General features: G+C 73.7%; 51 protein-coding genes and 1 riboswitch (1 of these 52 running past the window's edge). Of the genes, 40 read left to right on the plus strand and 11 right to left on the minus strand.

Translation table 11 applies throughout. The features are described 5' to 3' along the window. The first annotated feature begins 271 nt into the window (after nt 1–271). Both VE546_RS13965 and VE546_RS13970 read left to right on the plus strand, forming a co-directional pair. Nucleotides 272–751, plus strand: coding sequence for an Lrp/AsnC family transcriptional regulator (locus VE546_RS13965; protein WP_324922128.1), 480 nt, complete (start codon nt 272–274; stop codon nt 749–751). Continuing rightward, the gene (locus tag VE546_RS13970; protein ID WP_324922130.1) at nt 748–2,115 is read left to right on the plus strand and encodes an aspartate aminotransferase family protein; all 1,368 of its coding nucleotides are present in this window, start codon (nt 748–750) and stop codon (nt 2,113–2,115) included. Before VE546_RS13965 ends, VE546_RS13970 begins: the two co-directional genes overlap by 4 nt. Nucleotides 2,116–2,244: 129 nt before the next feature. On the opposite strand, the gene VE546_RS13975 is transcribed toward VE546_RS13970, so the two are convergent. After that, entirely contained in the window at nt 2,245–2,769 is a 525-nt protein-coding gene (locus VE546_RS13975; RefSeq protein WP_324922132.1) for a GNAT family N-acetyltransferase, read from the minus strand. A gap of 757 nt (nt 2,770–3,526) precedes the next feature. Here VE546_RS13975 and VE546_RS13980 point away from each other — a divergent pair. Genes VE546_RS13980 through VE546_RS14040 form a run of 13 tightly spaced genes read left to right on the plus strand, consistent with a single transcriptional unit; the run spans nt 3,527 to nt 16,396 of the window. After that, nucleotides 3,527–4,414: a fatty acid desaturase gene (locus VE546_RS13980; protein ID WP_324922134.1), complete on the plus strand. Its 888-nt coding sequence runs from the start codon at nt 3,527–3,529 to the stop codon at nt 4,412–4,414. Then, nucleotides 4,411–5,346: a class I SAM-dependent methyltransferase gene (locus tag VE546_RS13985; RefSeq protein WP_324922136.1), complete on the plus strand. Its 936-nt coding sequence runs from the start codon at nt 4,411–4,413 to the stop codon at nt 5,344–5,346. Before VE546_RS13980 ends, VE546_RS13985 begins: the two co-directional genes overlap by 4 nt. A 35-nt stretch (nt 5,347–5,381) precedes the next feature. Then, complete coding sequence (locus VE546_RS13990; RefSeq protein WP_324922138.1) at nt 5,382–6,317, plus strand: glycosyltransferase; 936 nt, start codon at nt 5,382–5,384, stop codon at nt 6,315–6,317. 26 nt (nt 6,318–6,343) lie between these two features. Continuing rightward, nucleotides 6,344–7,597: a nucleotide sugar dehydrogenase gene (locus tag VE546_RS13995; protein ID WP_324922140.1), complete on the plus strand. Its 1,254-nt coding sequence runs from the start codon at nt 6,344–6,346 to the stop codon at nt 7,595–7,597. After that, nucleotides 7,594–8,526, plus strand: coding sequence for a TIM barrel protein (locus VE546_RS14000; protein ID WP_324922141.1), 933 nt, complete (start codon nt 7,594–7,596; stop codon nt 8,524–8,526). The genes VE546_RS13995 and VE546_RS14000 overlap by 4 nt, the downstream gene beginning before the upstream one ends. Beyond that, on the plus strand, nt 8,523–9,725 hold the full coding sequence (locus VE546_RS14005; RefSeq protein WP_324922143.1) for a DegT/DnrJ/EryC1/StrS family aminotransferase: 1,203 nt from the start codon (nt 8,523–8,525) through the stop codon (nt 9,723–9,725). The genes VE546_RS14000 and VE546_RS14005 overlap by 4 nt, the downstream gene beginning before the upstream one ends. Then, entirely contained in the window at nt 9,722–10,771 is a 1,050-nt protein-coding gene (locus tag VE546_RS14010; protein ID WP_324922145.1) for an NAD-dependent epimerase/dehydratase family protein, read from the plus strand. The genes VE546_RS14005 and VE546_RS14010 overlap by 4 nt, the downstream gene beginning before the upstream one ends. Beyond that, entirely contained in the window at nt 10,768–12,006 is a 1,239-nt protein-coding gene (locus VE546_RS14015) for a DegT/DnrJ/EryC1/StrS family aminotransferase (RefSeq protein ID WP_324922146.1), read from the plus strand. The genes VE546_RS14010 and VE546_RS14015 overlap by 4 nt, the downstream gene beginning before the upstream one ends. A gap of 9 nt (nt 12,007–12,015) precedes the next feature. Further along, on the plus strand, nt 12,016–12,969 hold the full coding sequence (locus tag VE546_RS14020; protein WP_324922148.1) for a GNAT family N-acetyltransferase: 954 nt from the start codon (nt 12,016–12,018) through the stop codon (nt 12,967–12,969). Next, nucleotides 12,966–13,658, plus strand: coding sequence for a WbqC family protein (locus VE546_RS14025; protein WP_324922150.1), 693 nt, complete (start codon nt 12,966–12,968; stop codon nt 13,656–13,658). The genes VE546_RS14020 and VE546_RS14025 overlap by 4 nt, the downstream gene beginning before the upstream one ends. Beyond that, a complete protein-coding gene (locus VE546_RS14030) occupies nt 13,655–14,359 on the plus strand; it encodes a PIG-L deacetylase family protein (protein WP_324922152.1) in 705 nt (234 codons plus the stop codon). The genes VE546_RS14025 and VE546_RS14030 overlap by 4 nt, the downstream gene beginning before the upstream one ends. Then, nucleotides 14,349–15,155 carry a class I SAM-dependent methyltransferase gene (locus VE546_RS14035; RefSeq protein ID WP_324922154.1) on the plus strand — a complete coding sequence of 269 codons (807 nt, stop codon included), beginning with the start codon at nt 14,349–14,351 and terminating at the stop codon, nt 15,153–15,155. The genes VE546_RS14030 and VE546_RS14035 overlap by 11 nt, the downstream gene beginning before the upstream one ends. Beyond that, nucleotides 15,152–16,396 carry an MFS transporter gene (locus tag VE546_RS14040; RefSeq protein ID WP_324922155.1) on the plus strand — a complete coding sequence of 415 codons (1,245 nt, stop codon included), beginning with the start codon at nt 15,152–15,154 and terminating at the stop codon, nt 16,394–16,396. The genes VE546_RS14035 and VE546_RS14040 overlap by 4 nt, the downstream gene beginning before the upstream one ends. Nucleotides 16,397–16,567: 171 nt before the next feature. On the opposite strand, the gene VE546_RS14045 is transcribed toward VE546_RS14040, so the two are convergent. Both VE546_RS14045 and VE546_RS14050 read right to left on the minus strand, forming a co-directional pair. Then, on the minus strand, nt 16,568–17,965 hold the full coding sequence (locus VE546_RS14045; protein WP_324922157.1) for a gluconate:H+ symporter: 1,398 nt from the start codon (nt 17,963–17,965) through the stop codon (nt 16,568–16,570). A 90-nt stretch (nt 17,966–18,055) separates the two neighbouring features. After that, entirely contained in the window at nt 18,056–18,580 is a 525-nt protein-coding gene (locus VE546_RS14050; RefSeq protein WP_324922159.1) for a gluconokinase, read from the minus strand. A gap of 129 nt (nt 18,581–18,709) precedes the next feature. Here VE546_RS14050 and VE546_RS14055 point away from each other — a divergent pair, with 129 nt between their 5' ends. Both VE546_RS14055 and VE546_RS14060 read left to right on the plus strand, forming a co-directional pair. Then, nucleotides 18,710–19,411, plus strand: coding sequence for a FadR/GntR family transcriptional regulator (locus VE546_RS14055; RefSeq protein ID WP_324922160.1), 702 nt, complete (start codon nt 18,710–18,712; stop codon nt 19,409–19,411). 65 nt (nt 19,412–19,476) lie between these two features. Next, a complete protein-coding gene (locus VE546_RS14060) occupies nt 19,477–20,232 on the plus strand; it encodes a sulfite exporter TauE/SafE family protein (protein WP_324922162.1) in 756 nt (251 codons plus the stop codon). Between the two features lie 86 nt (nt 20,233–20,318). Here the strand turns inward: VE546_RS14060 and VE546_RS14065 are convergent, their stop codons facing one another. Together VE546_RS14065 and VE546_RS14070 are read right to left on the minus strand one after the other, a co-directional pair. After that, the gene (locus VE546_RS14065; protein ID WP_324922164.1) at nt 20,319–21,272 is read right to left on the minus strand and encodes an alpha/beta hydrolase; all 954 of its coding nucleotides are present in this window, start codon (nt 21,270–21,272) and stop codon (nt 20,319–20,321) included. Nucleotides 21,273–21,471: 199 nt separating this feature from the next. Then, on the minus strand, nt 21,472–22,860 hold the full coding sequence (locus tag VE546_RS14070; RefSeq protein ID WP_324922166.1) for an aminotransferase class V-fold PLP-dependent enzyme: 1,389 nt from the start codon (nt 22,858–22,860) through the stop codon (nt 21,472–21,474). Between the two features lie 274 nt (nt 22,861–23,134). Continuing rightward, nucleotides 23,135–23,254, minus strand: a riboswitch (SAM riboswitch). A gap of 91 nt (nt 23,255–23,345) precedes the next feature. On the opposite strand from VE546_RS14070, the gene VE546_RS14075 reads away from it, so the two are divergent. After that, nucleotides 23,346–23,705 (plus strand): hypothetical protein, encoded by a 360-nt coding sequence (locus VE546_RS14075; RefSeq protein ID WP_324922167.1) that lies wholly within the window; start codon nt 23,346–23,348, stop codon nt 23,703–23,705. A 297-nt stretch (nt 23,706–24,002) separates the two neighbouring features. After that, the gene (locus VE546_RS14080) at nt 24,003–24,248 is read left to right on the plus strand and encodes a hypothetical protein (protein ID WP_324922169.1); all 246 of its coding nucleotides are present in this window, start codon (nt 24,003–24,005) and stop codon (nt 24,246–24,248) included. A 162-nt stretch (nt 24,249–24,410) separates the two neighbouring features. Here the strand turns inward: VE546_RS14080 and VE546_RS14085 are convergent, their stop codons facing one another. After that, nucleotides 24,411–24,755 carry a YybH family protein gene (locus VE546_RS14085; RefSeq protein WP_324922252.1) on the minus strand — a complete coding sequence of 115 codons (345 nt, stop codon included), beginning with the start codon at nt 24,753–24,755 and terminating at the stop codon, nt 24,411–24,413. A 620-nt stretch (nt 24,756–25,375) separates the two neighbouring features. Here VE546_RS14085 and VE546_RS14090 point away from each other — a divergent pair. The 3 genes from VE546_RS14090 to VE546_RS14100 all read left to right on the plus strand — a co-directional run bounded on the left by VE546_RS14090 (nt 25,376) and on the right by VE546_RS14100 (nt 27,687). Next, the gene (locus VE546_RS14090) at nt 25,376–26,242 is read left to right on the plus strand and encodes a glutathione S-transferase C-terminal domain-containing protein (RefSeq protein WP_324922171.1); all 867 of its coding nucleotides are present in this window, start codon (nt 25,376–25,378) and stop codon (nt 26,240–26,242) included. A gap of 406 nt (nt 26,243–26,648) precedes the next feature. Then, nucleotides 26,649–27,086: a peptidoglycan-binding protein gene (locus tag VE546_RS14095; protein WP_324922173.1), complete on the plus strand. Its 438-nt coding sequence runs from the start codon at nt 26,649–26,651 to the stop codon at nt 27,084–27,086. Nucleotides 27,087–27,558: 472 nt separating this feature from the next. Further along, entirely contained in the window at nt 27,559–27,687 is a 129-nt protein-coding gene (locus VE546_RS14100) for a hypothetical protein (protein WP_324922174.1), read from the plus strand. A gap of 120 nt (nt 27,688–27,807) precedes the next feature. Here VE546_RS14100 and VE546_RS14105 read toward each other — a convergent pair whose 3' ends face one another. The 4 genes from VE546_RS14105 to VE546_RS14120 form a co-directional block, all read right to left on the minus strand. Next, nucleotides 27,808–30,939: a DPP IV N-terminal domain-containing protein gene (locus VE546_RS14105; protein ID WP_324922176.1), complete on the minus strand. Its 3,132-nt coding sequence runs from the start codon at nt 30,937–30,939 to the stop codon at nt 27,808–27,810. A 146-nt stretch (nt 30,940–31,085) separates the two neighbouring features. Further along, on the minus strand, nt 31,086–32,351 hold the full coding sequence (locus tag VE546_RS14110; protein ID WP_324922178.1) for a pyridoxal phosphate-dependent aminotransferase: 1,266 nt from the start codon (nt 32,349–32,351) through the stop codon (nt 31,086–31,088). Nucleotides 32,352–32,364: 13 nt separating this feature from the next. Beyond that, nucleotides 32,365–33,729, minus strand: coding sequence for a lysine 2,3-aminomutase (locus VE546_RS14115; protein ID WP_324922179.1), 1,365 nt, complete (start codon nt 33,727–33,729; stop codon nt 32,365–32,367). Between the two features lie 194 nt (nt 33,730–33,923). Next, the gene (locus tag VE546_RS14120; protein ID WP_324922181.1) at nt 33,924–35,228 is read right to left on the minus strand and encodes an MFS transporter; all 1,305 of its coding nucleotides are present in this window, start codon (nt 35,226–35,228) and stop codon (nt 33,924–33,926) included. Nucleotides 35,229–35,371: 143 nt separating this feature from the next. On the opposite strand from VE546_RS14120, the gene VE546_RS14125 reads away from it, so the two are divergent. Next, a complete protein-coding gene (locus tag VE546_RS14125) occupies nt 35,372–35,980 on the plus strand; it encodes a CGNR zinc finger domain-containing protein (RefSeq protein WP_324922182.1) in 609 nt (202 codons plus the stop codon). Here VE546_RS14125 and VE546_RS14130 read toward each other — a convergent pair. Further along, on the minus strand, nt 35,951–38,437 hold the full coding sequence (locus VE546_RS14130; RefSeq protein WP_324922183.1) for a condensation domain-containing protein: 2,487 nt from the start codon (nt 38,435–38,437) through the stop codon (nt 35,951–35,953). The two genes, VE546_RS14125 and VE546_RS14130, sit on opposite strands and share 30 nt — an antisense overlap. Nucleotides 38,438–38,682: 245 nt before the next feature. On the opposite strand from VE546_RS14130, the gene VE546_RS14135 reads away from it, so the two are divergent. The 17 genes from VE546_RS14135 to VE546_RS14215 form a co-directional block, all read left to right on the plus strand. After that, a complete protein-coding gene (locus VE546_RS14135) occupies nt 38,683–38,934 on the plus strand; it encodes an acyl carrier protein (protein ID WP_324922185.1) in 252 nt (83 codons plus the stop codon). After that, entirely contained in the window at nt 38,931–42,152 is a 3,222-nt protein-coding gene (locus VE546_RS14140; protein WP_324922187.1) for an amino acid adenylation domain-containing protein, read from the plus strand. The genes VE546_RS14135 and VE546_RS14140 overlap by 4 nt, the downstream gene beginning before the upstream one ends. Continuing rightward, on the plus strand, nt 42,149–42,952 hold the full coding sequence (locus VE546_RS14145; RefSeq protein WP_324922188.1) for a thioesterase domain-containing protein: 804 nt from the start codon (nt 42,149–42,151) through the stop codon (nt 42,950–42,952). Before VE546_RS14140 ends, VE546_RS14145 begins: the two co-directional genes overlap by 4 nt. Continuing rightward, nucleotides 42,949–43,689, plus strand: a complete 741-nt coding sequence (locus VE546_RS14150) for an SDR family oxidoreductase (protein WP_324922190.1) — start codon at nt 42,949–42,951, stop codon at nt 43,687–43,689. The genes VE546_RS14145 and VE546_RS14150 overlap by 4 nt, the downstream gene beginning before the upstream one ends. Continuing rightward, nucleotides 43,686–44,978 (plus strand): glutamate-5-semialdehyde dehydrogenase, encoded by a 1,293-nt coding sequence (locus VE546_RS14155; protein ID WP_324922191.1) that lies wholly within the window; start codon nt 43,686–43,688, stop codon nt 44,976–44,978. Before VE546_RS14150 ends, VE546_RS14155 begins: the two co-directional genes overlap by 4 nt. 161 nt (nt 44,979–45,139) lie before the next feature. Continuing rightward, nucleotides 45,140–45,424, plus strand: coding sequence for an acyl carrier protein (locus VE546_RS14160; protein ID WP_324922193.1), 285 nt, complete (start codon nt 45,140–45,142; stop codon nt 45,422–45,424). Beyond that, entirely contained in the window at nt 45,421–46,800 is a 1,380-nt protein-coding gene (locus VE546_RS14165) for a TrpB-like pyridoxal phosphate-dependent enzyme (RefSeq protein ID WP_324922194.1), read from the plus strand. Before VE546_RS14160 ends, VE546_RS14165 begins: the two co-directional genes overlap by 4 nt. Further along, on the plus strand, nt 46,797–47,921 hold the full coding sequence (locus VE546_RS14170; RefSeq protein WP_324922196.1) for an acyl carrier protein: 1,125 nt from the start codon (nt 46,797–46,799) through the stop codon (nt 47,919–47,921). The genes VE546_RS14165 and VE546_RS14170 overlap by 4 nt, the downstream gene beginning before the upstream one ends. Nucleotides 47,922–47,985: 64 nt before the next feature. After that, nucleotides 47,986–48,246, plus strand: a complete 261-nt coding sequence (locus VE546_RS14175) for an acyl carrier protein (RefSeq protein ID WP_324922198.1) — start codon at nt 47,986–47,988, stop codon at nt 48,244–48,246. Then, on the plus strand, nt 48,243–49,436 hold the full coding sequence (locus tag VE546_RS14180; protein ID WP_324922199.1) for an acyl-CoA dehydrogenase family protein: 1,194 nt from the start codon (nt 48,243–48,245) through the stop codon (nt 49,434–49,436). Before VE546_RS14175 ends, VE546_RS14180 begins: the two co-directional genes overlap by 4 nt. After that, nucleotides 49,429–50,565, plus strand: coding sequence for an acyl-CoA dehydrogenase (locus VE546_RS14185; protein ID WP_324922201.1), 1,137 nt, complete (start codon nt 49,429–49,431; stop codon nt 50,563–50,565). The genes VE546_RS14180 and VE546_RS14185 overlap by 8 nt, the downstream gene beginning before the upstream one ends. Beyond that, the gene (locus tag VE546_RS14190) at nt 50,562–51,170 is read left to right on the plus strand and encodes a 4'-phosphopantetheinyl transferase family protein (protein WP_324922203.1); all 609 of its coding nucleotides are present in this window, start codon (nt 50,562–50,564) and stop codon (nt 51,168–51,170) included. Before VE546_RS14185 ends, VE546_RS14190 begins: the two co-directional genes overlap by 4 nt. After that, nucleotides 51,167–52,120, plus strand: a complete 954-nt coding sequence (locus VE546_RS14195; RefSeq protein ID WP_324922205.1) for a hypothetical protein — start codon at nt 51,167–51,169, stop codon at nt 52,118–52,120. The genes VE546_RS14190 and VE546_RS14195 overlap by 4 nt, the downstream gene beginning before the upstream one ends. Next, nucleotides 52,117–53,682 (plus strand): amino acid adenylation domain-containing protein, encoded by a 1,566-nt coding sequence (locus tag VE546_RS14200; RefSeq protein ID WP_324922206.1) that lies wholly within the window; start codon nt 52,117–52,119, stop codon nt 53,680–53,682. Before VE546_RS14195 ends, VE546_RS14200 begins: the two co-directional genes overlap by 4 nt. 14 nt (nt 53,683–53,696) lie before the next feature. Beyond that, the gene (locus tag VE546_RS14205) at nt 53,697–54,242 is read left to right on the plus strand and encodes a flavin reductase family protein (protein WP_324922208.1); all 546 of its coding nucleotides are present in this window, start codon (nt 53,697–53,699) and stop codon (nt 54,240–54,242) included. Beyond that, nucleotides 54,239–55,858 carry an AMP-binding protein gene (locus tag VE546_RS14210; RefSeq protein ID WP_324922210.1) on the plus strand — a complete coding sequence of 540 codons (1,620 nt, stop codon included), beginning with the start codon at nt 54,239–54,241 and terminating at the stop codon, nt 55,856–55,858. The genes VE546_RS14205 and VE546_RS14210 overlap by 4 nt, the downstream gene beginning before the upstream one ends. Nucleotides 55,859–56,105: 247 nt before the next feature. Beyond that, nucleotides 56,106–57,671 carry the 5' portion of an AfsR/SARP family transcriptional regulator gene (locus VE546_RS14215; protein ID WP_324922253.1) on the plus strand. 1,281 nt of this gene lie beyond the right edge of the window, so the window shows 1,566 of its 2,847 coding nt (coding positions 1–1,566); the start codon lies at nt 56,106–56,108; its stop codon lies beyond the right edge, outside the window.

Raw genomic sequence — 57,671 nt, forward strand, 5'->3', positions numbered from 1 at the left:
GGCCGGGTTGACCACCTCGGTGGTCCGGCCGTCGGCCGCGTCCTGGAACCGTCCGTCGATGTAGTTGCGCAGCCGGCGCAGTTCGGTGCCCACGGCCCGCCCTCCTGCTCACTCGTCCGATAGATGAGACACCCACCCTAAGTCGTCGGTGCAACGCATTCAATGGCGAAGATCCATCTCCTCGCCGGAATCAGTCGCCTGACCGCGCCTGAGCGACCGAATGAGTTGAGAAGGGGTTGTCCGGTTGAGAAGCCTCGTGCACAGTGGCGCCATGGCTCGTGATGACAAGAAAGCGAACGGCGGCGTGACGATCGACGCCGTCTCCCTGGCCATCATCCAGCAGCTCCAAGAGGACGGGCGCCGCCCGTACGCCGCCATCGGCAAGGCCGTGGGCCTGTCCGAGGCCGCGGTGCGGCAGCGCGTCCAGAAGCTGCTCGACCAGGGCGTCATGCAGATCGTCGCCGTCACCGATCCGCTCACCGTCGGCCTGCTGCGGCAGGCCATGGTGGGGATCAACGTCGACGGTGATCTCGAGCCGGTGGCCGAAGCGCTCGCCGCACTCGACGAGGTGGCCTACGTCGTGATCACGGCGGGGTCCTTCGACCTCCTCGTGGAGATCGTCTGCGAGGACGACGCGCACCTGCTGGAAATGATCAACAAGCGGATCCGGACGCTGCCCGGCGTGCGCTCCACCGAGAGCTTCGTCTACCTCAAGCTGCGGAAGCAGACCTACACCTGGGGGACCCGATGACCGTGAGCAAGGACCTGTCCCGTACCGCGTACGACCACCTGTGGATGCACTTCACCCGGATGTCGTCGTACGAGAACGCCCCCGTGCCCACCATCGTGCGCGGCGAGGGCGTCCACATCTTCGACGACAAGGGCAAGCGCTACCTCGACGGACTCGCGGGGCTGTTCGTCGTCCAGGCCGGGCACGGCCGTACCGAACTGGCCGAGGCCGCGCGGAAACAGGCGCAGGAACTCGCCTACTTCCCCGTGTGGTCCTACGCCCACCCCAAGGCCGTCGAGCTGGCCGAGCGGCTGGCCGGGTACGCGCCCGGCGACCTGAACAAGGTGTTCTTCACCACCGGCGGCGGCGAGGCGGTGGAGACGGCCTGGAAACTGGCCAAGCAGTACCACAAGCTCACCGGCAACCCCGGCAAGTACAAGGTCGTATCACGGGCCGTCGCCTACCACGGCACCCCGCAGGGCGCCCTGTCCATCACCGGTCTGCCCGCCCTCAAGGCACCCTTCGAGCCGCTGGTCCCCGGCGCCCACAAGGTGCCCAACACCAACCTCTACCGCGCACCGGTCCACGGTGACGACCCGGAGGCCTTCGGCCGCTGGGCCGCCGACCAGATCGAGCAGCAGATCCTCTTCGAGGGGCCGGAGACCGTCGCCGCGGTCTTCCTGGAGCCGGTGCAGAACGCGGGCGGCTGCTTCCCGCCGCCACCCGGCTACTTCCAGCGCGTGCGCGAGATCTGCGACCGCCACGACGTGCTGCTCGTCTCGGACGAGGTCATCTGCGCCTTCGGCCGCCTCGGCACGATGTTCGCCTGCGACAAGTTCGGCTACGTACCGGACATCATCACCTGCGCCAAGGGCATGACCTCGGGATACTCCCCGATCGGCGCCGCGGTCGTCTCCGACCGCGTCGCGGAACCCTTCTACCGGGGCGGCAACACCTTCCTGCACGGCTACACCTTCGGCGGCCACCCGGTCTCCGCCGCCGTGGCCCTGGCCAACCTCGACCTCTTCGAGCGCGAGGGGCTGAACCGGCACGTGCTGGACAACGAGAGCGCCTTCCACGCCACGCTGCGGAAGCTGAACGACCTGCCCATCGTCGGTGACGTGCGCGGCGACGGCTTCTTCTACGGCATCGAGCTGGTCAAGGACAAGGCCACCAAGGAGACCTTCGACGACGAGGAGACCGAGCGCGTCCTGTACGGGTTCCTCTCCAACGCGCTGTTCGAGAACGGCCTGTACTGCCGCGCCGACGACCGCGGCGACCCGGTCGTGCAGCTCGCCCCGCCGCTGATCGCCGACCAGCGCGTCTTCGACGAGATCGAGCAGATCCTCCGCTCGGTCCTGACGGAGGCGTGGACCAAGCTCTGACCTCCCGGGGAACGGCGTCCCGCCGGTGGTGCGGGAGGCGGCGTCCGTCGTCTTCCGCACCACCTCCCGTACCGCCGCTCCGGTGGGACCGCGGGCCGCGGCCGGGAGCGGCCGGCCGTCCGGCGAGACTCAGTCCGCGGGAGCGATGTCCCGGCGCATGCAGGCGCGGGGCCAGCGGTCCAGGCCGTGGGCGGCCTCGGCGGCCCGGATCGAGCGCAACCCCTCGGTGACCTCGTCGTCGGCCAGGTACCGGAAGCCGATGCGTTCGTAGTAGGGACCGTTCCACGCCACGTCGGTGAACGTGGTGAGGGTGAGCGCGGGGATGCCCTTGCCGCGTGCCCACCGGGCCACGTGGTCGATCAGTCCGGCGCCGATCCGCCTGCGGGCGTGGTCGGGGTGGACGGACACCTGCTCGATGTGGGCCAGGCCGTCGACGTGGTCGACGAGCACATAGGCCACGGGCCGGTCGTCCCCCGCCGCCTCGTCGACGTGCACCCACGCCCGGCCGGAGGCGATGTATCCGAGGAGGGTCTCCTCGGAGGGCGGCTCGTCGTCCGCGACCGCCTGCATGCCCAGCGGGCGGAAAGGCTGCCCGGCAGCGCGTTCGATGTCCTGGAGGACGGGCACGTCCGTGGGTTCGCCAGGGCGGATCATCGAGTTCCTTTCTTCACAGGGGAACTGCCGTCCTTCGCTCCGTGGGCGCGCCCTCGCCGGCTGCGGGGCCACGGAACCGACGGGGCACCCATCCTGCCCCAGCCCGTCAGGGGGACCGAAACCTCCCGTGCGCCCGGCGCACGATACCGGCCACCCGGCGTCCGCTCTCCGGTACTCCGCCCGCCGGCATCCGGAGCCGGACAGGGCAGCGATTATCTGCCAGAGTAGCGGAGAGTGTCCTGCCGCGGACGTGTCCGATTAGCGCCCTGGTGATGGTGAGTGACCATGTCCTGGCCCTGTGCTCCTCCCGCCCTCACCGTGAGGGCCGGGCCGTGAGTGACTGGTGTGACACCTGATGCGACCTGCCCGCCGTGCCCGCCGGACCGGCGCATTCGCTCGACGAGGAGTACCGGACAACCCGGGTCATCGACATCGCGCCACGCATGGGCCGGACGCACTTGATGAGTCCTACGGTCCGTGAAAATAATCTGACCCCGGAAATGTGTTCAGTGCTTCGCATCGCCTGCTCGGTGCAAACCCGGCTTACCCCTCTGCTCTCGCAATGCCGTATGAATCGTGAGCCGGGTTCCTGTGCGTCCGTACGCCTGACGATATTCGTCATGCCGTCGTATGCGACGGGAAAGGTGGTGGGAAAATGCAGAACAAGCTCGAGGGCGTCGGGAATCCGGGGTCTCCTCACCTGCCCTCCGTGGTTTCCGTGGACGGTGTGAGATGGATCGACTATCGCAGGACCCTCGTGCCTCGCTATTCGATGGTCTGGAGGGACATCGCCGGCTGTTACGCCGCCCTGGCCCTCGGACTGGCCGCCGTGCTCGTGCTGGACTCCCGGGCCGGCGACGCGGCGGGATGGGCCGCCGCCGTGCCGGCGGCGGTGTGGATCGGGTACTGGCTGCACTCGCTCTTCCTGTTCGGGCATGAGGCGGCGCACAGGAACCTGGCTCCCCGCCGGCCGTGGAACGACCGGCTCGGCGACTGGCTGGTGTGGATCCTCTACGGGTCGACGACCGCCGAATACCGCCGCACCCACATGGCTCACCACACCCAGTTGGGCAACCATCGGGACCCGGAGACCACGTACCACCTCTGTCTCTCCGTGATCAACATCCTCAAGGGGCTGACCGGCGTGCACGTGCTGGAGGTCATGCTCCGCAACCGCCGGAACGCGCGCCGCGCGCCCGGCGGCAGGCGGCAGGGGGGCGGCACGGCGCTCGCGTCGCTGCGCACCGTGGCCGTCCACGCCGCGCTCCTCAGCGCCCTGGTCCTCGGCGGCGCCCTGCCCGCGGCGACGGCGTGGGCCGCCGGTACCGCCGCGGTGTTCCCGCTGTGCGCGTTGCTGAGGACGGTGGTGGAGCACCGGCACCTGGACGCGCCGTGCGAGACGGACTTCACCCAGGTCGAACACGGCCCGGTCAACCGCCTCTTCGGCGTGGGACCGATCTCCCGGACGTTCGGTGCGGCGGGCTTCAACCGTCATCTTCTTCACCACTGGGATCCGGCGATCTCGTACACCCGATTCGACGAAATGGAGCAGTTCTTCCTCAGGACGCCGCTGGCGGACCGGATGTCCGAGAGCCGCACCAGTTATCCGGCGGCGCTCAAGCAGCTCATCAAGGAGGCGTCGTGACCGAACAGATCATGGATTGCCCGGTGTGCGGAGGGAAAAATCCAGAACTTTTTGCTGAGGCATACGACAAGGAGTACTTCACCAGCGACGAGAAATACCGGTACGCCCGCTGCGAACAGTGCACCGCGGTGTACCTGGACAAACCGCCGACGGACCGTCTGCATGAAATCTATCCCCCGAACTACTACTCTTACGGGGGCATCGAGAACTCCACCACGTTCACCGAGCGCGTCAAGGCGCGGCTCGACAGGAGGATGCTGCGCAAAGTACTGCGGGGGATACCGGGACGCCGACTGCGGGTGCTGGACATCGGCGGCGGCGCCGGCTGGATGCTCGACGTGGCCCGGGCAGCCAGTTCCCGGGTGGCCGAGACGCACGAGGTGGACCTCAAGAAGGAGCCCGCGGAGGCGGCCGAACGGGCGGGGCACGTCTACCACTGCATGGCCGTGGAGGACTTCACCTCCTCCCAGCGATTCGACCTGATCATGATGCTCAGCATCATCGAGCACGTCCCCGACCCCAGGAGCGTGCTGCGGCGGATGGCCGACCTCCTCACCGACGACGGCCTCCTGCTGGTCAAGACGCCCAACACCGCGACCCTGGACTGCCGCCTCTTCCGCCACCGCAACTGGGGCGGCTTCCACTGCCCCCGCCACTTCGTGCTCTTCACCGCCGCGGGACTCGCCCGGCTCGGCGCGGAGTGCGGACTGGAGGTCGTCAGGAGCCAGTACACGCAGGGAGCCCCGCAGTGGGCGCTGAGCGTGATGGCCTGGCTGAGCGACCGGGGCATGCTGCGGATCAGCGCCGACCGGCCGGCCTACACCCACCCCGTCTACGAACTCCTCACCGCGCTGTTCGCGGCCGTCGACTACGCCCGGTTGCCCTTCGCGCCCACCGCACAGATCGTCGTGACCTTCCGACGGGCTCGGTGACGGACTCCCACAACCACTGACCGGCAGGAGGAACCGTGGCAACACCAGCCGTACCGAATCCGCACGCCCGGGACCAGGAGGTGGACCTCACCTTCGGGATACCCATGTACAACGAGGAGGCGATCGTCGAGGAGGCCGTCCGCAGGGTCGTGGCCGTCGGTGAGAAGTGGGGACGCCCCTACGAGGTGCTGGCAGTCGACGACGGCAGCCGGGACGCCACCCCCGACCTCCTCTCGCAACTGACCGCCGTGTATCCGACGCTCCGCTGGGTGCAGCTGCGCCCGAACTGCGGGCAGCCCGCGGCGAGCAAGGCCGCCATGCTCGCGGCGAACGGCCGCATGGTCGCGGTCCTGGACGCGGACCTCCAGACTCCTCCGGAACTCGTGCCGCGCCTCGCCGAGAGCCTCGACGAGCAGGGTCCCGAGGTCGACGCCGTCTTCGGGACGACGTCCACCGGCAAACGGGACGACCCCGTACGGCTGCTCGTGGGCCAGGCGGTCTTCTACTTCCTCCAGACGCACCTGTCGCGCAACGCGCTGCCCCACGGTGCCAGCTCCTTCTTCGTGATGCGCCGGCAGACCGCGCGGCGTGTGGCGCGCCTCGACTTCACGCTGGGCAACATCGGAGCCGTCATGTCCGCCGCCGGCATGAAGGCGGCGGCCGTCACCTACGTCAAGCCCGCCAGCTATCGCAGCTCCTCGCGGCTGGGACTGCGCGGGCACGTCGAGGAGGCGGTGGGTTCGCTGGCCCTGACCGGCGCCCTCGGGCGCCTCTGCGCGGCGGGTGCCTCCCTCGGCTCCCTCGGTGCCCTCGGCGCCCGCGCCTCCCGCCCCGGCCGGGCGCTCTCGCTGGCCGCGGCGGGTGCCTCCCTGGGCGTGTGGGCCGCCGCCGAGCGCTATGCGCGAAGGGCCCTGTGGGCCTCCGAAGCCCCCTTACCGATCTTCGAGGGCCCCGCCGCGAGCCGGGTCTGACCAAAGACGAGGGAATCGAGACCAACGTGCAGTCAGTCACCGTTGTAGGACAGGGCTACGTCGGTTTGGCAGCATCAGTGGCAGTGGCGTCAGCGGGTTACACCGTGCACGCCGCCGAGTCGGATCCGCGCAGGTTGGCCGCACTCCGCGAGGGACGGAGCTACATCCCGGACGTCTCCTCCGCCGCCATCCGCGAGGCCATGGCCCGCGGGAGGTTCCATCCCGTGGCCGACGCGCGGGACGCGCCCCCCGCCGACGTCTACCTGATCGCGACCCCCACACCCGTCACCGAGGAGAACCTCCCCGACCTCAGCCTGCTGGACACCGCGCTGGAGTCCATCGCCCCCACCGTGAGGCCGGGCGCCCTGGTCGTGCTGGAGTCGACGGTCTACCCGGGCGCCCTGCGGCAGTACGTCGCCCCGCGGCTGACCGAGCTGTCCGGCCTCCGCGCCGGCGCGGAGGTGCACCTCGCCTACAGCCCCGAGCGGGTCGACCCCGGACGCGGCCGGTCGCTCGGCGGCATCGCCAAACTGGTCTCCGGTCTGGACGAGAGGTCGGGAAAGCTCGCCCGGGCCTTCTACGAGACCGTGTTCAGCTCGGTCGTCGAGGTGTCGAGCAGCGAGGTCGCCGAGTTCGCGAAGCTCTTCGAGAACACCTTCCGCTACGTGAACATCGCCTTCGTCAACGAGCTGAGCAAGGCCGCCCACGCGATGAACATCCCCTTCCGCGAGGTGGTGGCCGCCGCTTCCACGAAGGGATTCGGCTTCATGCCGTTCCACCACGGCCCCGGAGCGGGCGGCCACTGCCTGCCGAACAACGTCCACTACCTGAACCATGCCCTGCGCCAGGCGGGCTTCCCCAGCTCCCTCCTCGAAGCCGCCGAGGACATCAACCGCTCCATGCCGGAGTACGCCGTCGAAAGGCTGCGGGAACTGCTTGAGGGCCGGAACATCCCGTTGAACCGGTCCCGCATCCTACTGCTCGGACTGGCGTTCAAGGCGGGCGTGGCCGACGTGCGCAACTCGCCCGCCCGGGACATCGGAGACCTGCTGGCCACGGCCGGAGCCCAGGTCCGGGTGGCCGATCCCTGGGTCCCGCCGGAAGAGGTCGCCGCCCCGCTGGTCGCGGTGGAACTCACCGCGCAGGAATGCGCGGCGGCCGACGCGGTGGTGCTGGCCACCGACCACGAGGAGGCCGACTACCAACTGGTGCTGGACTCGGCGCGGCTGATCCTGGACTGCCGCGGTCGTCTGAGGTCCCGTGAGGTCGTACAGCTGTGACCGCCACGGGAATCGAGCTGCGGCTCACCTTCGACGGAATGCGGCCCGAGCAGATCGAGCGGCGGTGGGCCGGAGAGGTCGGCGGACTGGAAGCCTACGTGTTCGACGCCGCCGAACTGGCCGAGCCGTCCGGATGGGAGCGGTTCCGGCGCAGCCTGCGGCACGCGCGCCGTGCCGCGGGCGAACAACTGACCTGTCACTTCCCGACGGAGAACGCCGACTGGGTCACGGACCGGACGGCCTTCACGACGCTGCTGCGGTTCTGCCACGTCGCGGCCGAGTCCGGTGCCGCGGGCGTGGTGCTGCACTCCAACCAGTTCGTGCGGCAGGAGGACTGGCGCCACTACGACCTCGCGGACGCCCGGGCCCGGGTGACCGAGCGGCTGGCGGAACTCGACCGCCGCCTGGACGGCGCGCCGCTGTGGATCGGGGTGGAGAACATGCCGGTGATCGGTGCCGAAGGCGACGACTACGACGCGGTGTTCGTCACGCCGGCCGACTTCACGCCCCTGCTGCAACTGGAATCGCCGCGGATCGGGGTCACCTGGGACGTGTGCCACTGGGCGGTGACCTGCGCCACCGCGGCGTCCGTGGCGCAACTCCAGCGCCGGGAGCCGGAGGTGACGGCCGACGACCTGCCGGTCCTCCCGATCCGGCACATCCACTTCGGCTCCTACCGCGGCATGGCGATGCCCTTCCGCCCCGAGGTCTGCCACGAGGGCGTTCCGCCGCAGGAAGGTGACGCCGCCGAGGACCTCCTGGCCCGGATGCTCCTCAGGGCGGCCGACGCGGCCCCCACGACCGTGGGGGTCGTCCTGGAGATCCAGGAGCAGGACTACCTGGCGCGGAAGAACTGCTGGCGGACGCTGGACTGGCTGTTGTCCCGGCCGGACATCGCAGCCCGCCTCGGAGACGGAGGACGCCGATGAGCGGCTTCATCCCCTACGCACGACCGCACTGGACGGCCGAGGAGTCCCGGGCGCTGGACCGCGTGCTGGAGTCGGGCATGTGGACGGGCGGTGACCGGGTGCCGGAGTTCGAACGGGAACTCGCCGCGCTCACCGGCGCCCCGACCGTGGTGCTGTCCAGCGGCACGGCAGCCGTGTTCGCGCTGCTGCACCTGCTCGGCACCCGCTCCCGGGGACCGCGGCTGCTGGTGACCCCCACCCTGACCTTCGCCGCCGCACCGGCCTCCGCCAGGTTCCTGGGGTGGGACGTCGCGTTGTGCGACGTGCGGTCCGACGACCTCACGATCGACGCCGACCGGCTCGGACCGCTGCTGGAACGGGTGCACCGCGACTACGCGCGGATCGTGGTCATGCCCGTGCACTACGCCGGGCACAGCTGCGACCTGCCGGCGGTGTCCGCGGTGTGCGAGCGGTACGGTGCGACGCTCGTCGAGGACGCGTGCCACGCCATCGGCGGCCGTTACGACGGGGAGCACTCCGTGCCGGTGGGGGCCTGGCCCGGTTCGCTGGCCGCCTACTACAGCTTCCACCCCACCAAGCCGGTCGCCGCGGGGGAGGGCGGTGCCGTCGCCACGCGGGATCCCGTACTCCTGGAGGAACTGCGCGCGTTCCGCAACCACAACATGGTCCCCGTGCCCCGCCACACGGACGACCACTCCCCGTGGCCGTACTCGATCGACCTGCCCGGCATGAACCTGCGGCTGTCGGAGTTCCACGCCGCCGTCGGGCTGGTGCAGGCGCGCCGGGCCGAGGAAGCCAGACGGAACAGAGCGCGCCTGGCCGACCGGTACCACGCCGCCCTGGCGGAACTGCCCGCCGTGCGGGCCGTACCGCCCGTCCGGCGGCCCGGCTCGGCGCACCACCTGTTCCCCGTCGTCCTCGACCTGCCGCGGATGGGACTGGGCAAGCCGCAACTGCTGGCCGAACTGCGCGCCCGGGGCATCGGCTGCCAGGTCCACTACACCCCTCTGCACCGCCTCCCCGCCTTCGCGGACACCCCCGCCCGGCTGAGGACGGAGTTCCCCGTCGCCGACGCGGTCTTCCCCCGGCTCGTCTCCCTGCCGCTCTGGCACGGCATGCGCGACACCGACCAGGAACGAGTCACCGACGCACTGGCGGACCTGGTGCTCCGCCGACCCATCCCCGGAGGAATCCGATGACCGATCCCCGACCGCGAGGCGCCCGCCGCGTCCTGATCACCGGCGGATTCGGTTTCCTGGCCACCTGGATCGCCGCCGGACTGCTGCGCGGGGGCCACCAGGTGGTCCTGGTGGACTCCCGCCACACGGTGGAGGGCAGTCCGGCGGGACTCGCCGGCCTGCCCGGCCTACCCGGCGTCAGGACCGTGCCCGGCACCGACATCACCAGGCCCGGCGCACTCGACGGGATCACGGACGTGGACACCGTCGTGCACGCCGCCGCGCTGCTCGGCGTCGGAAAGGTCCGGGACGCGCCGATCGAGACGCTGCGCGTCAACATCGACGGCACCGCGGCGGTCCTCGACTACGCGGTCAAGCTGCCCTCCCTGCGGCGCTTCCTGCTGCTGAGCACCAGCGAGGTGTACGGTGCCGAGGCCAAGGACGCGCACGAGGACGAATGGCTGTCCGTCCGGGTCGGGGACCCCCGCTGGTCGTACGCGGTGAGCAAGGTGACGGCCGAGTCGATGACCGCGGCCTACGGAACCGAACACGGCCTGCCGTTCACGATCGTGCGCCCGTTCAACGTCTACGGGCCGCTGCGGACCGGCTCGTACGCCGTGGGAGCGCTGTGCCGGCAGGCCGTGGCCGGACGGGACCTCACCGTCCACGGAGACGGCGGCCAGACCCGCGCCTGGTGCCACGCCGAGGACTTCGCCAACGGAGTCGTTCGCTGCCTGCACGCCCCCGAGGCCGAGGGCGAGACGTTCAACATCGGGGACGACCGCTTCGGTCTGAGCGTCGCCGACCTCGCCGACCGGATCGCCGCCGCGGCCGGCGCCACCGGCTCGGTCGTCCGCACCCCCACTCCCGGTCCCGACATCGCGTCCCGCCGTCCCGACCTGGCCAAGGCCCGCCGCCTGGTCGGCCACCGCCCGGCCCGCGGCTTCGACGAGGGGCTGAAGGAGACCGTGGACTGGTACCGCGCAGGAGCCGGGCCGCTGACGATCCGCCTGCTGCGCGACGACTGGGAGCGGCCGGCGGACACGACCCCGGGGACGGCGAGGTGACGGCCGTACCGGAGACCGGGCCCGAGGAGGACCTGCGGTACGTGCCGCCGCCCCGGCGGCCCGCGCTCTCCCTCCACGCCGCCCGCATGACACCGGCCCGGCTGGTGGAGGCCCTCGGACGGAGCCTGCTGCCCTCCGCCTCCCTGGCCCGCCTCGGCGGTGAGCTGCGCAGGTCGGCCGGGGTCGCTGACGCGGTGCTCACCGCGTCGGGGCGCGCCGCCCTGCGCCTGGCCCTCGACTCGCTCGGTGCGGGCCCGGGGCGCGAGGTGGTGCTCTCGACCTTCAACTGCCCCGCCGTCGTCGACGCCGTCATCGCGACCGGTGCCCGGCCGGTGCTCGTGGACTTCTCCGCGCGCACCGGCCCGGCCTTCCACACCGCCGACCTTGACGGCCGCATCGTGGTGCTCACCAACGGCCTCGGCTTGGACGAGTGGACCGAGCACGCGGCGTCCCTGACCGCCCGCGGTGCCGAGGTCGTCCTCGACCTCGCGCAGGCGTTGCTGTCCCCCGGGCTGCTGCGCCGTTTCCGGCCGGCCCCGTGCCCCGTCGTGCTGAGCTTCGGCCCCGGCAAGCCGCTGGGCGGGATCGGGGGCGGGGCACTGCTCCACCCCGGGGGCGCTCCTGCCCGGCCGCCGGCGCTGCGGCGGCACCCCGGGGGAGTCCGCGCGCTGTGGGCGGCGTTCACGGCCCGCGCCCTGCTGTCCTCCCCAGCGGCCGTGCGCGCCGCAGCCCAGCGGCGGCGGGAACGGGCGCCCGGCTGGTCGCTGGACAAGGCCGACCACCTGCCCACGGCACCGGGCGCGGTGCACCTCCGGCCGCCCTCCCGGTGGGAGGTCGGCGCGGCGGACGCGCTGTGGTCCGGTGCCGAGGCCGGACGGCGGCGCGCGGCGGCACTGCACGAGGAGGTCCGCCGCGCCGTCGGCACCGAACTGTCGCACGTCCGGCTGCTGCCTTCCGACCCCGACCTGACGTCCGGCATCGAACTGCTGGTGCGGCACCCCGGCGACCGGCAAGCCGTCGCGGCGGCGCTCGCACGGCGCGGGATACCGAGCACGTGGAACTACTACCCCCTGCACCGCATGGCGCCCTACCGGCAGTACGCGGCCGGCCCGCTGACCGCCGTGGACGAGGTGTGGCCCCGCGTGCTCACCGTGCCCAAGCTGGCCCAACCCCGCCTCGACTCCCGGCTCATGGCCGACGCGCTGCGGGAAGCCGACGCCACCGTGAGAACGTAGGAGGGTTCCATGCCCGACCGGCACGGCACTCTTGCAGTGACCGCCCTGAGCCGAACCGAGTGGACGCGGGCCTGCGCCAGGTCCACGCCGGTACTGCCCTTCACCGACCACCGGTGGATCGCGCTGGGTCTCGCCGGCTCGCCCGGAACCCGGTTCGCGCCCGTCGCCCTGCACAACCCGGACGGCGGCACCACCCTGGTGCCGTTGTGCCTCACGCCCGAAGGGGCACGGGTCGGCTGCTTCGGCTACGGCAGCCTCCTGACACCCGGCGGCGAACCGGACACGCCCTGGCCCGACTTCGGCCCGCTGGCCGCCCGGCTCGGTGCCGAGCTGGGCTTCGGTGAACTCCGCACGCTCCTGCCCCCGCCGGGAGTGGTACCCGCGCTGGACCGGGCGGCCGCCCGGTGGCCCCACGTGTCCGGACCGGTGACCTACCTGCTCGACCTCTCCCGCCCCGACCCGCTCGCAGCGGCACGCGGCAGCGTCCGCACCGCCCTGCGCCGGGCGAGGTCCGAGGGGCTGGGCCCCGTCCCCGTGGACACGTCATCGGTGCTGCGGTTGTACCGGGAGACCATGGCTCGCAACGGTGTCCCCGCGCGGTACGGGCCCGGCCTGCTCGACGCCCTGCTCGGAGCGTCCGGAGAACCGGAACGGGCCGCCGCCGACACCGTCGTCACCGCCGTGGGCCGCCGCGGCGTCGCGCACGCCGTCGCGGTCTTCGCGGTCGCCGGGCCGACGGCTTACCACATCATGCAGCTCACCTCGGACGAGGGCCGCAGCACCAACGCGGGACACCTGGCGCTGTGGACGGCCGTCGACGCGCTGCGCGAGCGCGCGGTCGCCACCGCCGACCTGGGGTCCGCCCGGAGCCCCGGCCAGGACCGCTTCAAGATCCGCTGCGGCGCGGCCCCCGTTGCGACCCGGCTCGTCCGGTGGCCTTTCACCGAGGAGGGAGATCGATGATCATCAGTGCGCACCAGCCCGCCTACCTCCCCTGGGTGGGTTACTTCGCCAAGATCGCCCGCGCGGACGCCTTCGTCCTGCACGACCTCAGCCGCATCGGACGCCGCAACAAGCTCAACCGCAACACCATCCGCACCGCCACCGGGGAACTGCTGCTCACCGTTCCGCTGAACGGCGCCGACGTACGCGCCGAACGGCCGCTCAACGAGATCCGCGTCCACGACGACGGCTGGCGCCGGCGCCACTGGAAGGCGATCCGGCTCGCCTACCGGCGCGCTCCCTTCTTCGAGGAGCACGAGGAGTTCCTGGCCGGCTACTACGGGCGCGAGTACCGCACCCTCGACGAGTTGTGCGCCCCCTTCATCGACTACTGCGCATCCGTGCTGGGCCTGGCGGACCGCATCAGCCGCTTGTCGGCCCTCGGCCTTCCGCCGGTGGACCGCACGACCATCGTCCCCGAACTGTGCCGGCACTTCGGCGCGGACACCTTCCTGCTGGGGCCGCACGCCGCCGACTACCTCGACTTCGACGAACTCCGCCGGCAGGGGATACGCCCCGAGGTGTTCGTCTACGACCACCCCCGCTACCGGCAGCAGTACCCCGGCTTCGTGTCCCACCTGTCCGTGCTGGACCTGATCTTGAACTGCGGCCCGCAAGCGGCCGACATCGTGAAGGGAGGATCCGCATGACGAATGTCCTGGCAGTCGTCGCCCACCCGGACGACGAGGTGCTCGGCCCCGGCGCGACGCTCGCCCGCCACGCGGCTCTGGGGGACGAGACGCACGTACTGATCCTCGCGGAGGGCAAGACGTCGCGCGGTCCGCTCGCCGAGGGCGCCGCGGACGTCTCGAACGAGGAGACGGCCAAGGCGTGCGCCCGCCTGGGCGTGACCACGGTGCGGCGGCTGGACCTCGACGACAACCGGCTCGACCGGTACCCGCTGCTGGAACTCGCCCGCCATGTCACCGCCGTGGTCGAGGAGTGCGGGCCGGAGGTCGTCTACACCCACCACCCGGGCGACCTCAACATCGACCATGAGCTGACCGCCCGTGCCGCCATGATCGCCTGCCGTCCGCACGCCAGCCCGGTGCGGTGGCTGCTGTCCTTCTCCACGCTCTCCGCGACGGACGCCGGACACGCGGGCCGCCCCCCGTTCACGCCCTCCGTCTACGCCGACGTCACCTCCACTCTGCAGGCGAAGATCGACGCCATGGCCTGCTACGCGTCCGAGTTGCGGGAGCACCCCCATCCGCGCTCCCTGCACGCCATCCGGCTCCAGGCCGAACTCCTCGGCGCACACGCCGGAATGCCCGCCGCGGAGGCGTTCGCCGTCCTGCGCGGTACCTGGCCCAGCACCCCTCTGAGCCGATGGAGCGGCGATGTCGAGTAATCCCGCGGACCACCACCGCACGACGCTCATGGACGCCGCCTACAGCGACGTCTACGGCGCCATGTACCGCCGCCACTGGTGGTGGCGCGCCCGCGAGCACCAAGTGCTGGCCCTCATCCGGCGCCACGTGGAGAAGGGGGACGGGCCGGGGAAGGTCCTCGACGTCGGATGCGGCGACGGACTGATCTGGGACAGCCTCACTGGATTCGCCCACATCGAGGGCATCGAGCCGGACAGCCGCCTCATCCACCCGGCGTCGCCGCGGCGGGACCGCATCGAGATCGCCGACTTCCTGCGGGGCCGTCCACGCCCGGCGGACCACGACCTGCTGCTGATGCTCGACGTCCTGGAGCACATCGAGGACGAGCACGCCGCCCTGCTCAGGGCGAAGGCGCTCCTCGCCCCCCGGGGGATCCTCCTGCTCACCGTCCCCGCGCTCCCCGCCCTGTGGAGCGAATTCGACGAGATGAGCGGGCACTTCCGCCGGTACACCAGGAGGTCCCTGCGCCGCGCGCTCACCGCGGCCGGGCTGGAGATCATCGACCTGCGCTACAGCTATTTCTGGACCGTGCCGCCCCTGTTCGTCCGGCGCCTGCTGTTCCGCGCGGCAGCCGGCGAACAGAGCCTCTTCCTCAGGCCCCCGCCCGCACCGATCAACTCGGCCCTCCACATGGTGAGCCGGCTCGACCACGCGCTGTCCCGCCGGATTCCGCTGCCGGTGGGAAGCTCCCTGGTGGCCGTGGCGGGAACGCGGCCGGTCCCGCGCGGGCGGCAGGGAGCCGTCCGGAGCCGATGACCGTGCGCGAGGCGTGCCTGCGCGCCGGACGGAACGCCGTCGGTCCGTCCGGCGCGGTGCGGGTCCTGGCCGTCACCGGGCTGGCCCGCGCACTGGGATTCGGGTTCCTGATCACCGTCGGCGCGCTGTACTTCACCCGCACGGTCGGCCTTCCGGCCGGAAGCGTCGGTTTCGGCATGACCGCGGCGGCGGCCTGCGGCGTGGCGGCCGGTGTCACCGCGGGCCGCCTGGCCGACGCACGTGGTCCCCGCGCGGTGACGGTGGCCGCGGCACTCCTCCAGTCCGGTGCGGCACTGGGGTACGCCCTGGCGGACGGCCTGCCCGGCTTCCTGATCGTCACCTGCGTGTCCATGGCGTGCCACGCGGCGTCCGAGGCCGCCCGGGGCGCGCTGATCGCCCTTGTCGTGCAGCACCGCGAAAGGGTGGAGATCCGCGCCCGCCTGCACGTCGTCGCCAACGTCGGGATGTCACTGGGAGCCGTGCTCGGCGGGATCGCGCTCCTGTACGAGACCGATCTCCTCTACCGGGGCTTCTTCCTCCTGTGCGCGGCGCTGTTCGCCGTCACCGGCATCCTCAGCGCCGGGCTCCCGGATCCCCGCACGCGCGGGCGCCCCGAGGACGGGCGACGGGGCTGGGACAGCCTCGGGGACAGGCGGTTCGCCGCGTTCATCCTGCTCAACACGGTGCTGATGATGAACGACGGGCTCATCACCGTGGTACTGCCCCTGTGGATCGCGAGCCGCACCGAGGCGCCGGTCAGCGTCTACTCGGCGATCCTCGTCCTCAACACCGCGGTGGTGGTGCTCTTCCAGGTGCGGGCCAGCAGGGGGACCGGGGACCTCGCCGGGGCCGCCCGGGCGCTGCGCCGGTCGGGAACACTGCTGTTCGCCTGCTGCGTGGTGTTCGCCCTCTCCGCCGGACGCTCCCCCCGGCAGGCCGTGGCGGTGCTGCTGCTCGGCGCCCTGCTGCACGTCATCGGCGAGATGCTGTGCAGCGCGGGCGCCTGGTCGCTGTCGTTCGAGCTGGCGCCCGAGCACGCACACGGGCAGTACCAGGGGATGTTCACCACGTCGATCCAGCTCAGCTCCATGCTGGCCCCCGCGGCGGGCACCGCTTTGGTCCTCGGCCTCGGCACCACGGGCTGGCTGGTGATGGCGGCGGTGATGCTGACGGCCGGAACGGCCTGCACGGCCGTGGCCCGCATGCCCGGTCCGGACCGGGACCGTGCGGTCGGCGGGTGACTCCCGGGACGGGACGGCGGCATCCCGGGGAGGAGGTCAGGGCGGGACGCGGGGCTTCCCGGGGGCCGGTGGGGAGGCCGCGATCCGTGCCGCATCCGGAAGGCCCCGCATCCCGCCGGGGACCGTTCCGGGGCGTGCCGCCGACGGGCGGCACGCCCCGGAACGGCGCGCCTAGATCACCAGGGACAGCAGCAGGACCAGGCCGCCGGCCACCACCGAGATGATGGTCTCCATGACCGACCAGGTCTTGACGGTCTGGCCGATGTTCAGCCCGAAGTACTCCTTGACCAGCCAGAATCCGGCGTCGTTGACATGGCTGAAGAAGAGCGAGCCCGCGCCGATCGCGAGCACCAGCAGGGCCGCGTGCGTGGCCGACATGTCGGCGGCCAGGGGGGCCACCAGCCCGGCCGCGGAGATGGTCGCGACGGTCGCCGAGCCGGTGGCCAGGCGGATGGCCACCGCGATCAGCCAGCCCAGCAGCAGCGCCGGGATCGACCAGTCCTCGGAGAAGTCCAGGATCATCTGGCCCACGCCGACGTCGATGAGGGTCTGCTTGAAGCCGCCGCCGGCCCCGACGATGAGCAGCACGCCGGCGATGGGCGCGAGCGACGTCTCGACGATCGAGGAGATCCGCGCCCTGCCGAACCCGGCGGGGCGCCCGAGCGTGAAGAACGCGACGAGTACGGCGGCGAGCAGCGCGATCAGGGGCGAGCCGATGACGTCGAAGACCCGCTGCACCGTGTGCTCGGGGTCGTCCACGACGATGTCCACCAGCGCCTTGGCGAGCATCAGCACGACCGGCAGGAGCACCGTGGCGACCGTGACGCCGAAGCCGGGGCGCTCCTGCGGGCCCTCGGAGGAACGCTCCGGGATCATCCGCTCGGGGACGGCCACGTCCACCCACCGGGCCGCGTACCTGGAGAAGACCGGACCCGCGATGACCACGGTCGGTACCGCGACGAGCAGGCCGAGGGCCAGCGTCAGCCCGAGGTCGGCCTCGACCGCGTCGATCGCGACCAGCGGGCCGGGGTGCGGGGGGATGAGGCCGTGCATCACGGACAGGCCGGCGAGGGCGGGGATGCCGATGCGCATCAGCGAGTAGTTGCCCCGCTTCGCCACCATGAGCACCACCGGGATCAGCAGCACGATGCCGACCTCGAAGAAGAGCGGCAGTCCGATCACCGAGGCGATGAGCACCATCGCCCACGGCATGGCCCGCCCGCCCGCCTTGGCGAGGATGGTGTCGACGATCTGGTCCGCGCCGCCGGAGTCGGCCAGCAGTTTGCCGAGGATCGACCCGAGGGCGATCAGCACGCCCACACCGGCCACCGTGGCGCCGAGCCCGTTGCTGAAGCTGGTGAGCACCTTGTCGAGCGGGGCGCCCGCCAGGGCGCCGAGCGCCAGGGAACCGATGGTCAGCGCCAGGAACGCGTGGAGCCTGACCTTGGTGATGAGCAGGACGATGACGGCGATGCCCGCGAGGACGGCGATCCCGAGCTGGGTGTGGCCCGCGGAGGTGATCGGCTCGGCGGTATCCGCTGCCAGTATCTCGACGCTGAGTCTGGTCACGTCTTCTTCCTTGTGGTGGGTCGGGGTGAGGGGGCGGGCAGACGGCCACCCGGGGAGCGGGCGGTCGGCCGCTCCGGGCGGTGGGCGCCGTTACCCGAGCGGCTGCCGCTGCCGGTGGGCGCGGAGGGCGCCGACCGCCCGCTCGGTGATCTCCTCCGGGCTGCCGGAGACGTCGACGGCGACGCCGGCCTCGTCCGGTTCCAGGGGTTCGAGCGTGGCGAACTGCGAGTCCAGCAGGGCCGTGGGCATGAAGTGGCCCGTGCGGCGCGACATGCGGTCCTCGATGAGCCGCCGGTCGCCGGTGAGGTGGACGAACACCAGGTGCGGGGCGGCGGCCCGCAGCCGGTCCCGGTAACTCCGCTTCAGTGCCGAGCAGCTGACGACCCCGCCGAGCCCCTCCCTGCCGCGCGCCCAGGCGCCGATGCCGTCCAGCCAGGGCAGGCGGTCCTCGTCGGTCAGGGGGGTGCCGGCCGTCATCTTCGCGATGTTGGCCGCGGGATGGAAGTCGTCGCCCTCGGCGTACGGGACGCCGAGCCGGGCGGCGATCAGGGGGCCGATCGTGGTCTTGCCGGTGCCTGCCACGCCCATGACCGCGACGACGTGGGGGGTGCTCATCGGTGCCTCGCTGTCTTCGTCGACATCGGTATGTCACGTCACTGAAACCCAAAGGTCAGATGAATTCAAGACCGCGGAGCACATTGATATGACTTTTTGTTCGGGCGGCCGCTGCGTAGGCTGAAGGTCATGACCGAAGAGGCCCGGGGGCTGCACGCCCGTGTACTGGACACCCTCGGGCTCGCCATCACGGCCGGCGAGTACCCGCCCGGCAGTGTGCTGCGCACCGACGAACTGGCCGAGAGGCTCGAGGTGTCGCGCCCGGTGATGCGCGAGGTGGTCCGCGTACTGGAATCGATGCACCTCGTGGAGTCCCGCCGCCGGGTGGGCGTGACCGTGCGTCCCACCGCGGAGTGGAACGTCTACGACCCGCAGGTCATCCGGTGGCGCCTGGCCGGCGCCGACCGCTCCCGCCAACTGCGCTCCCTGACCGTGCTGCGCTCGGCGGTCGAGCCCGTCGCCGCGGGACTGGCCGCGCGCAACGCCACCCCGCAGCAGTGCGCGGAACTGACCGAGTGCGCCCTCGGCATGGTCGCCACCTCGCGCGGCCACCAGTTGGAGGGGTACCTGGTGCACGACATCGCCTTCCACCGGATCATCCTGAACGCCTCGGGGAACGAGATGTTCGCCCACCTGGGCGACCTCGTCGCCGAGGTGCTGGCCGGCCGCACCCACCACCGGGTCATGTTCGAGGACCCCGATCCGGCCGCCGTCACCCTCCACGTGCAGGTCGCGGAGGCGGTACGGGAGGGTGACGCCGCCCGCGCCGAGGAGCTGACCCGCGAGATCACGGTGGGCGCCCTCCAGGAGTTGGACGTCCTGGCGCCCTGAGGCGCACCGCGCCGCCCGGGCGGGTGCGGTGACCGGTCCGGCCGGGCATAGCATCGATGCCCGGTATGGACATCAGCATCTGGGGCTTCGCGGCGCTGGCGGCGGCCGCGGCGCTCGTCGGTTTCTCCAAGACGGCGGTCAGCGGGGCCAACACGGTCAGCCTCGCGGTCTTCGCGGCGGTGCTCCCGGCACGGGAGTCCACCGGCGTGCTGCTGCCCCTGCTGCTGGTGGGAGACGTGATCGCCGTGCTCACCTACCGGCGGCACGCGCACTGGCCGACGCTGCTGCGCATGTTCCCCGCGGTGGTCGCCGGGATCGTGGCCGGCACGGTGTTCATGGCGTGGGCCGACGACACGGTGGTACGGCGGTCGATCGGGGCGATCCTGCTGCTGATGGTCGCCGTGACGCTGTGGCGGCGCCGGGCCGCCGGCGGCGACGGGCCGGGAGAGGCACCCGGGGCGCGGGCCGGACGGTACGCCGCGCAGTCGTACGGGGTGCTGGGCGGCTTCACGACCATGGTCGCCAACGCGGGCGGCCCGGTCATGTCGCTCTACCTGCTCTCCGCCGGCTTCCGGAAGCTCGGCTTCCTTGGCACCTCCGCCTGGTTCTTCCTGGTCGTCAACGCCTTCAAGGTGCCGTTCATGGTCGGCCTCGGCCTGATCGGCGCCGACTCGCTGCGGCTGGACGCGATGCTGGCCGCCCTGGTGGTGGCCGGGGCGTTCGCCGGCCGGGCGGTCGCCGCCCGGATCGACCAGCGGCTCTTCGACCGGCTGGTGATCGCGGCGACGACCGTCGGCGGACTGCAACTGCTGCTGCGCTGAGCCCGGGCGCCCGCCCCGCCGGCCCGGTCCCGGGTCCGTCGCCGGGCCGGCGGGGAAGAGCGTGTCGGTCGAGGGTCGGTCGAGGGTCAGTCGAGGTGGTCGGCCAGGAACGCGAGCGCCGCGGGCAGGCCGGAGGTCCAGTAGGCCCAGTCGTGGCCGCCCTCGCGGGACATGAAGCGGTGCGGAACGCCCTTGCGGGTCAGGGCGATGTGGAGTGCGGCATTGCCCTCGAAGAGGCCGTCGTAGGCGCCGCAGTCCAGGAACCAGGCGGTGCGGGAGAGGACGTCGGCGGGCGTGCAGGCGATGGCGTCCAGCAGGTTCCAGGATCGGTAGAGGTCGTTGAGCCGCGCCTCGCCTTCCAGGTTCTCGCCCCAGGCGCGGCCGTAGCGGCGGTTGTACCCGTCCATGTCGAGGGCGACGACCTGCTCGTCGGTGCGGAAGCCCGCGCTCAGGGCGAAGGCCGCCGCGAACGTGTCCGGATGGCGCAGCGCGTAGGACAGGCTGCCGAAGCCGCCCATGGACAGCCCGCCGACGCACCGGCGGCCGGGCGCGCCGCCGACGCGGTGGAGATCTTCGACGAAGGGGACGAACTCCTCGGTGAACATGTCCGCGTAGCGGTGGGAGCCGTCCGCGTCGTTCATGTGGTAGGTCAGGTACTGGCCGCCGGGGGGCCGGGTCATGTCGCGCCGGGCGTCGGGCATGACCACCGCGATCGGGGGGACGTCGCGGCGGGCGATGGCCTCGTCCAGGATCGCCCCGGCGTCGCCCTTGCGCAGCCAGGCGGTGTTGTCGTCCCCGCTGCCGTGGTGCAGGTACAGCACCGGGAGCGCCCGCTCGCCGTCGTGGCGGCCGTCGTCGGTGGAGCCGGGCGGGAGGTAGAGGGAGTAGAGCACGTCCGTGCCCAGGACGGAACTGGGCATCGCGAGGTTCTCGCGGACCCGGCCGCGAGCGGTCGGTGCCGCCGCCCGTGCGGTGGGCCCGGTGGCGGCGAACGCGGTCGCGGTGGCGGCCGTGGCGGTGAGCAGGGTCCGGCGTTTCACGTCTGTGCCTTTCGGGGACGTCGGGAGGGCGTCCGCGCCGGTACGGGGAGCACGGTGCGGCTCCGCTCCCCGTGCCCGGCGGCACCCTCGTCGCGGTGAGGGGTGTCCCCTAGCGCTACCCGCCCCGGCGGGCGCGGTAAAAGGCGCGGTGAAAGGCCCGGTGCGAACGCCCCGCCCCGGCGGCCCCGCGGTGGCGCCGTCAGCGGCGGCCGTCGGGCACGCAACGGCCGCCCTCGGTGCGGTAGTTCCAGCGGGGGCCGTCACCGACCAGGCTGCGCACGGCGGACAGGAAGCGCTCGATGTGCTCCTCGGGCGTGCCGGCGCCGAAGCTGACCCGCACGGCGTTCAGGCTCCGCTCGCCCGGCGGGGACGGCTCGGGCGCGCCGCACCGCGCCGGCGCGTCCCCGGCGTCGCCCAGCAGGCTCCGCACCAGCGGATGGGCGCAGAACAGGCCGTCGCGGACGCCGATGCCGTGCTCGGCGGAGAGCGCGGCGGAGAAGTGGGAGCTGTTCCAGCCCTCCACCACGAAGGAGAGCACGCCGACCCTGGGGTGGTCCTCGCCGAACAGGCTGAGCACCCGCACCCCGGGCACCTCCGCGAGGCCGGCCCGCAGCCGGCCGAGCAGCACCTCCTCGCGGGCTGCCAGGGCGTCCGGCCCCGCGTCGGACAGGGCCCGGCAGGCGGAGGCCAGCGCGTAGGACCCGACGACGTTGGGCGAGCCCGCCTCGTGCCGCGCCGGGCCGCGGTGCCACTCCACCGCCACCGTGCCCGCGTCCCGGTGGTCCACCGTGCGGCTGGCGCCCCCGCCGGCCAGGTACGGCTCGGCGGCGTCCAGCCAGTCGGCGCGGCCCGCCAGCACTCCGGCACCGAACGGGGCGTAGAGCTTGTGCCCGGACAGGGCCACCCAGTCCACGCCCAGCTCCCGCACCGACACCCGGCGGTGCGGGGCCAGTTGGGCGGCGTCCAGCACCACGCGGACGCCGTGGCGGTGGGCGACCCCGGTCAGCTCGGCGACCGGCCAGAGCTCCCCGGTGACGTTGGAGGCGCCGGTGACGCACAGCAGGCCGGGCCCCTGCGGCGCGGTGGCCAGCGCCTCCTCCAGTGCGGCCACGGCCTGGCGCGGGGAACGGGGAGCGGGCAGGTAGACCGGACGCAGTCCGGCACGGCGCCAGGGCAGCAGCGAGGCGTGGTGCTCGGTGGCGAAGACGAACACCCGGGTGCCCGCCGGGAGCGCGGCGGCCAGCAGGTTCAGGGAGTCGGTGGTGCCCCGGGTGAACACCACCTGGTGGTCCTCGGGCAGATCGAGGAAGCCGGCGACGGTCCGCCGGCTCTCCTCGTACAGGTCGGTGGACAACTGCGAGAGGTAGCCGGCGCCGCGGTGCACGCTGGCGTAGCAGGGGAGGTACGCGGCGACGTCGTCCCACACCCGCTGCAGGGCCGGGGCGCTGGCGGCGTAGTCCAGGGCCGCGTAGGGCACCTTCTCACCGGTCACCAGGGGCACCTCCACATCCCGCCCCAGGACCGGCAGCGGAGCGGTGACGGCAGTGGGCCGGGGGACGGGGGCGTCGAGGACGGGCTGGGCTGTCATGTGGTGCTGCTCCCGGAAGGTGGCGTACACCGGGGGGAGGTGTACGGACGGCGGAACCCGCACGGAGACGGGACGTGCGGGACGGCGGGCAGGAGCCCACGGGCGCGCGGCAGCCGCCGCCCGGCCCGCGCGGGCCGGTGGTGCGGACGTCACGTCCGTGGGAGCCGGACGCGAACCGGTCCGGCGGTCGGCGGAAGGAGGCTCCGGGCCTCTAGCGCATTCGCTTCATCATGGTGTGTTCCCCTCGGACCAGGACCCCTGGACTGCTGCGAGGGGTCCGCGCTTGCCGCGCGGCATCCGTGCCGTACGGCCCGGTCTTCACCCGGGGCACCCCGCCACGGACGGAGGGTTGCCGGACAGCCGGCCGGGGCCTGATGGGCTGTCGCTCGTGACCTGACGGAGATTCTGGCACACGGCCGATCGCTGCCCAAGGCCGTATCCACGATCCGGACGTACCGCCTGCCGGGCAGGCGGGGGATGCCCCCATGCGTCTGGTCGAGGTCGTGGGTCAGGATGACGGCGTGAGGACTTGGTTCCGCACCTACTGCGAGGACGAAGACCTGTGGCTGTACTTCGAGGCCGGTGACGAGGGCCGGGCAGCGCGTCAGGCCGAGGTCCGGGGAGAGGACTCGCAGCCGGTGACGGCGGCTTCCCCGGCGGAGGTCGTGCACGTGCGTGACCGTGCCGGTCTCGCTGCGATGGGCCGCTGTGAACGGCAGTACGGCGTTCTCGCCGAAGGCCCCGTGGACGGCCGGCAGGACCAGCCTCGGGCAGCCGAGATCTGTGCGGAGGAGTTCGAGCGGCTGTGGACCGAAGCGAGGCGGACCCTCGGCGGCTCAGCCTGACCTGACCGGTTGCGGTTCGTGGGAAGTGCCGTCGCGGAGCATCGCCAAGAGGATGCCGGCCCACCGCCGTCCGGGCGGAGGACCCCGCGGCACGGACCGCGAACGGGCTCCCGTGCGCGGCTGTGACGGGTCTCGTGCCGGAGGGAACCCGTGCGCCCCGGCCCCTGCCCCGTAACCCGGCGTGGGCGCCGGTTCCCGGACACCGGAACGGACATGGCCGAAACGCGCCCTTGTCCAGCGCCCCCCGCGACCCCCACCGTCATCCCCGCACCGACAGCACCACGCAAGGGGAAACCCATGGAAGCCAGCTACGCTCAGCGCGCCGCCGCGCACGCCGACCGGGCCGCCAGGACCGGCGATCCCGGCGACATGGCCGCGGCCCAGGTCTACGCCGCCCTCGCCCTCGTCGAGAGCGTCGACCAGGTCAATGACCACCTGCGGAGCATCGTCAGCTGGATGGACCACCTCTCCGGCGTCCTCCACAGCCCGCTCGGCAGTCTCGCCGACCACGCCGAGGCGATCAGGCACCGTCTCGAAGACTGACCCCGGCCCGCCGGAGCCCCACCCCGGTCCGCCGCCGGGTCGGCGGGGCGACGACCACGAGGGGTGTCTGCGGTCGCGGGAGCCGTCGCCCGGCGGCCTCCCGCCTCCCGTACCGGCCCTCCGTCCGGCGCGGGAGGCGGGAGCTCCGCAGGGCGTGGGTGTTCAACGGGCGGGCGGGACGAACTCGGGCTGGTCGAGCAGGCGCAGCCAGCTCCCGTCGGGCTGGCGGCGGACGACCTGCGCGCGGGCACCGGCCCCGTCCCTCGGCGGGGTCGAGGTGAGGGCGATGTCACCGCTGACCAGCGTGGGCAGCGGCTCCTCCGGCTCGAAGTGCGGGCGGTCGGCCAGCACCTTCTCCCACAGCGCGCGGATCGCCTCCCGGCCCACGGTCCGTTCGCCGGGCGGGTAGGCCAGCACCGCCTCCTCCTCGTAGAGCGCGGCGACCCCGGCCGCGTCACCGGCGTTGGACCGCTCGACGAACAGGCGGGTGATGTCCTCGGGCCGCATGGCCTTCTCGTACTTCTCGTAGTCCGGCACGGACTCCTCCTCGTCTCGGTTCCCGTGCTTCCAGCCTGGTCGGTCACCGATTAGAAGTCCAAGAGATGGATCTTCTAGCGATCAGAACACCTGGTTATGGAAGAGGTGTCTCCCGCCTCCCGCGGTCCGGTGGGGCGGCCGGTGCGGCCGCCCCGGTGGCGCGCCGGGAAGCCCCACCACTCTGCGGCGGGAGCCGTAGGCCCGGACCGGGAGGGGGGAGGCGGCGCGCCGTGCCGCCTCCCCCCTCCCGGCATGTGAGACGCCCGGCGGAATGCGGGAACGCGCCCTTGACGGAGTCCGGAAGGCACCCGACACTCCAGAGCAGGAATCCTAGTGAACAGGTAGGAAAAGATGGGGCATCGGGAGCCGGGTGACGGTCGAGCGGTCCGCGCGGGCCGGCCGTCGCCCCTTCTGACCTCCCGTCGCCACATCGACCTGCTGCGCACCTGCAGCGCGGCGAGTCCCCTCCACTGAGGCGCCACCCCCGCCGACACCGCGTCCACGTCGCGCGCCGGGCATGTGCCGACGCCGTCGCGCGCCCATCCCCGACCCTCGCACCCCACGAACCAGGTCCGGACCCAGGGAGACACATGTCCACCACATCCCCGGCCGCCCCGCCGTCCTTCCGGGGCAGGATCGGCTGTGACGCGCGCAGCGGCCACTACGCCGTGCCGCGCCGCTACCGCCTCCACCTGTCGCTGTCCTGCCCGCACTGTCTGCTGATCGCCGTCACGCACAGCCTGCTCGGCCTCGACGACGTCCTCCCCCTGACCCTCCTGCCCGCCGTGCCCGACGAACCCGGCGGCGGGCACGGCGCGCTGCGCCCGCTGTACGAGGCCAGCGCGCACCGGTACCCCGGAGCGGCCACGGCGCCGGTGCTCAGCGACGACTGGACGGGGCGGATCGTCAGCACGCACGCCCCCGACATCCTGCGCGACCTGACACGGCGGTTCGGCGGCGACGGCCCCGAGCTGTACCCCCCGGGCGCCGAGGCGGAGATCGAGGCCGTCGAGCGCCTCTGCGAGCAGGGCGTCAACGAGGCCGCGCAGCGCGCCGGGCAGCCCGACACCGACGACACGGCCCGCGACACGGCCCTCGGCGTCCTGCTCCGCGCCCTGGACTCGCTGGAGAGGCGGCTCACCCGCCACGAGTACGTCCTGGGCGACGAACCGACCGCCGCCGACGTGCGGTTGTGGGTGACCCTGGTGCAGCTCGACACCGTGCACCGCTGGCACCTGGACGCCGCCGCGGTGCACCACGTCGCCGACCGTCCGCACCTGTGGGCCTACGCGCGGCGGCTGGCCGCCCGCCCCGCCTTCGGCCGCCACCTCGACCTGGACGGCATCGCCCGCAGGCACCACGCGCACTGCCGGGGGCTGGAGGCGGCCGGTGCGGCGGTGCAGATCGTGGACTGGGCGGCGTACGCACCGGACAGGACCGCCGTCCGGCCCGGCTGAGCGCGCCCGGGCGCCGTGCCGCTCCGGAACGGCGCCCGCTCCGGGCGGCTCGGCCCCTGCCCTCGGGTGTCGCCATCGCGGCCGCCGGGGCGGAGCCGTGAGCGAGTCAGTGGAATTTATGGCCTGCGCGGAGAACCCATAGAACCGGTTATGAATTTTGGAATTCCGCCGGCGATCCAGGTCATTCCGTGCGGACGGCGGCCGTTTCCGTCCCGGCCGCCGCCAGGGGGTGTCCGCACGTCCGGCGGGCCGGAGTTCACGCGGCGGAGCACCTCGTTCACCGTCGTCGCCGTTCCGGCGCCCCGCCGCGGGAGATCACCGAAACCGCTGCGTAGTACACATTTCAAACAGTGCATCATGCCGTACGGCACGCGTCGGAACGGAATATGAGTATTACCCTGTTGATATGGAGACGAAAAGCGCGAAATTCTATGTCGTGGAGGAGGGCGACACCCTCACGGCGATCGCCCGGCGATTCGGCGTCACGATCAAGCAGCTCCAGCTCTGGAACCACATCCCCGATGTGAACAGGATCAGGGTCGGGCAGCGCCTCATCGTCTCGAAGGACGAGCCGGACTACGTGCCCTTCCCCGGCGCCTCCTGGTTCAGGAAGGCGAACAGCCCCGTCGTCAGCGTGATGGGCCACCGGCTGATGGAGGAAGGCTGCTCCGCCTACACGGAGGATCCACCGCCCTACTGGACGGCGGAGCACACCGAGTCGTACGCCACGTGGCAGCGCAAGCTGGGGTACCGGGGCGCGGACGCGGACGGCACTCCCGGCGTGACCTCCTGGAACAAGCTGCGCGTTCCCTATCCGGAGGACTACGGACACACGGCCGCCTGACCCTCCCCTCGTCCTCCCGTCCCGGGCCGGGGACCGGAGGCGCCCTCCCGTGTCCGCGCGAGCGGGCGGGGTGCGGACGGCGAGTGCCCCGCGGGCGCGCCGGCGCCCGGACGCTCCCGCCGGGAAGCCGTGACGGGCAAGTCCCCTGGCTGCCGGGGGACTTCGGTTCCGGCACACGGGAGGCGTTCCGGCGACGAGGTCGGCACGGACCCGCAGGCGGTGGGCCCCATCCGTTGTCCGTCCTCCCCGGCCGCGGCGCTGTCCTTGGGCGGCGGCCCGCACCGCTGCCCCGGGGCGGGCACCGCGGTCCTGGAGACCGACATCCTCCTCAGCAGCCCCTTCGCGCTGGTGGGCGTCCGGATGACGACGGCCCCGCATGTCACCAGGACTGTCCGCCGCCAAACGGGGCATCGGTCGAGAACAGCACGCGGTCCTTCGCCGCGTACCGCCGTCGACCGAACCGGGAGGCACCGTGCTGGAAACCTTCGTCCTTGTCATCGGCCTGGTGGCCGCACCCGTCGCCGCCCTGGCACTTCTGGTCTGGGGGCTGAACGGCACCGCATGGCTGCTCAACCGGTTCGCCGGGCGGAGAAGGGTGTGAACGCTCCGGCCGCCCGTCGGTGACCTCCCGGACCACGGCGCCCGCCCGTGTCCGCCGGACGCGGCGGGCACGGGCGGGCACGGGCGGGCACGGGTATCCGGTGTGCCGTTTCCGGTGCCGCTACGCGCCGCAGCAGGCGTGGCGCGCCTTCCGGACGTAGGCGTGGCCGTGCCACCAGAACGCGGCGTTGTCCGGGTGCTCGGGAAGGGGTGGCAGCACGGCGCTGTCGCGGGCCTTCGCACCGCTCGCCGCCGCCTCGGCGAAGGGCCGCAGCAGGGACTCCACGCTGTGTTCGACGCCCGAGACCAGCACCCGTTCGACGTTGGCGGCGGCCCTGATGTCGGCCAGCGGATCGCCGTCGACGATCGCGAGGTCGGCGTACGCCCCGGGCGCGATCCGGCCCAGGTCCTCCCCGAGGGCGTCCCCGGCCCGGCTGGTGGCGGTCAGCAGCGCCTCGTAGGGGGTGAAGCCGTACTCGACCATCCCCCGCAGGTTCATGTGCAGGCTGACGGCCGTGTGGTCGATGGGGGCGTCGGTGCCCAGGACGATCCGGCCGCCCTGCCGGAAGATCTCCAGGACCTGCCGGACCTGGGCCCGGAGGTTCGCCCGCTGCAGGGTCTGGTCGGTGTCGCGCGCGGTCTCGGCGGTGCTCCGCAGGGCGGCCATGCGCCACGCGGGGTTGAGCGTCCGCACGCGCTCGTCCTCGACCAGGGAGGTGTCCTCCCGGTACAGCGCCTGCGACCCGAACAGCGTCGGCGTACGCGCCATCCCCGACGCCACGAACAGGTCGGTGACGTCGGAGTAGGCGGTGCCCAGGGGGGTGACGGTGCGGCGGTAGCCGAAGCGGGTGGTCGCGCCCATGTGCTCCATGCCGTCCGCGCCGAACGCCGCGGCCGGGTAGTGGTAGTGGGAGGTGACCGGGACGCCGATGCCGTGGGCGAAGGCCGTGACCCGCCGGTGCCACGCCACCGGCAGGCGGACGTAGCACTTGAGGAGGTCGTACTCCAGGCGCTCCGCCCGCTCCAGCTCCATCTCCAGTTGCGCGCCGCTGAAGGTGGGGCGCATGAAGTTGTAGTAGATCCTCGGACCGTCGATGGCCTCGCCCGTGCCGAAGTAGCGGGGTCCGATCCTGGCGCCGGACCGGGTGGCCTCGCGCTCCTCCACCATGTGGTAGGCGGGGCTGCCCGGGGAGCGCGTGGTCGTCACGCCCAGGGACAGCCAGAGCCGCCCCTGCCGGTCGCCGTACGCGTACCCCTGCATCTCCCGGTGGTTGTGCATGTCGATCAGACCCGGCATCACCAGGCGGTCGCCGGCGTCGACGAGCCTGCCGTCGCGGCCCTCCCGCCGCGGTTCGACGGCCGCGATCCGGTGCCCCTCGATGACGATGTCCACGTCGTGGCGGAGTTCCGCGCGGACGCCGTCCCACATCCGTCCGGCACGGACCACCGTGCGCGCCGGCGGCCTGACGGCGGTCCACGTCAGCGGTACGGCGACGGTCCGGGGGCGTCCGCCGCCGGCCGGCACCAGGCGCAGGCGGCCGTTGTTGAGGTACAGCAGCTCCCGGGAGTCCCCGCTCCAGGACGGGGCGTCGGTCACCTCGTCGGTGATCCGCCGCGGCGCTCCGGTGGGCGTTCCGTCCTCGTCGACGTCCACGACGTGGAGCACGCTGGCGGCGACGAACGCCATGCGGGTCCCGTCGGGGGACCACACCGGCCCGTCGTCCCCGCGCGTCTGGATCGAGCCGCCGGGCACGGCCTCGACGTACCGGCCCCGCCCGGTGCGGCGGTCGATCAGCAGGATCTGGCTGACACCCTCGCGGAACCGCGCCGAGTACGGCTTCAGCGCGGCCAGGGCGATGGTCCTCCCGTCCGGTGACCAGCTCGGCCTGCCGGGCTCGAACGTCGCGGTGAAGACCTGGCGGACGCCGCCGCCCGCGACGTCCGCCACCCAGACCGCGCCGTCCTGGTCCAGGAAGGCGATCTCCCGGCCGTCGGGCGACCACGCCGCGGAGACCGCCGCCCTGTCCTCGAAGTGGGTGAGCTGCCTCTCGCGTCCGGAGGAGAGCTCCCTGAGCCAGATGTTGAGCGTGCCGCTCCGGTCGGTGCAGTAGGCCAGCCGCGTGCCGTCGGGCGACCAGGCCGGATCGCACTTCCACCAGTGGTCCCGGGTGAGGGGCCGGGGGACGCGCCCGATCTCCATCACGTACAGGTCGTTCAGGGCGCGGAAGGCGACGCGCCGGCCGTCGGGGGAGAGCACCGGGCTGCCGATGCCGCGCACCGGGCGGGGGCGCGTGCTCTCGAAGTCCCGCCGGCGCCGGGTGTACCGCGGGGGTCTGGCGGTCACGGCGGCGGAGAAGCCGACGGTCTTCCGCAGGCGGCCGTCGAGGGAGCGGACGCGGATCCCGCCGTCCGCCGTGTACAGGAAGCGCTCCCGGTCGATCCACGACACCCGGAAGGGGAACGCGTCCTCGCCCTCCACCAGGGGGGTGCCCGAGAGCATCAGGTCGCACCGGCCGTCGTGTTCGAGGTGGTGGACCAGTCCGGTGCCGTCCGGGGTCCACTCCACCTGGTGGATCACCTGGCCCTCGGGCACCGTGACCCGGGTGTCGCGCTCGCCGGTGCGGCGGTCGACCACGTCGATCCGGGTGTTCGCCACCACGAAGGCCACCCGGGTGCCGTCCGGCGACCACGCGGGCTCGTACTCCTCCTCCGCGGTGTCGGCCAGGGGCGAGATCCGCCCGGTGGCGACGTCGTACGCGTGGACGGCGTAGGACCCGGACCGGTCGCCGGAGAACAGGATCGTCCGGCCGTCGGGCGACCAGCGCGGCTCCCGGTGGTCGAAGCCGCCCGTGGTCAGCCGCCGCAGCCCGCTCCCGTCCGGTCTGATCGTCCACAGGTGGAAGACCCCGTCGCGGTAGGACTGGAAGACCAGCCGGGAGCCGTCGGGGGACCAGTCGGGTTGCGCGATGTCGAACAGGTCGCCGGTCAGCCGCCGGGCCGGGCCGCCCGAGGCGGGCATCACCCACAGCACTCCCAGCAGGTCCATCGCGATGTGGCGGCCGTCCGGGGACAGGCGCGCACCGAACGTGGTGCCCTCGCGCAGCCGCAGGCGGCCGGCCCCGCCGGTCCCGGCGGCCGCCGGAACGGGAGCCGCGGCGGCGAGTGCGCCCGCGGCCGCGGCGGCGGTGCCGGCCAGGACGGTGCGGCGGGGGAGCCGGAGGCCCGGGGCCTCGGTGGGCTTCGGATCGTTCACTGCGCATCCTTTCCGTCCCTGCGGGACGTGGTGGACCGAGTGGTGCCGTGAGGGGTGGAGCACAGGCGAGTCCTACCCGGCGCCGGACGCCGGTGACCCCTTCCGGCCGGTTCCGGCTCCGGCCGCCGGTGGACCGCCCGGCCGGGTCAACCCGCCCGGGCGGTCAGCTTGGCGAACGTCTCCTCCAGTCGGCCGAGCACGGCGCCGACGTGCGGGACCCGCAGCGGATCGGCGGCGGCCAGCGCCTCCTCCTGCTGCTCGGCGGTGTCCCCGTAGAGCATGCTCGTCGCGGCCTTGAAGCGCAGCGCCCGCTCGTCGTCCCCGAGGTGGTGCCCGGCCAGCACCATGACGCCGAACGCGTCGAGCAGGTGCCGCTGCAGGGAGTCGGAGTCCCGGGCGCCGACGGCCTCCAGGCGGGGCCGGCACGGCTCGAAGTCCGGGTAGACGTAGAAACCGCCCGTGGGGGGACGGCAGGAGGCTCCGGCCCCGACCACGATCCGGTGCACGTCCCGCGCCACCGCCCCGTGCAGGCGGCGGCTGGCCGCCAGCCGCTCGCGGATCTCCGGCGGCTCGCCGAACGCGTAGGCCGCGACCTCCTGCATCGGCCCGGCCAGCGTGGACCAGACCTCACTGGCGACGGACAGGACGGCGGTGCGGATCCGGTCGCCCCACGGCCCCTCCGGGAAGCGGGCCACTCCGATGCGCCAGCCGCCGAGGGCCAGGGTCTTGGACAGGCCGCTGGTCACCACCGTGCGGCGGGGGGCGACCTCGGCCGGGCTGAGCACCGGCGTGGCCGGATCGTGCACGATGTCGCGGTAGATCTCGTCGGAGACGATGAGCAGGTCCTCCTCCTCCGCCAGCGCGCAGATCTCCCTGACGAGCCGGGGCGGGGCGAGGGTGCCGGTCGGGTTGTCGGGCAGCGTGAGCACCACGACGCGCGGGTCGTGCCCCTGCCGGCGGGCGGCCAGCAGCGTCTCGCGCAGCGCGGCGGGCTCGGGCACGCCCCCGCACTCCTCGGGGATCGGCACGCCGAAGGCGCGCTTCCCGGCCAGCACGGCCTGCGGGGCGTAGGTGTTCCAGCAGGGCCGCGGCAGCAGGACGTCGCCGGGGACCGCGTGGTTCACCGCCATCAGGAGCGGCTTGCTGCCCGGCGCCACCACCACCTGGTCCGGGTGGGTGGGCAGCCGGCGCCGGGCGAAGTAGCCGGCGACGGCCTCGCGGACGTCGGCGCCGCCCGCGATGGGGCCGTAGGCGTTGCGTCCCGCGCCGGCGGCCAGCCGCTCGACGAGCGGACCGAAGGCGGGCAGGCGGGCCTCGCCGAATCCCAGGTGCACGATGTCCTCGCCCCTGGCGCGGCGTTCCGCGACGCGCTGGTTGAGGGCCAGGTTCGGGGAGAGGTTCCAGTCGGCCACGGCGGTCTCCTCCCTACCGCTGGTGCCCGGTCGAGCCGGTCCGGGTCAGTTCCGGGCGGGGCGTGCCGTGCACCGCCGCCGCGATGTCCGCCGGGGTGTCCGGGGCGAGTTCCAGTTCGTCGAGCCAGGCGGCGGTGACCGAGTAGCGGGCCCGGAACGGCCGGCCGACCAGCGAGGGGTTCCGGGCCTGCAGCATCCGCAGGTGGAAGAAGCGGCCGTGGACGGTCTCCTCGACCCCGTCGACGACGACCTTCCCCGGGGTGGCGGACATCACCGGGCCGCGCACCGTGCGGGCCAGTCCCGGCAGTTCGCGGTAGGCCGCGCGGAAGATCTCCGACGCCTTCGCCAGCGGCACCTTGAAGTAGTCGTACGGGCCGGTGTCGCGCTCCACGAACATGTAGTAGGGCACGGCTCCCGCGGCCAGCTCCGCGCGCCACAACTCGGCCCAGGTCCGGGCGTCGTCGTTGACGCGGCCGATCAGCGGGGCCTGGCAGTAGACCACCGCGCCGGTGGCGCGGATGCGGGCGACGGCGCGGCGGGCGAGGTCGGTCTCCAGTTCCCGGGGGTGTGTGAAGTGCGCCATGACCGCGAGGGTGCGGCCCGACGCCACGATCCGCTCGAACAGCCTCAGGACCTCGTCGGCGTCCTGGTCGCCGACGAACCGCTGGGGCCAGTAGGCCACCGACTTGGTGCCGATGCGGATGGTGCGCACCGTCTCGACGCCGAGCAGCGGTTCCAGGTGGCCGCGGAGCCGCTCGGTGGACATCACCATCGGGTCGCCGCCGGTGACCAGCACGTCGTGCACCTCGGGGTGTTCGCCGAGGTAGTCGACGAGCCGGTCCGGGGCGGGGGCCGCGAAGCGGAGGTCCGCGTCGCCGACGAACTGCGCCCACCGGAAGCAGTAGGTGCAGTACGAGTGGCAGGTCTGGCCCTGCCCGGGGAAGTACAGCACGGTCTCCCGGTACTTGTGCTGCAGCCCGGGGATCTCCTCGCCCCCCTGGGTGGGCACGTTGAGCTGCTTCTGGCCGGAGGGGTGGGGGTTGAGGCCGGCGCGGATGCGCCGCACCTCGGCCCGGAGGTCGGACCTGGCCGCCCGGTCGCCGACGAGGGGGGCCAGCCGGCGTTCGTCCGCGGCCCGGAGCATTCCGCGCTGCGGGAACACCATCTGGAATATGGGGTCGTCCGGAATGTTGTCCCAGTCGACGAGGCTGGAAAGGACGTATTCGTTGACCCGGAAAGGAAGTACCTGCGAGACGAGCCGCACCGTGTCCCGGATTTCGTCGGACAGTCCGTAGCGCCTGGCGATTTCGTCGATGTGCCGTGGTCCATAGGCGCGGAAGCGTTCCGTTTCCATCAGGGTGGGGGCCATCAAGGACATGCGGCTTCCTCCGTCTCGTGGACACCGGGTTCGCGAATTCGTTTCATGCTATTCGCTCCGGTGTCGGATCGGCCGGGGACTCACGGACCGCTTCATAGCGGTGCCGCATGGGCCGATAGACGGTTCCGTGAAAAGGCGAAAAGGGTGGGGACGCGCCGGAGGCGCGCTCCCACCCCGCCGTCGGGCCGCCGGGGTCAGTCCGGGGCCGGACGCGCCGTCGCCTCCTCCAGCGCTCCGGGCGTCACGACGCGCAGGAACGGAACGATCACCAGGAGGGTGGCCACGGCGAAGACGGCGAACGCCGCCCGCAGCCCGAACCACTCGGCGAGCACGCCCACCAGTCCGGCCCCCAGCGGCATCGCGCCCCAGCTGAACAGGCGCGCGGCGGCGTTGTAGCGGCCCATCAGCTCGGTCGCCACCAGGCGCTGGCTGATGGTCCGCGAGTTCACCGTCCACAGCACGCCGCCCATGCCGCCGACGAAGGCGCCCGCCGCCACCAGCCACAGATTGGTGGTGAGCACCGGCGCGGCCACCATGGCGGCGGTGCCCAGCAGGTCGGCGAACATGGCCCAGCGCCGGCCGAGGAGCCGGTTGATCAGGCTCACGGTCAGCGCGCCCACCAGGCCGCCGGCCCCGAGGGCGCTGAGCAGCATGCCGTACTGCCGCGCGTCCAGCCCCATCAGGGAGGTCGCCACCAGCGGCATCAGGGCGAGCCAGGCGCCCCAGCAGGCGCACAGCACGGTCAGGGCGAGCGCCATCATCCGCAGCAGCCGCTGGTGCCACAGGAAGCGCAGCCCCTCGGCGATCCGCTGGTTCACCGTGCCGGTGGGCCCGTCGCCGTCGGGGCGGGGCGCGAACCGGCCGACCAGCAGGGCCAGCACCACCATGCCGGCCACGTACGCCGCGCCGGTGGTGCCCAGCGCGACGCTCGCGCCCGCCGCCACCAGGATGCCGCCGACGAAGGGGCCGCAGAACTCGTTGCAGACCGTCTCGGCGCCGGCCACCCAGGCGTTGGCCCGCTCCAGCCCCCCGGGCGCGACCGCCGTCGGCACCAGGGCGGCGGCGGAGGTCAGCGCGATGACCTCGGCGACCCCCAGCGCGAGACCGCCCAGGTACAGGACCGGGAGGCTGGTCGTACCGGTGATGGTGGTGGCCAGGAGTGCCGCGATGGCCGCCAGCCGGACGAGGTTGGCGACCCACAGCAGCCGGCGCCGGTCGAAGCGGTCGACCAGCACGCCGACGTGGAGCGCGGTCAGCAGCCACGGCAGCGTGAGGGTCAGCCCGACGCCCGAGACCTGGGCGGGGGACTGGGTGAGCTGGGTGGCCAGCAGCGGCAGCGCGACCTTGGTGACGCCGTCCGCGAGGTTGGTGAGGGAGGTGAACAGCACCAGCACGGTGGTGTTCCGCGCGCTCACGGCGTCCAGCGGGTGGCCCGGTGGGGGTGTCGGCGGTGTCTTCGGCGAGGCCGCGGAGGCCGGGCCGACGGCGGTGTTCTCCATCGAGTAACTCCCTAAGCCATTTTGGTGGTCAGCATAGTACTGACCTGCTGGGCCCGCAGAAAGAGGATTGCTAACCTGGTAGGCGAAGTGACTGGTTAGTGACCGAATATCGACTGGTGCGCCGATCGAACCGAGGAGGGCGTATGACCGGACCGTCTGCGGCGGTCGAGCTGATCGCGGACTTCGCCAACACCGTCGACCTGGAGAGCGGGCGGGACGAACTGGCCACTCCCGCCGGGCTCGCCCGCTGGCTGGTCGACGCGGGCCTCGCCGAGCGGGCGCCCGACGTCACGGAGGACGACCTCCAGGCCTGCCTGGACCTGCGCACCGGCATGCGCGAGGCCCTGGACGACGGCGGGACGCCCGCGTCGCCGCACCGGCTGGCGCTGGCCGACGCCGTGCTGGCCCGGCTGCCGCTCCTGGTCACCCTCTCCGCACCGGCCGCACCGCCGGACGGGGGACGGGCGCCCGCCGTCCTCGTCCCGGCACCGGACCTCCCCGCCGTGTCCTCGGCCATGGCGCGGCTGGCCGTCGCCTGGGCCGAACTGGTGCTGACCGGGCGGATACGGCGGCTGAAGCGGTGCGCGGAGCGGCGGTGCGGCGAGGTCTTCTGGGACACCTCCCGCAACCACAGCCGCCGCTGGTGCTCCATGCAGGTGTGCGGCAACCGGGCCAAGGCCCGGCGGCACACCGCCCGCCGGGCCGGGACCGGTCCGGCCGGTTCAGCCGGCCGAACCGACCGGACCGGCTGAACCGGTCACGACCGGCAGCAGGCCGACCGCGAGTTCGGCCGTGCGACGGGCGTGGCGGCCCTGCAGCATCGCGTAGTGGTCGGCGTCCACCCGTTCCACCGACAGCCCGCCCGTGCACCAGGCGCCCCACCGCCGCACCAGCCCGGCCGGCAGGTCGGCGGCCACGACCAGCGCCGGGACGTCGACGGGTGCCTCGCCCCGGTACCCGGCCATGGCCGTGTGGTGCCGGCGGTGCAGCTCCCAGTGCGCGGCCAGGGTGTCGGACCGGGCGTCGTGCCCGGCGGTGCGCAGCAGCGCGGTGAGCGCCTCGATGCCGGCCCGCGCCGACGTGCCGGTCCGCAGCACGTCCGGGCACAGCGGGTGCGCGCCCACTCCCCGCAGCACGGCCTCGGCGAAGAAGCCGAAGTCGGTGGAGGCGTAGTCGTACCCGTGGTCCGGCGGCGGCGCGTCGAGCAGCAGCAGCGGCGGCGGCCGGTGCCCCGCGCGCCGCAGCCGTACCGCCATGGCGTGGGCCAGGAGCCCTCCCATGGACCAGCCGCCGAGCACGTCGGGCAGCCCGGCCCCGGCCAGCAGGGCGCGGCCGTACCGGTCGGCCATCGCGGCCAGGTCGGCCTCGCCGGAGCCGTCGTCCTCGCTGACCGAGACCCGCCAGTGCGGCGGCAGGGCCTCGACCAGGGCGCGGTAGGGCAGCCGCCCCACACCGGCGCCGTGCACCAGGTGCAGGTGCGGTCCGCCGGGGCTGCCGGTGCTGAGCCACCGCAGCCCGCCGGCGGACTCCGCGTCCGACGCGGCGGCGTCCCCGGCGGGGACGGCCTCCCCGACCGGGGCGGCGGTCGCGGCGACGGTGTCCGCCGGGGCCCGGCCGGCGACCAGCCGCGCCAGCCGTGCGGGGGTCGGCCGGTCCAGCCAGTCGGCCACGTCGATCCGGCTCCCGGTCCGCTCCTCCACCGTGGCGATGAGCGAGAGCACCTGCAGGGAGTGGCCGCCGAGCTCGAAGAAGTCGTCCTCCGGACCCACCTCCACGCCCAGGATCTCGCGCCAGACCTCCAGCATCCCCTCGTCCGCCGCCGTCGCCGCGGGCTCGGCCGTCCGCCCGTCCGCGACCGCCGCCGCGGCGGGCCCGGCGGCGCGTGACGCCACGGTCAGCCCGCCGAGGGCGCCGCCGTCCCCGGCCGCCGCGGTCAGCACCCGGTCCAGGTCGCCCAGCAGGGTCTCGACGGCGTTCCGGGTCAGCCGCCGGGTGTCGTACTCGACCTCGACCACCGTGCCCGCGCCGTCCTCGAACAGGCTGATCAACAACTGGCACCGGGCGCTGGTGCTCGGGCTGGGCAGCAGCCGCGCGGGCTGTCCGCCCAGGCTCAGGCCGGAGCCGATCGAGCCGTGGTAGGTGATCACTATCTCGGGCCCGGAGCCCATCGCCGCCCGGTCCGCGGCGGACAGGCCCGCCACCGCGTCGGCGAAGGGGACGTGCTGGTACGGCAGGCTCTCCCACAGCCCGTCGCGGGCCCGGCCCACCACCGCGTCGAAGTCGTCCGCGGGCGAGACCTCGTCGGCCAGCAGCACGACGTTGCCGCAGTAGCCCACCGCACGCTGGTCCTCCAGGGTGGACCGGTTGGCCATCATCACGCCCAGCGCGGTCCGGCCGCGCGCTCCGCCGAGCGCCAGCACCGAGCGCAGCGCCGCCAGTTGCACGGCGAACGCCGTACTGCCCGCCCGCCGGGCGGCGGCGGCCACCGCGGCGGTCGCCTCCGGCGACTGGCGGCGCCTGAGCACCTCGCCGCGGTCGCCGGCGCCGGGCCCGCCGGGCCGGTCCGGGGCCAGCGCGGCCAGGCGCGTACCGGCCAGCCGGTCCGGCCAGAAGGCGCGCTCCGCGGCCCCGAGCGGCCTGCGGGCGCGCCCGGCGAAGGCACGGTGCGAGACCGCCGGCCCCTCGAACACCTCGTCGCCGGTGACCTGCGGACCCCGTTCCCGTACGGCGCGGTAGGCCGTCTCCAGGTCCTCGGCGACCAGGTGCAGCGCCCAGCCGTCGAGCACCGTGTGGTGCACGGTGAGCAGCAGCTCCTGCCGCTCCGCCACGGTGACCAGGGCGGCGCGGGCCAGCGGCGCGGCATCCAGCTCGAACGGGCGCGCGTGCCACTGCCGGGCCAGGGCGTCCGGCAGCCCCGCCGCGTCCGGGGACGCCGGAGCGGCGTCCCAGCCCACCTCGGCCAGCTCGGCCTCCACCACCGGACGGACCACCTGGACGACCGCGTCGTCGCGGCGGGAGAACGACGTCCGCAGCGCCTCGTGCCGATCGGTCACCAACTGCCAGGCGCGCCGCAGCACGCCGGCGTCGAGCCCGGCCACCCGCATGCGCCAGGTCAGGTTGTAGACGTCCTTCCGGGCAGCGCGGTGGTGCATCCACCACAATGCCTCCTGCGCCGGCGAACTGGGCACTTCGATCGGTGCTGGATTCATATTTCCTCACCCGGTGTCGGGACGCGATTATTCCCGGACATGGTTCGCGCCGGAAAAGCCGGGGGCAAGCCCTCGGCCATAGGGTCATAGGAATCCTTTATCGGCCCTGCTCGGAGCGCGCGTCTATGGCCTCATGCGCCGTCCTTATCGCCGCCGCCCGCGGATTCCTTGACCGTGCCGACACCGCCGCGCCTACCATTCGAGCCATCCCGGAAAACGACGGAATCGAGCAGGGAGTGCATTCGATGGACCAGGCTGTGCAAGATATCGGCGATGCCGTTGACTCCGCCCTCGCCAAGTTCATTCGCGTGCCCTACACCCCCGAATCGGAACTGAGCCGGATCGGTCTGGACTCGCTGTCGATCGTGCGGATCGCCGTGGAGGTCGTGCCCGACGCCGACCAGGAGATCGACGCGAGCGAGCTGGCCGGGCTGCGCACGGTGGGCGAGTTCCGCACCTGGCTGTGCGGCCTCGCCGCCCCGGGCGGTGCCCGGTGACGGCGACGGTCGACGGGACGGCCGGGAGCGGGGCCTGGACCGCTCCGCTGACCGAGGCGCAGATCGGCCTCCTGCTGGTGCAGCGGTCGGTGACCGCACGGCACCTGTACAACGTGCCGGTCGAGATCGAACTGGACCCGGCCGTCACGGACCCCTGCCTGCGTGCCGCGCTGTCCGACGTCGTCGCCGTCCAGCCGGCCCTGCGGACGGCGCTGCGGCCGGCACCGCAGCCCCACGCCGGCCTGCTCGCACCCCCGTCCCCCGAGAACCTCCCGCTGACCGAGGCGGTGGCCGGCGACGACTTCGACCGGCACAAGGACGAGGTGGTCCAGGCGCTGGCCGCCACGGAGTTCGACCTCGCCGAGCCCCCGCTGTTCCGGGCGGTGCACCTGCGCTCCGCCGCGGGCGACCGGCGCGTGCTGGTCCTCGTCGTGCACCACACGGTGTTCGACGGCTTCTCGCTCCAGCCCCTCGTCAAGGACCTGAACGCGGCGCTGCGCGGCGACCTCGACGTGGCGCGGCTCCGGCCGGCCCGGGAGCGGGCCCTGCACCGCGAGCTGTCCGCGCAGTGCGAGGCCGCCGCCGACCCGGCCGCGGCCGAGGCGGCGGCCGACATGGGGGCCAGGCTGCGGGCCACCCCCGCCACCGTGGTGTACCCGCGGCCGAACCGCCCGGCGGAGACGGACTTCACCGGGCGCCGGCGGCACCGGCTGCTGGACCCGGCCGCGTCGGCCGCCGTGGACCGGGCGTGCGAACGCCTGGCCACCACACCGTTCGTGTTCTTCTCCGCCGTGTACGGGGCGGTGCTCGCCCGCCACACCGGCAACTCCGCGGTCACCTTCGGCAGTCCGCTGCTGTCCCGCCGGACGATCGGCTCCTACAGCCTGTGCGGGTTCTTCGTCAACACGCTCCCGCTGGTGCTGGACGTCGACTGGGACACCGGCTTCGACCGGTACGTGGCGGAGGTGGTGGAACCGCGGGTGCGGGAACTCAAACAGCGCGCCGCCGTCCCGTTCAGCCAGGTCGTACGGCACGCCGACCCCGACCGCTCCACCAGCCGCAACCCGCTGTTCTCCGTGATGCTGGCCATGCAGGACTCCACCGAGGTGGCCGGGCCCGGCGCGGTGCGGTCCCTGCGGGAGCACGGCAACGGCGCCGCCAAGTTCGACCTGTGGCTCGGGGTGACGCCCACCGCCGCCGGATGGCTGCTGGAGCTGGAGTACGACGTCGCGCTGGTGCCCGAACCGGTCGCGGAGGGGGTGCTGGACTCCCTGTGGGAGGCGCTCGGCCGCGCCGCGGGCGACGAGACGCGGACCCTGTCGGAGCTGTTCTCGGACGCCGCGGCGCAGCCGTGGCGGGCCGACGACGGGCACTGGCACGAGCCGGCCGCCGCGGACCTGGACGGCTGGTTCCGCGCCACCGCCCGGCGGGTGCCGGACAACACCGCGGTGACGGAGCCGGGCCGGAGCCTGTCCTACCGCGAACTGGACGCCGCGGCCGGCCGGCTGGCGTCCGGACTGCGGGGCCGCGGCATCGCGCCGGGACAGGTGGTGGGCCTGACCACCAGCACGCTGGCCGACACCGTGACGACGATCCTCGCGGTGCTCCGGGTGGGCGCGGCCTTCCTGCCGCTCGACCTGACGCTCCCCGCCGAACGGCTGGCCTACATGGTGGAGAAGGCGGACTGCCGGCTGGTGATCGGCGAGGGAGAGGTCCCCGGACGCACCGTCGTCCCGCCCGCCGAGGCGGCCGTGCCCGCCGGCGCCGCGGACGGCGCAGCCGCCGCAGCGGCGGACACCGGGCGGCCGGCCGGCGGCCAGGGCGGCTACGTGATGTTCACCTCGGGCTCCACCGGCCGGCCCAAGGGCGTGGTGATGGGCAACGGACCCCTGCTCAACCTCACCGCCTGGCAGCTCGACGCGCTCGCCATGGACGCCTCCACCCGCTTCCTGCAGTACGCGCCGCTCGGTTTCGACGTGTCGTTCCAGGAGATCCTGCCGACCCTCATGGCCGGCGGCACCGTGGTCTCCCGGGAACCCGCCGACCGCCGGGACCTGCCCGCGGTGGTGCGGCGGGTCACGGAGAGCGAGGCCAGCCACGTGTACCTCCCGGTGGCCGCGCTGCGCCCGTTCGTACAGGCCGCGGTGGCCGCGGACGCGGCGTTCGAACACGTCACCCACGTCTGCGTCTCCGGCGAGCAACTGGTCGTCGACGGGGAGGTCGAGGACTTCTTCGCCCGGCGGCCGTGGATCGAGCTGGTCAACCTGTACGGACCGACCGAGACCCACGCCGTCTCCACCCACCGGCTGTCGGCGGCCGCACCGGGCTGGCCCCCGCACGTGCCGGTCGGGCGTCCCATCCGCAACGTCACGGCACAGGTCGTCGACTCCACGGGCCACCTCGCGCCGATCGGCGTGGCGGGGGAGCTGCTCGCCGGCGGGGCCTGTCCGGCCGTCGGCTACATCAACGACCCCGAGCAGACCGCCAGGCGGTTCGTCGGCGACCCCTACGGGCCGCCCGGCGCCCGCCGCTACCGCACCGGCGACCAGGTGATGTGGAACCACGAGTCGGTGCTGGTGTTCCTCGGCCGGGACGACCACCAGGTCAAGATCCGCGGCTTCCGGGTGGAACTCGGCGAGGTGGAGAGCGCGGCGCTGGCGCACCCCGAGGTGCGCGAGGCGGTGGCGGCCGTACGGGGCGAGGGCGCCGACCGGCACCTCCTCCTCTTCCTGCGGCCCGCCGAGCGGCCCGGCGGCCCGGCGGCCCCGGCGCCCGGCGGCCTGCCCGACGACGTCGCACGGCAGCTCGCGGCCCGGCTGCCCGGCTACATGGTGCCGCGGAGGGTCCTGGTGGTCGACGCCATGCCCACCACCGGCAACGGCAAGTTCGACCGCCCGGCGCTGCTCGCCCTGGCCGACCGGCTGATCGAGCACGAGCGGGACCGGCACGAGGAGCGCGTCCCGCTGCCGGACGACGCGCTGGAGGCGTGGCTCCTCGACCTGTGGTCCGAACTGCTGGACCGCCGGGACCTGCCCGCCGCCGGCTCGCTGCTGGAGTACGGCGCCCACTCGCTGAACGTGCTCACCGCGCTCGCCCGGATCGAGGAGGAGTACGGGGTGCGCGTCCCGGTCCTCGACTTCTTCCGGGCCCCCACGGTCCGGGAGCTGGCCGGGCTGGTGCGCGCGGGCTCGGCCCGGCCGGTACTGGAGGGACGGTGACCGCACCGGCCGCCCCGCCGGGGAGCGTCCCCCTGCTGACGCCCGTCTCCAACGGCCGCGGCCCGGGGCCCCGCAGCGTCCTGCTGCACCCGGCGGGCGGCGGCCTGGGCCCCTACCTGGGCATCGCCCTCCAGCTCAGCCGCCGGGGCGCGGTGCACGGGGTGCGGGCGGCCGGGCTGATGACGGGGGAGGAGCCCGACCGGTCGGTGCCCGCCATGGTCCGGCGCTACCTGGCGCTCGTCGACGGCCTCGGCGAGCCGCCCGGCCTGCTGCTCGGCTGGTCGCTCGGCGGCGTCCTGGCCTGGGAACTGGCCTCGGTGCTCGCCGGGCGGGGGCACCGGCCCCGGGTCGTGATGATCGACAGCCCGGCGCTGCCGGTCGCCCACGACCCCGGGGAGCGCCGGACGCTGCGCGACCGGGTGCTGGAATCCGCCGGCGCGGCACCGCACGGACACGACGCCGCCCTGGTCGCCCGGACCACGGACGCGCACCTGGAGGCGGTCGGCGCCCACCGCGTGCGGTCCGCGCACGACTGCCCGACGCTGCTGATCACCTGCACCGGCGGGGCGTCCGGCGGGAACGACTCCGCCCACCTCGCCGCCTGGCGCGCCCTCGCCGCGGACCTCCGGGTCCGCGAGATTCCCTGCGGCCACTTCGAGGTGCTCACCCCCCGGCACCTTCCGGCGGTCATGGACCACCTCACCGCGTTCCTGCGGGAGACGGCCTTCGACACCGCCGCGCACCCTGCGGACGCCGCAGCGCACCACACCAACGCCCACCGCGAAGAGGAGGAGCGATGACCGAGCCACTTGCCGTGGTCACCGGCGGAACCAGGGGCATCGGCCTGGAACTGAGCCGGCGCCTGATCCACCTGGGACACCGGGTGGTCGCCTTCTACTGGTCCGACCGGACGGCGGCCGAGAAGTGCGAGGCCGAACACCCCGGCCGGCTGACCGCGATGCGCGTCGACCTCGCCGACGCCGACGCCGTCACGGCCGCCGCCCGCCGGGTGCTCGCCGAGCACGGCACCCCGGCCGTCCTGGTGAACAACGCGGGCATCAACCTCGACCGCCCGTTCCTGGAACTGACCCGGGAGGACTGGCGGCGCGTCCTCGACACCAACCTCTCCGGACCGTTCTGGCTCACCCAGGCGCTCGCCCCCGCCATGCTCGACGCGGGCGGCGGCCACGTGGTGAACGTCGGCGCCACGACCGGCATGCGCCCGCGGGTGAACGGCGCCAACTACTGCGCGAGCAAGGCCGGCCTGCTGCAACTGACCAAGTGCCTGGCCCTGGAACTCGGCCCCACCATCCGGGTGAACTGCCTGATCCCCGGAATGATCGACACCGAGGAGCTGCGCACCCGCTGGCGCCTGGACGACCCGGAGCGGATGGCGCAGACGCTGGACGAGATACCGCAGCGCCGCATCGGCACCACCGAGGACGTGGCCGACGCGCTGGAGTTCATCGTCGGCCCGAACGGCTCCTACTTCAACGGGCAGAAGCTGATCGTCGACGGCGGGCAGTTCATGTGGTGACCGACGACCCGACGAACCGGCTCCTGGGCTCCGCGCGGGCCGCCCTGCACGCGGCACCGCCGATCGGGGACGACGCCTACCCCCGTTACTGCCGGGAACTGGCCCGGGGGCTCACCGCCGCCTGGCCCGCGGTGGTCGCGGCCAACCGGCAGGACGTCGCCCGGGCCGAGGAGGACGGACTGCCGCCCACCCTGGTCGACCGGCTCCGGCTGACCGACGCCCACCTGGCCGGCCTGGTACGGCTGTGCGCCCAGGCGGAACGGGAACTCCCGCACGTCACCCGCGGCGGCGAACCCGTCCCGGCCGGGGACTGGGGCACCCTGCGCAGGATCCCCAAACCGCTCGGCGTGGTGTTCATGATCTACGAGGCACGGCCGACGGTCACGGTGGACGGCGCGCTGCTGCCCGTCGTCGTGGGCAACGCCGCGCTGCTGCGCGGCGGCAAGGAGATCGCCCGCACCGACGCGGCGCTCGCCGAGGTCATCGGTGCCGCCCTGACCGCGGCCGGGCTGCCGCGCGACCTGGTCACCGTGGTACGGGACCCGGACCGCAGGCTGATGAAGGCCCTGCTGGCCCGGCCGGACGCGGTGGACGTGCTGGTGCCCCGCGGCAGCCCCTCGCTCATCGAGTACTGCCGCTCCGCGAGCTCCATCCCGCTGATCGCCAGCGGCGGCGGCGTCAACCACCTCTACGTGCACCGCAGCGCCGACCTGGAACTGGCGGCCGAGATCACCCTGGACAGCAAGGTGCCGGAGCCGGCCGGCTGCACCTCGGTGGAACTCGTCCTCGTCGACCGTGAGGTGGCCGGGGAGTACCTGACGGCCCTCCGGCGCCTGGCCGGGAAGCGCGGCGCCCCGTTCACCGTACGGCTCGACCCGTCGGTCCCGGCCCCCGACGGGCCCGGCGACCCCGCCGACCAGGACGGCCTCTGGCGGACACAGCCGCTGCAACCGCACGACGTGGGGCGGGAGTTCCTCGACCCGGTGATCGCGGTGCTGGCCGTGGACACCCCGGACGAGGCCGTCGAGCACATCCGGCGCCACGGCTCCACGCACACCGAGGGCGTGGTGGCGCGGGACCGGACGGTCGCCGAGCGGTTCACCCGCCGGGTGGACGCCGCGACGATCGTCGTCAACGGATCGCTCCGGCTGCACGACGGCCCCAAGCTCGGACTGGGCGCCGAGATCTCCATCGCCACCGGCCGGCTGCACGTCCGCGGCCCGGTCACCCTCGGCTCGCTGGTCTCCGGCACCTGGGTGGTGGAGGCCAACGGCGAACTGCGCGGGTGACCGCGGCGCCCGCCGCCGGGTCACTGGGCCGCCGGGCGCGCGGACGACACCGCTCCGGCACGGCACACGCACCACCGCATCCAACCGCTTCGATCCGACATCCGTTCCGTGCCCGCCGAACGCCGTGGCGCCCGGGCACGCAGATCCCAGAGGGGTCCTTCATGTCCGCTGTGGAACAGCTCGACCGGGCGGCGGTCGCCGACGCCGTCAAGCGCGTCGTCATCGCCGAGTCCCGACTGTCCATCAGTCCCGACGACATCACCGAGGACGAGCCGCTCGTCGGCGACCTGCTGCGGGTCAACTCCCTCGGCTTCGTCGGGATGCTGGTGCGCATCGAGGACGAACTGGCCGTCACGCTCCCCGACGACCTCTTCGTGGGACGCAGCTTCCGCACCGTCGCCGACCTGGTGGACGTGGTGCGCTCCGGCGCGGTGGTGACCCGATGACCGCCGTGCTGCCCCCGGCGTGGCGCAGCGTGTTGCCGCACCTGGGCCGGCCCATGCCGCCGGACCTGACGCCCGAGTCCGCCGGAGGCTCGGCGGTACAGGTGAACCTCCCCCTGGAACTGGTCCGGCAGAGCGTGCTGGACCGCGAGTACTGGGAGATCCCCGGGGAAGTGGCCGACGCCTACCGCCGCTTCCGGCCGACCCCGCTGTGGCGGGCCACCGGCTTCGAACGGGCCGTCGGCGCGCGGGTGCCGGTCTACGTCAAGTACGAGGGCGGCAACATCTCCGGCAGCCACAAGCTGAACACCGCGCTGGCCCAGGCGTACTACTACAAGAGGGCCGGGATCCGGGAGCTGGTCACCGGCACCGGCGCGGGCCAGTGGGGCACCGCGCTGGCCGCCGCCTGCGCGCTCTTCGGACTGCGCTGCCGGGTGTTCATGGTCGAGTCGAGCCTGCGGCGCAAGCCCTACCGCGGCGTACTGATGCGGATGCTCGGCGCCGAGGTGCACTCCAGTCCCAGCGGGCTCACCAAGATCTCCGGGAAGCCCGCCGAGCAGATCGGCAACAGCCTGTCGCTGGCCATCGGCGAGGCGGTGGAGTACGCGGCCGGGCACGAGGGCGCGGCGTTCTCCATCGGCAGCGGCGAGACCTACAGCATCCTCCACCAGTCGGTGATCGGCCTGGAGGCCCAGGCCCAACTGGCCGAGGAGGACGCCGAGATCGACACGGTGGTCGGCTGCGTGGGGGCCGGCTCCAACTTCGGCGGCATCGCGCTCCCCTTCTTCGCGGAGTCCGCGGCCGGCGGCGAGCGGCCGCTGCTGGTGGCCGCGGAGTCCAGCACCGCGCCCAAGCTCACCCGGGGCGTGTACGCCTACGACAAGACGGACGCGACCGGCTCCGGACCGCTGGAGGCGATGTACACCATCGGCAGCGACTACCGCATCCCGGACGCGCACTCGGCGGGCCTGCGGTTCCACGGCGCGGCGAAGGTCATCTCGGCGATGCGCCACTCCGGCGACATCGCGGCCACCGCCGTGACCCAGAACGACGCCCTGGAGGCCGGCCGCCTCCTGACCCTGCACGAGGGGGTGCTGCCCGCGCCGGAGTCCGGGCACGCCCTGGCGGCCGCCGCCCGGCTGGCCACCGACGGCGCCGACGGCATGCGGGCCCGGCGCGGCGTCCTGGTGTGCGTCAGCGGCCACGGCTACCTCGACCTCGCCGCCTACGAGCAACTGCTCGACGGCGAACTGGGCGACGAGGCCCCCGACGGCCCGGCACTGCTCGCCGCGGTCTCCGGACTCACACCGGTCGGGGCGGAGCCCGGGGCCACCGGCCCGGGACGGACCGCCCTGCTGACGACGGGGGTGAGGCCGTGACGACCGGGGCCACCGCGGCCCCGGACGCCGCCGGAACCGTACGGGCCGAGCTGCTCGACTGCATCCAGTCGAACCTGGCCGTGCTCGCCGACCGGTTCCACGGGCCGGGCCGCCACCTGCTGCTCGGCGCCACCCTGCGCTTCCGGCCGCGACCGGGCCCCGCCGGACTGCCCACCGTGGAGCCGCCGCTGGAGGAGCAACTCGCCGACGCCGCCCGGCTGGGCCTGGCCGAGCGCGCCCGCTGGCACCGGGTGCCCGGAGCCGAGCTGCGGACGCTGGCCGAACGGCACGGTCCGCTCTACGCGGTCGCCGACGCGTTCCACATGCCGTGGCTGCCCTACCACGGACAGCGGCACATGGAGCACAGCTTCCTGGTCGAGCCGGCGCCGGCCGCCGCCGGCATCACCGACGCCTACTACAACCCCACTCCCTGGGGGCTGGCCGCCCCCGGCCGCTGGGAGCAGGACTGGCACGCGCTGCCCACCGCGTCGGTGGTGGTGCTGCTGGAGCCGGCCGCCGACGGCACCGGGGCGCCCGGGACCGTCACGCCGGGGACCGACCTGGCCCCGGCGGCGGAGCGGGAGCGGTACGTGGCCGCGTTCGCGGACCACCCGGACCGGGTGGCCGCGCTCGAACAGCTCACCGCGGAGACCTGGTTCCTGGCCCGCTCCCGCAAGCTGCACGCCGCCTGCCGCGACGCCCTGGGCCGGCCGGCGGGACCGGGAACCGAGGACCACCTGCGCCGGTGGGACCGGCTCGCCGAGCAGACGTTCGTGGCGCTGCGCCGCGTCCAGCGCGGCCGGCCCGAGCCGGAGCGGCTGCTGCCCGAACTCGCCGCCGCCCTCGCCGCCGACCGGGCGGTCTTCGACGGCGCGGCGGACGGGCTGCGCACCGCGGTGGTCGCCGTCGTGGCCGAGGTGCTCGGCACCGGGGTCGAGGCCGTGCTGGCCGCTCCGGAGCTTCCCGCCCTCCGGGGGTTCGACTCCTTCCGGGTGGTGGAGATCGTCGAGGGCCTGGAGGAACGCCTGGGCATCGAGTTCGACCCGGAGGAGCTGCTGCCGGAGAACCTGCACCACCTGGACGAGCTGTGCCGGCTGGTCGCCAGGTCGGCCCGGCCGTAACCCCCGCCCCCAACCCTCGCCCCAATCCTCCCCGCCACCCCCACCGTGACAAGGAGTCACCACGATGGACCCGCGCTTCACCGAACTGCTCACCCCCTTCCTGAAGCTCCTCGGCGGCCGGGAGATCACCCCCGAATCCAGGCTGCCCGACCTCGGACTGGACTCCATGCAGTCCATCGAGCTGCTCTTCGCCATCGAGGACACCTTCGGTGTCTCACTGCCGGACGAGGACCTCAACGACACCACCTTCGCCACCGCGGGCAGCCTGTGGACCGTCATACAGGCCGCCGGCCGGGCGCCCGGCACCGCGGCGGGTGCGGCATGACCGCCGCCGCGGCGGCCCGCACCCTCCCGGCGGCGGCCGAGCGGCCCGCCCTGGCCGAGCGCGCCGAGGCGGTCGCCCGGGTGGCCGAGGAGCACGCCGCCCGCACCGACCGGGACGCGGTGTTCCCGGTCGAGGCGCTGGCCGCGATGCGCGAGAGCGGGCTGCTGGGACTGCTCGTCCCGGTCGAGTACGGCGGACTCGGCGGCACCGTCGGCGACCTGGTCGACGTCTCCATCCGGATCGGCCGTGCCGACATGTCGACGGCGATGATCCTCGCGATGCACTGCCAGCAGGTCGCCGGGATCGTCGGCCACGCCGGTCCCCGGCTCCGCGACGAACTGCTGCCGGAGATCGCCGCCGGCCGCGCCTACCTCGCCTCGGTCACCACCGAGACCGGCAAGGGCGGGCACCTGCTGAGCGCCGAGGCGCAACTGGCCGCCGAGGACGGCAACCTGCTCATCGACCGGTTCGCCCCGATCGTGACCGGCGGTGCCCACGCCGACGCCTTCCTGATCACGCTGCGCAGCCCCGGGGCGACCTCGCCCGCCCAGGTGTCCCTGGTGTACGCCCGCAGGGACCAGTTGGACATCGCCGCCACCGGGGACTGGCAGCCGCTGGGGATGCGGGCCAGCCACAGCATCGCGCTGCGGCTGACCGGCACGGTGCCCGGACACCAGGTGGTCGGCGAGCACGGCGAGTTCTCCCGGATCGCCACCAGGGTGTTCGCCCCGCTGGCGCACATCGGCTGGTCCGCGTGCTGGCTGGGCACCGCGAGCGGCGCGCTGTCCCGCGTCCTGACACTGATGCGCGGCGCCGGCCGGGGACGCTTCGAGCTCGGCTCGGAGCTGCTGCTGAGCCGGCTCTCCAGCGCCCGGCAGCGGGTGGACACCGTGCACGCCCTGCTGCGCCACACCGAGCAGGTCTTCGGCGCCGCCGCCGACGTCTCCACCCCGCGCGTCCAACTGCTGCTGAACGCGCTGAAGATGACCGCGGCGGAACAGTGCCACGCGGCCGTGAACGACCTCGTCGACGCGGTCGGCCTGCGCCACGGGTACCTCAGGGACTCGCCCACCCGGCTGGAGGCGGCGCTGCGCGACCTGCGCTCGGCGGCGCTCAACTACCACAACGACCGGCTGCACCTGGCCGACGGGCGACTGGCGCTGCTCGACCCGGAGGTGCACCTTGTCTGACCCGGCAGTGCTGCTGTCCCCGGGGAGCGTACGGGAACCCCGCACGGACTCCGGCCCGGACATCACCGCGGACACCGGTGGACGGGAGGTGTGGGCCGCGCTCGGCGCGGCGGGACGCATCGCCGCGGTGTTCCGCGACGGCGACCCGGCCGCGGGCGTGGACCCCGCTCGACTGGGCGAGCTGCTGGCGGACGTCGACGCCAGGACCGGAATCGGCTCGACGCTCGCGGTGAGCGTGCAGATCGCCACGGCGGTCCCGCTGCTGACCCTCGCCCGCGGCCAGGACCAGGAACCGGCCCTGCGCGCCGAGCGGCAGGCGCTGGCGGGCACGGCGGTCGTCGCGCTGGCCGCCACCGACGAGACGGCCGGATCCGACCTGGCCGGCCTCCGCACCGAACTGCGCATCGGCGAGGCGGAGCTGGAACTCAACGGCACCAAGCGGTGGATCACCAACGCGACGCAGGCGGACTACTTCCTGGTGCTCGCCCGGCACCGGCCCGGCCGGCACTTCACCAACTTCACCTGGGTGCTGGTGCCGGCCTCCGCCCCCGGGATCACCGTGGAACGCGCCGACACCGAGCTGTTCGACGGCTCCGGCACCGGCCACATCAGGTTCGACGCGGTACGGCTGCCCCGCGACCACCTGGTCGGCAGACCGGGGCGCGCGCTGGCCTCCTTCGCCGCGCACATCGCCGTGGAGCGGCTGGCCGGAGCCCTGTGGGGGATCGCGCTGTGCCGCAGGGTGCTGGCCGACACCAAGCGGCGGCTGGAGGCGCGCCCCACGGCGGACGGCACGCTGTGGCAGGCCGAGGCCGTCCGGCAGCGGTTCGGCAGGTGCCTGGTGCTCGTACGGCAGTTGCAGGCGCTGACCCGGGAGCTGGGGGAGCCGGTGGCCCGGCGGCACGACGCCACCTCCGCGGCCCTGCTCAAGAGCAGCGTCGCGCTCACCCTGGAGGAGGTGCTCGCCGAGTGCGCCCACTTCCAGGGCGCCGAGGGCTTCTCCGGCACCGGCGCCCAGCGGCTGCGCCCCCAGGCCGCGCTGTTCGGCATCGGAGGCGGGAGCACCGAGGTGGTCCTGTCGATCGTCGCCGGGGCGGCCGACACCGTACTCGCGGAGCTGTCGCCATGAGCGTGATCGAGGTGGCGCCCGGCGTGTGGGCGATGGCGCACAGCGGCCCCGGGCTGCGGTCGGCGCAGGCCGGGGACGTCGCGGCGGCGGCCGGCATGCCCGGCTGGCGGGCCGAGGAGTTCCTCGCCGGGCGGGCGCTGCTGCGCCGGCTGCTGGCCGCCGTGCTGCCGCGGGCCGCCACGGCCGCCGTGGTCCCCGGCCCCAGCGGCAAGCCCGTACTGGCCGGCTGGGAGCGGGTGGGCGTCAACGTGACGCACGACGACGGGCACTACGCCGCCTGCGCCGCCGTCGGCCGTGCGGTGGGCATCGACGTCCAGAGCCCGCCCGCGCGCCTGGACGACGCCCTGCTGCGGCGCTGCGTACGGCCGCCGCACGCCGGGGAGGTCGCCTCGCTCGACGCGCCGGACCGCGCCCGGGAGTTCGCCTGGATCTGGACGGTGCAGGAGGCGTGCGTGAAGGCCGCGGGCACGGGCCTGTCCGGCCGCCCCTGGACCATCGACGTGCCGCCCGGGAGCCGGACCGGCACCTGGCGCGGATTCACCTGGCGCAGCCTGCGCGAGCTGTCCGACACGCCCCTGAGCTGCGCCTGGAAGGAGTCGCCGTGACCATCCCCGCGCCCCCGGCGCCCCCCGGGGAGGCCGAACTCAGTTGCTACACGACCAACCTCGTCGCCCACCTGCGGCCCTGGCTGCCGGACGTGGACGCCAGGCTGGCGCACGCCGTGCGGCTCGCGGTCCGCACCGACGCGGCCGGCACCGGCCTGGCGTTCTCCCAGCACCGGCGCATCGACCGTACGGCGGACGGCCGCGAGCTCGGCTACCGGTCCGCCGCCGACTGGGCGTCGGCCCGCGCCGGGCTCGCGGCCGAGGCGGCGGAGGCGGGCCGGGTGCTGGCCGTCGGGAACACCCGCCTGCTGCCCTGGTCCCCGGCGTACGGCAGGGAGGACGTCCCGCACTGGGTGCTGCTGGAACCGGCGCCGGGCGGCGGACCCGGCTGGTGGGTGACCGACCACTTCGCGGCGCTCCTGCCGCACGGCGAGCAGCGTCCGTACTCCGGCCCGCTGGACGAGGACGGGCTGCGCGCCGCGCTGACGCCGGTCCCGCACGCCGCGCCGGAGACCACCCTGCGCGACGTCCACGCCCTGGGCACCGCCGTCCCCCTGCCCGATCCCGCGCACTACCGCTGGCTGGCCTGGCAGCCCGCCGCGCCGGAGCCGCCGCGGGAGGGGGAGTGGCTGGCGGACCCCCTGGCCGCGCTGGAGTTCCTGGCCGCCCGGCTCGGTGCCGACGAGCAGGCCCTGGCCCGCAACACCGACGACCTGTGGGCCGCCGCACGGCACCACCGGCACCGGCTGTCCACGCTCGCCGACGCCGGACTGCTGCCGCGCGCCCCGGCGCTGGCGGCCGCCGCGAGCTGGTCGGAGCTGCCGCGCTCGCTGCGGTTCGCCGCCGCGTCCGCGGAGCGCGGCCGCCCCCGTCCCGGCGTCGTGGCCAGGGCGTTCCACGACGTGATCACCACCATGGCCCGCTTGGCGAAGGAGGACGTGTCCCGATGAACGACGACCGGACCGACTGGACGATGTACGACTGGTTCGCGGCGTCCGTCGCCGCGCACGGCGACGGACAGACCGCACTCGAAGTCGCGGACGACACGCTGAGCTACGCCGAGCTGGACGCCGTGGCGGCCCGGCTGGCGGGCAGGCTCGTGGCCCGGCACGGCGGGGTCCCGGCCCGCGTCGGACTGCTCGCCTCGCGCTGCACCCTCGCCTACGCGGGCTACCTGGCCGTCCAGCGGCTGGGGGCCGCGGTCGTCCCGCTCAACCCCGGCTTCCCCGTGGCGCGCAACGTGGCCATCACCGAGGCCGCCGGACTCGACCTGGTGATCGCCGACGAGCGGGTGCCGGCGAGCCGGGAGCTGCCGGTACCGGTCCTGGCCCTGTCCCCCGGGGAGGTGCGGGAGCTGCGCACCGGGCCGGTGCCCGAGCTGCCCGCCGCCACCGCGGGCCCCGGCGACCTGGCCTACATCCTGTTCACCTCCGGCTCGACGGGCGCGCCCAAGGGCGTCCCGATCCAGCACCGCAACGTCTCCGCCTACCTGCGGCACGTCATACCGCGCTACGAACTGGGCCCGCGGGCCCGGGTGTCGCAGACCTTCGACCTCACCTTCGACCCGTCGGTGTACGACATGTTCGCCGCCTGGGGCTCCGGCGCCACCCTGGTCGTCCCCGGCCGGAACGACCTGCTCGCCCCGGTCCGCTTCGTGAACCGCCGGCGCATCACCCACTGGAACTCCGTCCCCTCGATCGCCTCCATCGCGCTGCGGCTGCGCGCGCTGGCCCCCGGCAGCATGCCGACGCTGCGCTGGAGCCTGTTCTGCGGCGAGGCCCTGACGCTGAAGCTCGCGGAGACCTGGCGGGCGGCGGCCCCGAACACGGTCCTGGAGAACATCTACGGGCCGACCGAGATGACCGTCACCTGGACGGAGTTCCGGCTTCCCGAACGCGTCGAGGACTGGCCGCGCCCGGCCAACGGCACGGTCCCCATCGGCACCCCCTACCCGGGCCAGGAGCACCTCGTCCTGGACGAGGAGGGCCGGCCCGCCGACGACGGCGAGCTGTGCGTGCGCGGGTCGCAGCGGTTCCCCGGATACCTGGACCCGGCCGACAACACCGGCCGGTTCCACTCCTTCGACGGGCGGCGGGCCACGCCCTACGACGGCTCCGGGCCGCTGACCGCCGAGCACTGGTACCGCACCGGCGACCGGGTGCGCACGGCGGACGGCCAGTTGGTCCACCTCGGCCGGCTGGACCACCAGCTCAAGGTGCGCGGCTACCGCATCGAGCTGGGCGAGATCGAGGCCGTCCTGCTCCAGCAGCCCGGGGTGGACGAGGCGGTGGTCGTCGCGCTGCACGCCCCGGACGGCGAGGTGGACCTGGTGGCCGCCTGCACCGGCGCCGCGGCCGACCCGGAGCGGTTGCTCGACGCGCTGCGCTCCCGGCTGCCCGCCTACATGGTGCCGCGCGACATCACGAGGCTGGACGAGCTGCCGCTGAACCCGAACGGCAAGGTCGACCGCACGGTGCTGGCCGCCTCGCTGTCCCCGGCGCCGAACGCCTGAGAGGAGACCGGTCCGTGACCACCGACCTGCAGGCCGGCGTCCTCGACGCGGTGGACGAGACGTCCTTCCGCCGGGCGATGTCCCGGTTCCCGACCTTCGTCACCGTGATCACCGCGGCGACCCCGTCGGGTGCCGTCGGCTGCACCGCCACCTCGGTCATGTCGCTGTCGCTGCGCCCGCCGACGCTCATGGTCTCGCTGGACTCGGCGGGCCGCACGCTCGGCGACGTCCTGTCCGCGGGGGAGTTCGCCGTGAACGTGCTGTCGTGGAGGCAGCGGGACCTGTGCCGCCGGTTCGCCGCCGGCGATCCGCGGCGCCGCTTCGACGGAGTGCCGCACTCGGCGTGGGACGGCGTGCCCGTCCTGGACGACGCGCCGGCCACCGTCGTGTGCCGGCTCGGCGGAACCGTCCCGGTGCTGGACCACACGCTGCTGATCGGCACCGTGCGGCTGACCCGCACCCGTCCGGACGACCCGCTCGTGCTGCTGGACGGGGTCGGCCACGCCGTGGCCGCGGCCACGGACCCCGACGCGTCCGAACCCAGGAGGGCAACGTCATGAGTGTGGAGCTGGAGAGCACCGTCCCCACCGGCGCACAGCCGGGGACGCTGCACGAGTTCATGCTGGCCGCGGCCGGCACCACCCCGGACCGTCCCGCGGTGGTGGAGTTCGCCGGGAACGGGGACGTCCGCGTCACCCCCTACCGGCGACTGGCGCACCTGGTCCACGAGTACGCCGCCGGGCTGGACGAACTGGGGCTCGACATCGGTGACCGGGTCGTGCTGGAGTCCGACACCTCGGCCCACGCCATCGCGGCGCTCCTGGCCTGCTCCTCGCTGGGACTGCCGTTCATCCCGGTCAGCCCCGAGACCCCCGACCAGCGGCTGCGGACCATCCTGGCCGCCGCCGAGCCCGCGCTCTACCTCCGCGCGGCGGGGCTGAGCCGCGACGCGCTCACCGAGCGGCCGGCCGACGGCCGGTTCGGGCCGGACGGGCTGACGGTCGAGCGCCGCCCGGCACCGCGGGTGCGCCACCGCAGGGAGCTGACCGGCACCGACACCGCCTACGTCATCTTCACTTCGGGCACCACGGGCCGCCCCAAGGGCGTGGTGATGAGCCACCGCGCGGTCCTCTCGTTCTACCGCGGCATGCTCCACCACGGCATCGTCACCGACCAGGACCGGGTCGCCACCACCTCCCCGCTGCAGTTCGACTTCTCCCTGCTGGACATCGGGCTCGCCCTGGGCAGCGGGGCGGCCGTCGTCCCCGTGCCCCGCACCCTGCTGCGCTGGCCGAGCCGGTTCCTGCGCGTCCTGCGGGACACCGGGGCCACCCAGGTCAACGGGGTGCCGTCGATCTGGCGCCAGGCGCTGCGGCACCTGCCGGACGAGCTGGCCCGGCTGGAGGCGGTGCGGGGCGTCCTGTTCTGCGGCGAGGAGTTCCCGCTGCCCGAACTGCGCCGCCTCCAGCAGCTCCTGCCGCACGCGCGCCTCGTCAACTGCTACGGCGCCACCGAGTCGATGGCGTGCTCCTTCACCGACGTGCCCAACCCGCTCACCGAGGACGTGGAGCGGCTCTCCATCGGCTTCGCGCACCCGGGCGCCGAGATGACGGTCATCGACGCGCAGGGCCGGCCGGTCGAGGAGCCCGGCGTCACCGGCGAGATCCACCTGCGCAGCCCCGCCCTGTTCACCGGCTACTGGGACGATCCGGCGGCCACCCGGGCCGCGCTGGTGCCCGATCCGCTCGACCCGAGATCCGGCCAGGTCGTGTTCCGCACCGGCGACCTGGCCTGCCGGGGCGAGCACGGCGAGCTGTACTTCTGCGGGCGCGTCGACTCCCAGGTGCAGATCCGCGGCAACCGGGTGGAACTCGGCGAGGTCGAACGCCGGCTGCTGGAGTTCCCCGGCGTCACCGCGGCCACGGCGCTGGTGCTGCGGCCTCCGTCGGGGGAGGCCGAACTGGCGGCCTTCGTCGTCTTCGGACCGGGCGCACGGGTCGCCGGGGAGGCGGAGCTGGCGGGCTTCTGCCGGCAGGCACTGCCCGGCTACATGGTGCCGCAGACGACGTTCGCGGTGGACGGGCTCCCGGTGACCGCGAACGGCAAGGTGGACCGGGCGGCGCTGACGGCGCAGGCGGCGGAGAGAAGGGGATGGCGGGGCGACCGCACCGGGTGAGAGAGCCGCTCACCAGCCCGGCGGCGTACGCCCGGTGACGGGGCGTGCGCCGCCCGGGCGACTCGGAACGGCGCACGCCGCCCTCATCGTCTCATCCCCAAAGCCTCACGCTCGGGATACACTCGCCGCGCGCCGCCAGGACGGCTTACCAGCTATCCCGAGTGCCGCACCTCCTGGCGGGCTCGCACCACGACGTGGCCGGAGACCCCGGTCCGTCCGTCCCGGGGGAGGATGAACCGTGGTCGTGATGACGCAGGTGGCACTGGACACGCCGGCCTACCGGTTACTGGGCCCGCTGGCCGTGATCGGTTTCGACCAGCGGAACTTCCGTATCCCGCGCGGACGGCAGCAGACCGTGCTCAGCGCGCTCCTGCTGTGCGCGAACCGCGTGGTGAGCATCGACCACCTGATCGACGCGGTGTGGGACGACGACCCGCCGCCGACCGCCCGCACCCAGGTGCACATCTGCGTCTCCGCGCTCCGGGCCAGCCTGGCCAAGGCCGGCCACGAGGGAGTGATCGTCACCCGGGAACCGGGGTACCTGCTGCGGGTCCCGGGCGGGCAGGTGGACGCCCAGCTCTTCGCCGAGCTGATGGCCGAGGCCGAGGAACTGTCCCACCGGGACCACACGGCCGACGCGCTCCAGTACGTGCAGCGGGCCCTGGCGCTGTGGCGCGGACCCGCGCTGAGCGGCACGTCCAGCCCCCGGCTGCAGGCCAAGGCCGCCCAGTTGAACGAGGACCGGCTGGCCGCGATGGAGACCTGCGCGGAACTCCGGCTGCAACTGGGCCGGCACCACCAGTTGATCGGCGAACTGAGCGCGCTGGTCGACGAGCACCCGCTGCGCGAGCGGGCCAGGGGCCAGTTGATGGTGGCCCTCTTCCGGTCGGGACGGCAGGCCGAGGCGCTGGAGACGTACCGCAAGGGGCGCCGGCTGCTCATCGAGCAGCTCGGCCTGGAACCCGGGGAGGAACTGCGGAGGCTGGAGGCCGCCATCCTCGCCGGCGACCCCGCGCTGCGGGGCGACCGGCCCGCGTCCCCGCGCCGGCCGGAGCCGTCCGCCCCGTCCGGACTGGTCGCGCCCCACCAGCTCCCCACGGACATCGGCGACTTCACCGGACGCGAGGAGCACATCGGCGAGGTGACCCGACTGCTCGCCGACGACGGGGACCACCGCGCCACCCGGGTGGTCGTGCTCGCCGGCAAACCGGGCGCCGGGAAGAGCGCCCTCGCGGTGCACCTGGCGCACCGGCTGGCCGACCGGTTCCCCGACGGCCAGCTCTACTGCGACCTGGGCGGCACCCGGGCCGGGCCGGCGCCGGCCGTGGACGTGCTCGGCCGGTTCCTGCGGGCACTCGGCATCCCGGGCACCTCGATCCCGGGGTCCACCGAGGAGCGCGCGGAGATGTTCCGGCACCTGCTGGCGAGCCGGCGCGTGCTGGTCGTCCTCGACGACGCGGCGGCCGAGGCCCAGATCCGCCCGCTGCTGCCGGGCAGCGGCACCTGCGCGGTCCTCGTCACCAGCCGGACCCGGCTCACCGGTCTGGCCGGCGCCCGGATGCTGGACGTGGACGTCTTCGAGCACGGCGAGGCGCTCGGGATGCTGGCGAAGGCCATCGGGGAGGAGCGGGTGGCCGCCGAGGGCGCCGCGGCCGACGCACTGGTCCGGCTGGTCGGGTTCCTGCCGCTGGCGCTGCGCATCGTCGCCGCCCGGCTGGCCGCCCGCGCGCACTGGTCGCTGGCCTGGATGGTGGAGCGGCTGTCCGACGAACACCGCCGGTTGGACGAACTCGCCCACGGCGAGCTGGTCGTC

The organism is Streptomyces sp. (assembly GCF_035644915.1).
Taxonomy (GTDB): Bacteria; Actinomycetota; Actinomycetes; order Streptomycetales; family Streptomycetaceae; genus Streptomyces.

Coding starts and splice junctions, on each gene's coding strand:
- VE546_RS14025 (WP_324922150.1), top strand. CDS start 12,966: ATGATCATCAGTGCGCACCAGCCCGCCTACCTCCCCTGGGTGGGTTAC.
- VE546_RS14135 (WP_324922185.1), top strand. CDS start 38,683: ATGGACCAGGCTGTGCAAGATATCGGCGATGCCGTTGACTCCGCCCTC.
- VE546_RS14180 (WP_324922199.1), top strand. CDS start 48,243: ATGACCGCCGCCGCGGCGGCCCGCACCCTCCCGGCGGCGGCCGAGCGG.
- VE546_RS14165 (WP_324922194.1), top strand. CDS start 45,421: ATGACCGCCGTGCTGCCCCCGGCGTGGCGCAGCGTGTTGCCGCACCTG.
- VE546_RS14075 (WP_324922167.1), top strand. CDS start 23,346: ATGCGTCTGGTCGAGGTCGTGGGTCAGGATGACGGCGTGAGGACTTGG.
- VE546_RS14020 (WP_324922148.1), top strand. CDS start 12,016: ATGCCCGACCGGCACGGCACTCTTGCAGTGACCGCCCTGAGCCGAACC.
- VE546_RS14010 (WP_324922145.1), top strand. CDS start 9,722: ATGACCGATCCCCGACCGCGAGGCGCCCGCCGCGTCCTGATCACCGGC.
- VE546_RS14080 (WP_324922169.1), top strand. CDS start 24,003: ATGGAAGCCAGCTACGCTCAGCGCGCCGCCGCGCACGCCGACCGGGCC.
- VE546_RS14210 (WP_324922210.1), top strand. CDS start 54,239: ATGAGTGTGGAGCTGGAGAGCACCGTCCCCACCGGCGCACAGCCGGGG.
- VE546_RS13965 (WP_324922128.1), top strand. CDS start 272: ATGGCTCGTGATGACAAGAAAGCGAACGGCGGCGTGACGATCGACGCC.
- VE546_RS14115 (WP_324922179.1), bottom strand. CDS start 33,729: ATGTCCTTGATGGCCCCCACCCTGATGGAAACGGAACGCTTCCGCGCC.
- VE546_RS13975 (WP_324922132.1), bottom strand. CDS start 2,769: ATGATCCGCCCTGGCGAACCCACGGACGTGCCCGTCCTCCAGGACATC.
- VE546_RS14150 (WP_324922190.1), top strand. CDS start 42,949: ATGACCGAGCCACTTGCCGTGGTCACCGGCGGAACCAGGGGCATCGGC.
- VE546_RS14055 (WP_324922160.1), top strand. CDS start 18,710: ATGACCGAAGAGGCCCGGGGGCTGCACGCCCGTGTACTGGACACCCTC.
- VE546_RS14200 (WP_324922206.1), top strand. CDS start 52,117: ATGAACGACGACCGGACCGACTGGACGATGTACGACTGGTTCGCGGCG.
- VE546_RS14070 (WP_324922166.1), bottom strand. CDS start 22,860: ATGACAGCCCAGCCCGTCCTCGACGCCCCCGTCCCCCGGCCCACTGCC.
- VE546_RS14030 (WP_324922152.1), top strand. CDS start 13,655: ATGACGAATGTCCTGGCAGTCGTCGCCCACCCGGACGACGAGGTGCTC.
- VE546_RS14175 (WP_324922198.1), top strand. CDS start 47,986: ATGGACCCGCGCTTCACCGAACTGCTCACCCCCTTCCTGAAGCTCCTC.
- VE546_RS14120 (WP_324922181.1), bottom strand. CDS start 35,228: ATGGAGAACACCGCCGTCGGCCCGGCCTCCGCGGCCTCGCCGAAGACA.
- VE546_RS14050 (WP_324922159.1), bottom strand. CDS start 18,580: ATGAGCACCCCCCACGTCGTCGCGGTCATGGGCGTGGCAGGCACCGGC.
- VE546_RS14095 (WP_324922173.1), top strand. CDS start 26,649: ATGGAGACGAAAAGCGCGAAATTCTATGTCGTGGAGGAGGGCGACACC.
- VE546_RS14130 (WP_324922183.1), bottom strand. CDS start 38,437: ATGAATCCAGCACCGATCGAAGTGCCCAGTTCGCCGGCGCAGGAGGCA.
- VE546_RS14040 (WP_324922155.1), top strand. CDS start 15,152: ATGACCGTGCGCGAGGCGTGCCTGCGCGCCGGACGGAACGCCGTCGGT.
- VE546_RS14160 (WP_324922193.1), top strand. CDS start 45,140: ATGTCCGCTGTGGAACAGCTCGACCGGGCGGCGGTCGCCGACGCCGTC.
- VE546_RS14190 (WP_324922203.1), top strand. CDS start 50,562: ATGAGCGTGATCGAGGTGGCGCCCGGCGTGTGGGCGATGGCGCACAGC.
- VE546_RS14125 (WP_324922182.1), top strand. CDS start 35,372: ATGACCGGACCGTCTGCGGCGGTCGAGCTGATCGCGGACTTCGCCAAC.
- VE546_RS14090 (WP_324922171.1), top strand. CDS start 25,376: ATGTCCACCACATCCCCGGCCGCCCCGCCGTCCTTCCGGGGCAGGATC.
- VE546_RS14005 (WP_324922143.1), top strand. CDS start 8,523: ATGAGCGGCTTCATCCCCTACGCACGACCGCACTGGACGGCCGAGGAG.
- VE546_RS13970 (WP_324922130.1), top strand. CDS start 748: ATGACCGTGAGCAAGGACCTGTCCCGTACCGCGTACGACCACCTGTGG.
- VE546_RS14060 (WP_324922162.1), top strand. CDS start 19,477: ATGGACATCAGCATCTGGGGCTTCGCGGCGCTGGCGGCGGCCGCGGCG.
- VE546_RS14085 (WP_324922252.1), bottom strand. CDS start 24,755: ATGCGGCCCGAGGACATCACCCGCCTGTTCGTCGAGCGGTCCAACGCC.
- VE546_RS14035 (WP_324922154.1), top strand. CDS start 14,349: ATGTCGAGTAATCCCGCGGACCACCACCGCACGACGCTCATGGACGCC.